Origin of the sequence: Methanohalophilus euhalobius, from assembly GCF_900215215.1 — an archaeon.
GTDB classification, from domain to species: domain Archaea; phylum Halobacteriota; class Methanosarcinia; order Methanosarcinales; family Methanosarcinaceae; genus Methanohalophilus; species Methanohalophilus euhalobius.
Window position 1 is genome coordinate 1 of record NZ_OBDR01000012.1, and the last position, 50,707, is coordinate 50,707.

The window sequence follows — 50,707 nt, forward strand, 5'->3', positions numbered from 1 at the left end:
TCAAATCCAGGGATTCCTGGTTCTTCAGTTTCGTTGGTTGCTGGTTCCTCAGGCTCGGTTGGCTCGGTTGGCTCGGTTGGCTCGGTTGGCTCGGTTGGCTCGGTTGGCTCAGTTACGTTCTCAGTTTCGTTGTCCTTTGGCTCGGTTGGCTCGGTTGGCTCGGTTGGCTCGGTTGGCTCGGTTGGCTCGGTTGGCTCAGTTACGTTCTCAGTTTCGTTGTCCTTTGGCTCGGTTGGCTCGGTTGGCTCGGTTGGCTCGGTTGGCTCAGCTGGTTCTTCGCCTTCGATGGTGACTTCCTTGTACAGATAGTACCTCAGTGTGTCACTGCCAGATTCAACATCAGCCGTCCTGAAGGCAAGACCTTCAGCAATTTCCTCTGTATCATCTTCATCAAGGGTCATGGAATTATCATTCCACATCATAATTCCATAAACATCATTACCGAGATTACCTGCTGTCTGAACTTCGAGCTCGCCAAATGTGTCGTCATCTTCGATTTCAACAACATTCATATAGTCAATCATCCAGACACCCTCAATTACAGCGAGGCTGTCGACCTGACCCTGGAAGACATCAGTGACGCGTACTCTGAGAACTTCAACATCGTCCTCACCGGCAACGTCTTCTTCATAACTCCAGGTTGCAGAGCCAGTTTCTCCTGTAAGATCAACTACCTGATCCTCTACAAACTCTCCATCCTTGCTAAGCTCCATCCAGACCTTGTCACCCTCAACATCGATCTGCTGTGCGGTCAACTCATAACCGTAACCAATATCATATGATGAATATGATGAACCGGTTCTGAGAGTTACCTCGTCATCATTGTCCAGGATAAGTTTGGCGAGAAGGTCAGGTGTGTCGTTCTTGAGTGGAACATATGCTTCGGCAAAGAGACCAATAACTGGATACGTTTGGCGGATATCGTCCCCATCTGTATCTTTGTCATTGTAATCGATCTCAAAGCCGGTTTCTGTGATGTTGGCATAGTAAATCAACTCTGTATCATTAATTTTTGAACTGGTTTGGTCGAATGTACCTGATTTATCTATGATCAAAGATTCACTTGTAAGATTGTCATCAAGGTCATAGTAGAATCCAGCAAAGTTTGCATAAGTCCAGTTTCCTGGCTCATCTTCAAAGACCTCTCCTCTGATTTCATATGTACCTGGTTCGGTGTATTCTTTCATGAGGTAGAATCTCATTGGGCCACCAGATTCAACATCAGCCGTCTTGAAGGAAAGACCTTCAGCGATTTCCTCGGTGTCATCTTCATCAAGGGTCATGGAATTATCATTCCACATCATGATACCTTGATCATCGAAACCTTCGATATTACCTGTTGTCTGAACTTCGAGTTCGCCAAATGTGTCGTCATCTTCGATTTCAACAACATTCATATAGTCAATCATCCAGACACCCTCAACTACAGCGAGGCTGTCGACCTGGCCCTGGAAGACATCAGTGACGCGTACTCTGAGAACTTCAACATCATCCTCACCGGCAACGTCTTCTTCATAACTCCAGATTGCATAGTTCTTATCTGTAAGATCAACTACCTGATCCTCCACAAACTCTCCATCCTTGCTAAGCTCCATCCAGACCTTGTCACCTTCAACATCGATCTGCTGTGCGGTCAACTCATAACCGTGACCAAGATCATATGATGTACCCGTTCTGAGAGTTACCTCGTCATCATTGTCCTGGATAAGTTTGGCGAGAAGGTCAGGTGTGGTGTTCTTGAGTGGAACATATTCCTCGGCAAAGAGACCAATAACTGGATACTGGGTGCGGATTTCGTCCCCATCTGTATCTATTTCAGTTTCATTGTATGCGTACTCATAGTCGGTCATGTTGATAACGGAATAATAAACAAGTCCACCTTCTGGTATCTTGTCACCGCTCAAAGGATCAGCATCATTAGTACCTTCCTTTCCGTTATTGTATATCCTGAGATATTCGGATTCGAGTCCGTCATCAAGATCGTAGTAGAAACCTGCAAAATTCGTTGCATTCATTTCAATGTAATTTGATGATCCGCTATAGCTCTCTACTATAGATTCCACATCAGAACCGTTATAGACTGGTCCCCTGACCTCCACAGTATCTGCAGCGCTTGCTACGCCAGCAAATACTGTCAAGACCATAAGGGCAGCCATTAAAGTTGCTGTTAGTCTTTTCATAATTCTCCTCCGTTAGTTAATTTATAGATATATGGTCAAGGTAAAGAGTGATTGATCAACAATAAAACGTACACATGTACGTTAAATCAACCTTTCATCGGTGAACATTACGCTCATTGACGAAAGGAAACTCATCACCCTCTTGATCCCGTCATATTGGTTTGCAACCCTCTAATAAGAAAATTGCTTATTAAATCTTTTGTGGTCTCCAGGGTCAAAAAACGCTCTTTTTACTGGTAAATATCGATGTATTTCACGGCATATGCCGAATAAATTTCGTCCGAATTAATAAAGGGACCATTGAAAATACAGCTGATACTTGGCATATTGTCGACTTCCATATTTTTCGCATACACTCCCGGCCATGAGTTGCCCGGGGGCAAAGAGCCGGATACATTCGACATAGTATCAATGGTCTTAATCCTTTATCAGTTTGACCCCCAGATAGGGTAATGACGTACATTACCTATTTATATTAATCCATATCAATACTTTTTATACGAATATACGAAAACACTGATAAATCGTAAACCCGATTCCAGTAAAGTGAATGAGTGCTCATAAATAATTGCTATACATGAATTCATCAGGGGTACTACCCGACTTACACGAAAAAGGCGATGCTAAATGTTTACAGGTGCAGAGAATATTTCCACTGAAGACGAAGGAAACAGGGTTAAGACCGGCATTCCCGGCTTTGACGAATTGTGCGGGGGAGGCCTTGTACGTGACAGGAGTTATCTGGTATCCGGCACCTCAGGAGCCGGCAAATCCATATTCTCAACCCAGTACATCTACAACGGGATCACCCAGTACGGGGAAAACGGGATAATCGTGGCCACAGAGGAGCGGCCCGAACAGATCCGTGAGAACATGATGCACTTTGGCTGGGACCTGCAGGCCTTAGAAGAAGAGAACAAACTCGCAATAGTCGATGCCTGTTCGACAAAGATCGGAATCCCTTCGCAGGAAAAATATGTGGACGTGCGTCCCTTCGACATTCGCTCAATGATGGACCAGATCATCGCCACACAGGAAGAGATCGATGCCAAAAGGGCCCTGATAGATTCAACGACATCCATCAGTTTCTATCTGCATGAAGCCGCCCGGATACGTGTGGAATTACTCAAACTCAGCACCACCCTTGAAATAATCGGTCTGACATCCCTGATGACCTGTGAAGTAATCGACGAGAAACAGCCCTCCAGATTCGGTGTGGAAAACTTCGTCACCGATGGTACATTCTCCCTCTACTACGACATGCATGACAATGTCCGCACCCGCAGTGTCGAGGTCTACAAGATGCGCGGCTCAGACCACAGTAAAAAGGTCCACCCCTATGAAATCACAAAAGAAGGCTTCGTGATCCATCCCCACGAAGAAGTCTATACCCCCTTCTAAGCCCGGCCCCTAAGATCGGGCTACATTTCCCCGTTTTCATATTGGATACACCTGTATACTACAGGGTTGCGTCCAGACTGTAGTCATGGCGCTTAAGGATCTCCACCTGCTTACCCGTAATTCTTCCTGAACAGCAACCCCTTCAAAACTTCCACAAATCCCAGTGTAACTGCCGCAAAGCCAAGAGGCAACAACCAGTCCTGCAAAGCAAGCGGCACAAGGTCAAATACATCAGCCAGGAAAGGCACATACATAACCAGCAGTGTCAGGAGCAACGTGCTCAAAACGCCTGCAATGATCAATTTATTCCTGAAACCGGTTTTCAGCACAGACATCTCAAGGGAGCGGAAAGCAAACGGCACAAACATGATCATACTCACCACCGTAGCAAACGTGATTGTGCGTGCCCGCTCCAGATCTGCGGTCGGGTCTGCAAGCAAAAAGGAAGCAAAACAGGCAAGTCCCATCACCCCGGCCACAGAACCCACAAGTACAAGTTTCCTGCCGGCCAGGATTCCTTCACCCACAGGCCGGGGTCTGCGGTGCATCACTTCCTCCCGTGCAGGATCAAGGCCCAGCGCAATTGAAGGCATAATCTCGCCGAACATATTGATAAACAGGATCTGCAGGGCAAGCAGGGGAACCAGTTCATAGCCCAGCAGGGAAATCCCCAGCATAATCAGTATAATCTCATTGAAATTGCGTGAAACAAGGTAACTTGTAAATTTCTCTATATTATCATAAATGGTCCTGCCCCTCTTGACAGCCTCCACAATAGTAGCAAAATTATCATCCTGCAGCACCATATCACTGGATTGGCGGGCCACATCCGTGCCCTTAAGCCCCATCGACACACCGATATCAGCTCTTTTAAGCGCAGGAGCATCATTCACCCCGTCCCCGGTCATGGCAACAACATGTCCCTCTGCCTGCAGGGCTTTAACGATCCTCAATTTCTGCTCTGGCATAACCCTGGCATACACATGGATGTGATCCGCAATCTTTGCAAAGGCTTCATCACTCAAACCGGCCAGTTCGTCTCCCGTAATCGCCCCGTCAGCCAGTATACCATCGGGATCTGAAATATTATCAGGCTGCTCTACAGGAATTCCCAGTTTGTCAGAGATAGCCAGTGCGGTTTTTACATTGTCCCCGGTAATCATCACCACTTTGATACCCGCCTGATGACACAAACCGATAGCCTCGGTAACACCTTCCCTTACCGGATCGGTCATTGCCATCAGTCCCAGGAAGGTCATCCCCTCTTCCAGATCAGTTTCATCCCACTTATCCCCCACATCCTTGCGGGCAATTGCAATCACCCTGTAGGCTCCGGAGGCAAGCCTGCCGTTTTCTTCCAGAATGGTCTTCCTGATGGTCTGGTCAAGCTGCACCCGCTCATTATCTTTAAGAATGTGATCACAACGCTCCAGCACAACCTCCACAGCCCCTTTGGTAAAGGAGATCGATCCCTGATTTTCCCGGTGAACTGTAGTCATCATTTTTCTATCAGAAGTGAAAAGGATCTCATGCAACCTTTCATGCTCCCCCGCAAACCCCTCCTTGCGGATACCCGCCTTTGAGGCAGCCGCCAGCAGGGCAAGTTCTGTGGGATCTCCCACCACATCCTCTGAATTGTCGTTTTGGTTCAGGGATGCATTGTTGCAAAGGGTTGCCCCCTTCAACAGCAATTCCAGTGTGGAATCTTTGGGATTGAAACTATTCCCCTCAAGCACAAATTCCCCTTCATCTCCATAACCCGAACCCGTAACCTCAAACAAACCTTCCATGGTCCAAATCTTTTCAACCGTCATCTCATTACGGGTCAGGGTCCCGGTCTTATCCGTACATATCACCGAGGTCGAGCCCAGGGTTTCTACCGCAAGCATCTTGCGTATGATGGCATTTTTGGCAGCCATGCGGCGCATCCCGTAGGCCAGCGTAATAGTCAGGGTCAGAGGAAGGCCTTCGGGCACCGCGGCCACTGCCAGTGCCAGGGCAATGATCAGCATCTCCTCGACAGGAGCCCCCGCAAAAATACCCAGCCCCAGAGCCATCCCCGATGCCAGCAAGGCCACAACTGCCAGTTTTTTGGAAAATGCCGAGATCTCCCTTTGCAGGGGAGTAACTTCCTTTTCAGGTTGAATCAGGGAAGCGATTGACCCCAGTTCCGTATCCATACCCGTGGCCATCACCACAGCCCTGCATTTACCTCTGACAACCTGAGTTCCGGCATAAAGAGGCTCATTCAAGTTTTTCTCCACAGGCAAACTTTCCCCGGTCAATGCCGATTCATCCACCTTAAGTTCCTGCAATTCAAAGACACAGGCATCTGCAGGTATACTGTCACCAGCTTCCAGTACCAGAATATCGCCTGTAACAACTTCCCTTGTGGCAATCTGGCGCAGGGTACCTTCACGTAAAACAGTGGTCTTTGGCCGCACAATCCCCTTGAGGGATTCCATGGCCTTTTCAGCCCTGTATTCCTGCACAAAACCCAGTAAGATTACAAAAATAATAAGCCCTAAAATCACCCAGAAATTTACCACTTCATCTATATACAGGGAAATCAGGGCCGCTGCAGCCAGCACCCATACAATAACATTACCCATCTGGCCAATGAAGATCTTAAACGGAGTGGTTTTTTCCGTCTCTTCCAACTCATTATACCCTTGCCTCTGGAGTTTGGCAGAAACTTCAGCTCTTCCAAGCCCTTCAGAATCTGCGATATTCTCGGGCAATTGCATACAACCCTGCTCTGATAATTTCATAACCTGCCAGCTCCCCGCTTAACTTTGAAATATACTATATTAAATCTTTATTGCAGTCATAAATGCAGGCAAAAGTCAGCCTGAAGCAGAATTCTTGTTCTCCTTGTCCTTTTGTATAGCAAATTTAAGCAATATTGGTGCAACAAAGATAGAAACAGCAGCCAACAATACAACTGCCGAAAATATTTCCTCTCCTATTATGCCCATCTCCCTGCCAATAGAAATCGTCACAAGAGTAACCTCTGCCCTGGGCATAACTCCTGCGCCGAATATAAGACTTTCATAAAAATTAAAGCCAACCGTTTTAGCACCTACAAAACCACCTACAAGTTTACCCAATAAACCAAAAACCACAATCAATACAGTAAAAATACCTGCAGCTCCCAGAGACGTTGGATCAACAGACATTCCTATATCTACAAAAAAAACCGGTGTAAGCATACCATACGCCAGTCCCGAAACCTTACTTTGCACATCTTCGATTTTGGCAACGGATATATTTGAAAGCAGTACACCCCCCACAAAAGCACCGATAACGGCATGTAATCCCATCGCTTCTGCAAAATAGGCAGCAAACAGTGCAATCAATATTACAGTAGCAAATATGGATTCTCTTGAATGCATTTTTCTTACATATCCAAAAAGACGGGAAAAGACATAATGGGAAAGAAGAAACATTACACCAATGAATACAACCAGCTTGCCTATCATTGTCAAAAATTGCATGGATGAAGGAATTGCATTATGCTGCGCCATGGTACTAACAATAGATACCAGGAAAATGCTGATAATATCATCAAAGATCGCTGAACTTAACATCATTGACCCGGCTTTACTGGATAAATAATTCATATCCAATAATGTTTTTACAGTAACTCCTATACTCGTCGGGCTGAAAGCCACTGCCAGAACAAGACTTTCCAGATTTCCCAGGCCAAAAAGATATCCCAGTCCAAAACCAGATATAAAAGCTATCAATATCTGGAAAACTGTCGCAACGATCGCCTTTTTAGAAGATGCTTTCAAATCCTCAATATGAACTTCTTTATAACCTGCAATAAATAAAAGAAAAATGACACCCAGCTCTGCAACAGAAGAAATTGTATCAGTATTTTCCAGAACCGTCATCCCGAGGAATATACCTGCCAAAATTTCCCCCAGTATACCCGGCATCCCGGCTCTTTCAGAAACCTCGGATAGCACTCTGGCAGATAGCAAAATAATGAGGATCTGGAATAAAAACTCCATCTGTTAACCCCTTATACTGTAGATTGCCTTTATAACATCCGGTTTGCATATTATGCCCACAAGTTTATCGTTATCGACCACACAGAAACGGTCCACCTTGTGTTTTAGCATTATTTCTGCTACTTCACATAGGTCCATCTCGGGGGGTATGGTGACTGGATGAGGGATCATAATCCCCCTGGCAGATTCACTGAGGGATTTCACTGCCATAAGATGGGTATGATCAAGCCTGGAAACGCGATGGGTAAGTAATAACTGCAGGATAATATTCTGGTCAATTATACCCAGGAAACTACCATTTTTCTCCACCACAGGATAGGTATGGAACTGGTTTTCATTAAATACTTCAAGTACCCTTTCCACAGAGTCGTCTCCCTTTATGGTGACAGGCCGGGTTCTCATAATATCCTTCACAAAGATCCGGCTGCACTTCTCATCAAGGTCTGAATATCCTTCTTCAGTAGATAAACGATTCATATCAAGTTCCCTTCCAGAAAACACACCTATCCAATGACAATATATTTCTTTTTCTACAAAGACATTATCCAAATATCAATTCTCATTCAGGACCCTGACATTCAGGGCTATGCCACTTCTTTCAATATATTCATTGATCCTTTGCATTGAATGGGGAATCATGCCACCACTGGTCAGTATCATACATCTTTTCCCGCACAGTGCCATCAGGATGGTGCGATCGATAACTCCGGTTGCTATATCGACACATATCGAATAATCCTCGGCAAGTAACTTGCTCTTTTTACCCATGGCCCCCACAATATCTATTTCCTCTTTTTCCATGTAACCTTCAAAATCAGCCGGATCGAACCTATCCATATCGTAGATCAGGATACCGCCGGCCTTTATTCCATGTCTGGTAAGTTCCACGATAGCCTTATTGTTCTCATGGATGTGTAAAACCCTGGCGTTAACCGCTTCATAAGGACAGTGCAGGGCATACTCTCCATGCAGTACCCCCAGATTCAATATGTCGCCTTCCCGGGTTTCAGGAGGCACCTCCACCCACATCAGTTCCGGAGGTTTCAGGGAATCCACTATTTCAGGAACCGTTTTGGGCTGCCTGTTGCCATGAGCAAGCCCGCGCCTTTCAATCTCCTTATATATATCAAAGGTCATCGGCCGTTTCAGGTGGGCCTGTCGCAGCAGTTCATCATCCTGGAATGCTTCATCCGGAGTACCTTCCCCGATAACCTCCCCGTCCACCATGAAGAAAACATAATCCGCCCAGCTGTAGGCCAGATCAACATCATGGGTGGAAATGATCAAACTGGTACCCATATGATTGAGTTCGTGCAGTACATCCAGAAGTTCATCAGCGCCTACCGGATCCAGGCTTGCCAGGGGTTCATCCAGTATGATAGCCTGGGGGTCCATAGCCACAATCCCCGCAATAGCAACCCTCTTTTTCTGGCCGCCACTCAAATGATGCGGAGGTTTATCCTTAAGTCCGCTCAGGCCGAAATATTCCAGGGTTCCGTTTACTTTTTTTTCAATCTCTGCCTTGCTGTAGCCAAGATTGACCGGCCCAAACGCCACATCCTGGTAGACGGTAGGTGCAAATACCTGATCATCGGAATTCTGGAAAACAATACCAATGTTTTTTCTTATTTCCCTCAAGGATGCCTGATCGTAGGCCAGTTCCTTGCCATCATAAAATATCCTGCCCTCAGCAGGCTTGAGAGTACCGTTAAGTAACAAAAATAGGGTGGATTTACCCGAGCCATTTTTTCCTACAAAAGCAATTCTTTTGCCCTTCTTTAACTTTATGTCTACACCTTTAACAGCTGTAGTCCCGTCAGGATAGGAATATTTCAGTCCGCGTGTTTCAAGTATTACCATAAACTAACCTCCAGCATACCATTAGAAACGTACCATACCCCCACGATTGCAACCATGTACCCCAGACTCAATGCAACTTCTGAGAAATTAACCGGTCTTTTCTCTTCAAAAATCATCATTTTCCCGTCATAACAGCGGGCATTCATTGCCACAAACGTTTTTTCTCCCTGCTCCCAGGACCTCAAAAAGAGAGTCGAACAGAGCATGGCCATTGAATGCAGGGATGTCCTCAGATCATGATAACCCAGCCTTACTGTCTGGGCATGCTTGATGCACCACGCAACATCCAGAAACACAAAGATGTACCTGTACATCATCATTGACAGTTCGATGAAAGAATCCGGCAGGCGTGTTTTTTTCAGGACTGAGAAAAGCTCCACCATGGGAGTTGTCAGTGCGAGGAAGAACAGGCAGCACATTCCTCCCAGAGTCCTAGAAAATACCAAAAAAGCCATTGACAATCCACCGGTATTCACACCCAGATGATAGTCCAGCACATTGAAACCAAAAAGTTCAGGCCCACTGCCAAAAAAGAAGGCGATAATGATTATACTAAACACAACGAAAACTGCAGGACCCATCAGGAGCTTCAGGTAGAATTTCGGAGGGACCCTGCCAAAAATAAGCGTTGCCAGCGACATACAGATAGCTATAGAAAAAGGCACAAGCGGAGATTGAGAGGATATACCCATAAGAATTCCAAAGCCAACCACCCCAATTTTCAGCCAGTTATTGGTATAACGCAGGGGGCTGAGCAGTGCATAATCATCAAGCATCTTGGTCATAATAAAGATTTCCGTATGTGAATTGTAGTGCACAAAATTGATTTTTAGGTATTAATATATGTCGTCAAAAAAAGGAAAGGAGGTAAAAAGCAAATCAGTCAGAGCGACCTTTACCCTTATAGTAACCAAAGAAGTATCCTATCACAACTGCACCGATAGCTGCCTGCAGTGCGAACAGGAGACTTTCAGTTTCCCCGCCTGGAGGCTCGAATCCAATGTTACCGATCCAGGGCTCATAACCACCCGTTACATCAGTGATCACTTCCTCGGCAGCACCGTCTACACCCCCGAACTCAGAACCCGGGTTTGCAGCCATCCCGTAGAAAAAGGATGCCACAAAGAGTACAGTTATCACAGCAAATATTATCTCACCTTTGCCGATCTTCATGCAGAAATCCCCCTGAGCTTGTTAACAGTTTCCTGAGAGATTACTTTCAATTCCACAAGGGCATCACTCTTGACCTGTATAATGTACTTGAATATCAATGCAGTCAAAGCACCTTCCATGATCGCCAGTGGAACCTGGGTTGTGGCAAATATCACCAAAAAACCCTGAAGGAGCCCTATAAATCCGCCAGCCTGTGACGAGAATGCCAGGGCAAGCTGGGTGGAAGTTACCACATAGGTAATCCAATCCGCAAAGGTAGCCGCAAGGAAAACCACCACATAGAAATTGATATTGGCCTTCATACCTGCTTTATAGATCAAATATGCAGCTAGCGGACCAATAATACCCATTGATGCCACATTTGCCCCCAGGGTTGTCAATCCGCCATGGGCCAGGAAAAGAGCCTGATACAACAGTACGATTACCCCCAGTACCGCTGTGACTGCCGGGCCAAACATTATAGCGGCCATTCCCGTTCCCGTGGGATGCGACGAACTACCCGTAACAGAGGGTAACTTCAGGGAGGACAGGACGAATATGAACGCCCCTGCTACTGCAAGCAAAGGTAAAAGATCACGTCTTTCAGAGACCAGTTTGTTGAGGCGATACATACCAAACATTATAACCGGAATAGAGAATACAAACCACAATTGCCACCAGGGGGAGGGCAAAAATCCTTCCATAATATGCATACTATATCACTCCTATTTGCAACAGATTACAAGTAAACTTAACTAAACAACACGTTAGTTGATATATTCCATAGAGAATTTATTGTATAAATATATTGTTGTTTAATAAATCAAACTTGATTACAAGACAAAATAAAGGTCTACCAGGTAGTTAAATTTTTAAAACAATAAAAATAAAACAAAATTGCTGGATTGTCATCTGACAACAAGCAGACAGTGAAGAGCCGATTGAGCCATGGGGGGATTGTCAACAGTGCCCTCAATTATACTTTCCTCAGGATAACCCAGTTTTTCACAGACGTATATTCTGGCCTGCACTCCCATTTCTCCTAGAATCTCGGCAACTTTCACTGACCCGAAAGTCTCGGCAGGAAGCAGGAGGACATTCTTCCCCAGTTTGATTTCAGTAACAAAAGCCTCTCTTGCAGGACTGGGATCCCTGCCATGAGCGGTAATCACCGCCAGACCGTTCATATTCGTTTTTGTCCTGGCACAGGCAACCTGCATCGAGGATATACCCGGAATTATACTGTCCCCTTCCCCGGCAAACTTGCCCAGACCGGAAAACATGGGATCTCCGGTGGAAAGCACTACAGCATCTTCGCCCAGCAGGTGCAGGTTCTTGTAATCCTTTATCTTCTTTGCTTCTCCCTTTATATAGAGACCCGCGAGCTCAAGAGATCGCGGAGAACCATACACCTCACCTGCAGTTTCGATTATCTCGATGGCCTGTTCCGTGAGCATTCCGGGCCCCACTCCCACACCCACAACTATCATTTCTTTTCCCCGCTGTCCATAAGCACAGTACCGTCACGCTCAACGATCACAACACGGGCACCCTTTGCCTTTTCCACGGTTTTTTCAAAGGCCCTGCGCAGATGCTGCCCTTCAGGTTCCATTTCCACCATTTCGGCAACCGTAGCAAAACCCGTATCCACAAGTACATCCGGGTCACCCCATTTTATGATAAGTCCGGGCAGGCCACAGATTATGACATCTCCTGTGGCAGCCTCGAGTGCTTCGGAAATGCGGCTGCCTGCAAGTACAACAGTGTAATCGGGAAACAGCATTGTGGAATAACGAATACCTATGCGGCCGGTTGTGAGGACAACTTTATCGGAACACCGAATCAGATCACCTTTCATTTCCCCGAGATGGTCATTCCAGGGTTCTACAAACCCCGTGGTACCCAGAATGGAAATACCTTCCTCCACACCTATAGTGGAATTTAGGGTCTGTCGTGCTATTTCTTCTCCCCTGGGTAGGGATATTTCCACTTCCGCACCCTTAAGACCCAGTTGTTCAACAGCTTCAAAAACGGCCATCTTAATTTGCTGCAGGGGTTTGGGATTGATAGCAGGGTGGCCTTTTTTAGCCTGCAGGCCCCCGCGTGTTACTGTACCTATCCCCTCACCGGCATTAATTATAATTGAATCTGCTTCACGGGCATTCCCTACAAACTCAAGCCCCCGGGTAATATCGGACTCGTGGTCATTATTAACCTTGACCACCATCGCATAACCCCTGTCCATTTCTTTCACATCAATATAGGCACGCAGGCCCACAGGAGTTGGTATTGAAACGATCTTAACCTGCTCTTGCAGGGAAAGCACAGCTGCTTTGGCAGCCGCAGCCGCGGTTGTCCCGGTGGTATACCCTCTCTTGAGGACGGAACCATCACTTAAAACTACGAGCCTTCCGTTCTTTATGCCCTCCACGAGTTCCTCACGTGGCATGGCTGCCTTGTCAAGCCACTCTTCGGGAATTTTGGATTTATTCACAGGATCGATCATTGTCATTTACTCCATCTGAAAAGTTATAAAATTAGCGTCATACACCCGTGCGCTTGAACAGCTTATCCAGTTCTGCTTTGCCCAGGGTTATCATTGTGGGCCGCCCATGGGGACATGTATATGGATTCTCCGTCTTTTCAAGCTGGTCCAGCAAATTTTGCATCTGTTCCATATTACAGGGCGCCCCTGCCTTAATGGCACTCCTGCAGGCCATTGTCTTGCATAACATATCTTCCATGCCCTTCTTCTCCTTTACCCTGCCCTGAGCAAAGAGGTCGGCCAGTAGATCGTACACGACCGAAGGGTCCTCGATTTTTCCCAGCACAGTGGGAACGGTTGTTATCACATAGGTCTGCGTACCGAATTCTGACAGGGAAAATCCCAGGTCTTCCAGATAGGGAATGTATTCTTCGAGTAACACTTTTTCCCTGGTGGTCAGATCAACTGTCACAGGAGAGATCAGTTCCTGCCAGTCGTGTTTTACGTTCCTGGATATCTGTTCATACATTATCCGTTCATGTGCAGCATGCTGGTCTATCAGCAAAAGTCCCTCATCGGTCTCAGCCACTATATAGAGGTCATTGACCTGCCCCAGGATACGTGCCTCTGACACACCCGATCCCACCCTTTCAGGTTGAGCTTTTTCTTCTGCCAGGGCCCTTTCTGAGCTTTTGAGTCGGCGCTGGGTATCTCTGGCAGGGGCAGTGTAATTTGAGGTGTTTTCCCGGATAACAGGAGATTCAGAAGAGATAGGTTCCTTTGGAGTTGGTTTTTCAGGAGATGCCAGGGATGACTGCATGGTCTTGGTGCGGGACGGCTTTACTTCGGGTACCAGTTTCTCCTGTTTCAGCGCCTGCTCAACAGCCGCCGTGATGCCATCCATTATTTCATTCTCCCTGCTCAGCCTGACATAACGTTTTGCCGGATGGACATTGACATCCACCTCTTCCAGATTAATCCTCACGTTAAGTACCGCGGCAGGATAGCGACCTTTGGGCAGCATGGTATAATATCCAAGTCTCACAGCATTACTGATAGCAGGGGACAATATATTCCTTTTATTAACGAAAAAATAATTCATCTCACGGTTGCTGCGATAATATCCCGGTTTTGAGATATATCCCCACAGAGATAACAGGTCATCCTTGTATTCCAGAGGTATCAACTGTCTTGCAACATCTGCTCCCAGCACCTGTACCATCCTGTCGAATAGTCCACCTTGCCCACAACGCAGGACCACTTTGCCCTCATTTAGCAAAGTAAAGGCAACCCCGGGGTTACCAAGCGCCTGCCTGGTCACGGTATCAGTTATATGGGAAAGTTCGGTCCTTTTGCTCTTGAGATACTTGCGCCGGGCCGGTGTATTATAGAACAGGTCCCGTACCTCTACACGTGTACCCACCGAAGATCCGGTCTCTGTTACCTCCCCAACTAAACCTCCTTCCACCCCGATTTTTACAGCCGAAAGACAATCTGCGGTTCTGCTGATAAGTTCTACTCTGGAAACCGCCGCAATAGAGGAGAGCGCCTCGCCCCTGAAACCCAGGGTAATTATCCTGTGCAGGTCATCCTTGCTTTCGATCTTGCTTGTAGAATGCTTGGAAAAGGCCAGCGGAGCTTCGTCCCGGCCTATCCCTCTGCCATCATCTATCACGGTGATGTTTTTTGATCCGGCCCCCTCTATTTCCACTCGAATATCCGATGCTCCTGCGTCCAGAGAGTTATCTATCAACTCCTTGACCACAGAGGCGGGTCTTTCTATGACCTCTCCTGCAGCGATCTGGTTGATTGTGGCCTCATCAAGTAAATGGATATGCTCCGGCTTTTCCATAATCAACTCTCCTTCAGTTTTTTCTGTATAGCATGCAGCCTGTTCAACGCTTCCATTGGAGTGAGGTTATTGATATCCAGGTCCCTTATTTCCTCTGCAACCGGATCAAAATCCTTCTCCCCACTATTTTCCGGATCTACCAGCAAAAGCTGGGTATACTTGGCACCACTCTTGCGTTTTCTGAAACCTTCACTTTCCCTGCTGATCACACTCTCACTTTCAATATCTTCCAGGATCGACTGCGCCCTTTTAGTCACCTTATGGGGAACTCCTGCAAGCCTGGCCACATGGATACCATAACTTTTGTCAGTGGCACCGGGTACAATCTTGCGTAAAAACACCAGATCATCTCCGTCCTCCTTGACTGCTATATGATAATTCTTAACCCTCTTGAGCGATTCAGCGATCTCGGTCAGCTGGTGATAATGGGTAGCAAAAAGGGAGCGTACGCCCTGGCGGGCCTTGTTATGGATATACTCCACAACGGCCTTGGCTATGCTGTAACCGTCATAGGTACTGGTCCCCCTGCCGATCTCATCCAGCAGCACCAAGCTTTTCGGAGTGGAATTATTCAGGATATTGGCAAGTTCCACCATTTCCACCATGAAAGTACTCTGTCCGCTTGCCAGGTCATCAAAGGCCCCCACACGGGTGAATATCCTGTCCACGATGCCCACCGATGCATGGGTAGCAGGTACAAAGGATCCCGCCTGGGCCATTATGACAATCAGGGCAACCTGTCTCATGTAGGTGGATTTACCCGCCATATTGGGCCCCGTTATAAGAAGGAACTGCTCGTCAGAACAATCCATTTCCACATCATTGGGAACAAATCCTCCATCCACCGAGTTTTCCACAACAGGATGCCTGCCTTCCCGTATCAGTATCCTGCAGTCATCGGTTATGGAAGGACGCACATAATTATTGTTCACCGCAACCTCTGCCAGGGAGGCCAAAACGTCCAGCTCTCCCAGCAATACTGCCATCTCCTGCAACTGTTTCGAATGATTTGCTACCACCGAGATTACTTCATTGAACAGTTCATATTCCAGTGCCACCCTTTTCTCATCGGCAGACAGGATTTTACCTTCCCAATCCTTGAGCTGTGGGGTGTAAAAACGCTCGGCATTGGTCATGGTCTGTTTGCGGATGTAATCATCGGGTACCTGAGAAATATTGGGCTTGGTAACCTCCAGATAATAACCTATCACCTTGTTGTAGCCTACCTTGAGGGATTTGATCCCGGTCCTGTCCCTCTCCTTCTGCTGGAATGAGGCTATCCAGGATTTGGCATTACTGGAAGTTTCCTTCAGTTCATCCAGTTCCTCACTGTAACCGGGTTTGATCAAACCGCCCTCACGCACGGACAGGGGTGGCTCCTCCACAATAGCCCGCTCGATCAGGTCAGTGAGAGTATCGATTTCCCTGAAATCTTCCATCCCCTGTACTATCCGGGCAAGCATTGCCTTATGCTCCCCCTTCAGGGTTTCCAGGAGAGAGGGCACAGATTGCAGGGATTTTTTGAGAGCAACAAGGTCCCTGGCATTGGAATTGCCATAAACTACCCTGCCCACCAGTCTCTCCACATCCTTTACATAGGAGAGATGGGAGCGCACATCAAATCTCAACAGGGTGTTATCAGACAATTCTTCCACGGCATCCAGCCGTTTATTTATAAGGGAGACATCAAGCAGGGGCTTGAGGATCCATTTTTGAAGCAGACGGCTTCCCATTGGCGTTTTGGTCTCATCCAGTACCTGGAGAAGAGTAGTATCCTTTCCTTCTCCCCGGACATTTCTCACAACCTCCAGATTACGCAGTGTAATGGAATCCAGTATCATGAATTCGGAGGATGAATAGGTATGGAGGGACTGGACATGATTTAATTCACGCATCTGGGTTTCCAGGGCATATTCCAGAGCACAGCTGGCCGCCATTTTTGCATAGGTAAGACCCGCACAACCCATGCCTTCCAATGTGGAGACACCCAGATGTTCACATAGATGCCTATCCGCATAGTCCGGGTCTGTGGAAGCAGCATCAAATTCATTGGTGGAAAGCTTCAACTCTGCCAATCTGCTTTGTAATTCCTCATTTTCCCTTAATTGGGGAAGGACAATACATTCGGCAGGTCGCATCCTTGCCACTTCTCCCGCAATCCCATCAAAGGGAGGTTGGTCATTGATCTGGGTGGTCAGGAATTCTCCTGTGGATACATCCAAAAAAGCCACACCAAAATCCCGGTCCCTGCCGGCAATCGCCATCAGGTAATTGTTCGACGGATCGGAAAGCATGGAAGAATCGATTACTGTACCGGGGGTGACCACCCTTACCACCCCCCTTTTGACAACTCCTTTAGCGTTTTTGGGATCTTCCAGCTGCTCACATACTGCTACCTTGTAGCCTTTCCTGACCAGCCTGGGAAGATAGTTATCCACCGCATGATAGGGAATTCCTGCCAGAGGCATTTTTTCCCCCTCTTTTCCCTTACCGCGGGTGGTGAGAGTTATGTCAAGTTCATGTGCGATGGTCTTTGCATCCTCCCCGAAGGATTCATAGAAATCCCCCATACGGAAGAATATCAGGGAATCGGGATGTTGCTCCTTGGCAGCATAATACTGTTGCATCGCAGGTGTAATCTTGCTCATTGGTAATCTATCCGGCAAACGTGTAATTCTTGGTCTATTACACTATAAGCCTCTTTTTCATAAGGTTTATTGACAGCAGGAAAACCAGCAGGGTTGCTCCAAACATCCAGGCAATGTTCAACAGCAGGGAAGCCTCTATAATTCCACTCATCAGTGACCTGACAACAATCACTATATGTGCCAGGGGCAGGATTGCCAGTGATATGTACTGTACCGTTTCCGGGAGCAGGGATAGCGGGAAAAAGGTACCGCTGAACAGGAACATGGGGGTTATCAGCAGGATGGAAGGGTAGGTCAGGGAATTGATATTGGGAGTGATTGCCGTAAAACACATGGCAATACAGGAAAACATCAATCCTGCCAGAAAGGCAAAGGGGATTACCAGCAGGGAATGCGGATAGACAGCCAGGCCAAAAATTGACAGGATAGGCAGGATAATACTGGCATTGATCACACCCCGCGTCGCTCCCCAAAATAGTTCCCCGGCTATGACTTCATCTATGTTCAGGGGAGTTGCAATAATGGCATCAAAGGTTTTCTGGTAATACATTCGCACATAGGAGCCAAAGGTACATTCATAAAAAGCGGCAAACATTATGGAAACCGATATCAGAGCAGGAGCAATGAACTTTGTATAGGGTACACCTTCGATTTCATTGATGTAATTACCCAATCCAAATCCCAATGCAAACAAATACAGGGTGGGTTCCACCAGTGGGGGGAGGAAGTTCACCGTCAAAGTGGCCATGAACACATCCCGGTTGCGCATCCAGACTTTCAGGACACGCGGGGTAATATCCGGCAGGGCAAAATACGACATCATTCCCGCAACTTCCTCCCTGTAAGTTTAAGGAACACGTCCTCCAGTGTTGCAGCCCTTGCAGTAATCTTACCCAGCCTGCATTCACTAAAAAGATGTTCAGTAATGTCATGAGGATCATTGGTATATATCTGGACCATATCTCCGGTTTTTTCATACCTTGCATTGCTGTTTTCAAGACAGGCTATCACTTCAGGGGTATTTTCAGCTTCTACTATATCCGTACCGATATGCTCCCTTATTATCGATGAAGGGCTGCCTTCCACAAGAATATTGCCATAATCCATTATAACCAGCCTGTCACACAGCTGGGCGGCCTCTTCCAGATAATGGGTGGTCATTACAATGGTAACTCCTTGTTTTTTGAGACTGCGCAGTTTATCCCACATCACATGCCTGGACTGGGGGTCCAGGCCCACTGTGGGTTCATCCAGAATCAGTAACCGGGGTTCATTCACAAGCGCCCTGGCAAGAACAAGTCGCCTTTTCATACCCCCTGACAGAGAATCGGTCATTGTATCCTTTTTTTCATTTAGCTGCACAAAATCCAGCAACTCATCAATTTTTTGTTCGGCTTTTCTTTTGGGGATATCAAAGTAACGTGAATATACATAGAGATTCTTGTAAACGGAAAAATCGATGTCCAGATTGTTTTCCTGAGGTACAACTCCCATTAAATTTTTAATTTTGCGCTGGTCACGTGTTACATCCATATCGAAGACTTTGAGACTGCCTCCGCCGGGAGGAGATACACATTGTATAATCCGCATTGCAGTAGTCTTGCCGGCTCCGTTGGGTCCCAGAAAACCGAACAGTTCACCTTTATTTACCTCAAAACTGACATCATCAACAGCCACAAAGCTTCCAAATTTCTTGTGTAAATTTTTCGCAACGATTACAGGTTCAATAGGCCATCACCACATCATCCATAATAAACTGAAATAGGGTTTATTAATATTTCATTTTTTCCAGAAAGCAAAAGTCAGCATTACCATCACTGTAAATACTTCCAATCTGCCAATCCACATATTCAAAACAAGCAATAATTTACCCATAAACGGCAACAGGTCATAATTTGCCATCGGTCCGAAAAGATTGAAAGCCGGCCCAATGTTACCCAGTGTTGCTATGGATGCACTCAATGAACTGAACACATCCATTCCCATCATCGAAAGCAGACCCGAGCTTACGAAAAAAATGATGAAATAAATTATAACAAAAGATACAATGGAATGCATTACATCATCAGGTACTGCTTTTCCATTGAAACGAATAATACGCACAGCTTTAGGGTGAACAGCTTTGAAAAGCTCCCTGTTTGCATACCTTAAAAGAAGAAGGATACGCACAATCTTAATTCCGCCTCCGGTTGAGCCGGCACATCCCCCAAAAAACATCACTATAAACAAAAGCATCCTGCCTGAATCTGGCCATTGGTTAAAGTCAGCACTTGCATAACCCGTAGATGTCAAAATAGATAGTACCTGAAATACAGAATACCTGAAAGAATTACCCAGATCATAGATACGGTCCTTAAAAAGAAGAAGTGTAAGAATTGTGGTTGCAATTACAATAATCAATGTATAAAATTTGAATTCGTCATCTTTTAAAAGACTGCCTTTATCCACATAGAACATTCTGTAATGCAGTGCAAAATTTGCACCTGCAAGGAATATAAAGAAGCATATTATACCTTCCACAACCGGATTATCAAAAGCAGCTATACCGGCTGCATAAGGTGAAAAACCCCCACATGCCATGGTAGTAAAAGTGTGAGTGACAGAGTCATACAGGTTTAGTCCGGCAAGGTAGAGTGCTACACATTCTACAACAGAAATAGCCACATATACCATCCAGAGAATTTTTGCAGTCTCTCTGATACGTGGGCGTAGTTTGTCCTCCTGCGGGCCAGGTACTTCAGCCCTGAACATCTGCCTTCCGGCAACACCCAATTTTGGAAGAATGGCTATAAACAGCATAATTATACCCATTCCACCAAGCCACTGGGTCATAGACCTCCAGAATAAAAGACCTCTACTATGACTTTCAATATTCACCATCACCGTAGCTCCGGTAGTAGTAAAACCGGACATGGATTCAAAAAAAGCATTGATTGGAGTCATTCCTTCAAGAACAAAGGGTATTGCACCGAAAATTGCTGCTGCAAGCCATCCAAAAGCAACAATCATAAAACTTTCTTTAAGTTCCCAGTCTTCTTTTGCAGGCTCTATCCTGAAAGCAAAAACCGTACCTGCTATCATTGTTATAGTAAAAGCTATAGCGAATGTCTGGGGGGATTCACCATAATACATACCTACAAAAAGAGGTATGAGCATCAATAATCCAAGAAGCCATAGTAAAGTTCCCAGAACGCCCATTACAACTTTGAAATTCATGCAAGCACCTTATTTGAACAGTTTTTCTACATCTGGAAGTACAGAAGGTATAGAAAACACAAGAATATGATCTCCTTCTTTTACTTTATAATTTCCACGGGGAACAATAGTTGAGTTGTCATTGATAACCATACTTGCAATTGAACCCTCCGGGAAGTTCACATTTTTGAGAAGTTTGTCGTTTATTTTTGATTTTTTAGAAACTGTGTACTCCACAATTTCAGCCTTATCTCCTTCAATGGTTGTCAGAGCCTCTATTCCTGTACCCATTGTGAGTTTGAGCACTTCATTAATCGTTGCTTCCCTGGGACTTACAGCACGATCTACCCCAACCATTTCAAATAAAGGTACATAATCAAAATGATCTGCTCTTACTATCACCTTCTTTGTACCCATTTGTTTGGCCAAAAGAGAGCAGAGCAAATTTTTTTCATCATTGTCTGTAACAGATATTACCACATCCATTTCCCCCACACCCTCCTCTTTGAGGAGACTAAGATCAGTACCATCACCCCAAAGTACAAGAGTTTTTTTGAGGGTATCAGCTACCATTTCAGATCGGTATCTATCTTTTTCTATTATCTTTATTTTCATATCAGTCGTTTCAAGCAACTGAGCCAGATAAAGTCCAACGATTCCGCCACCAATAATCATAGCAGTATTTTTTTTGATCTTTCCAAAAAAGGAAGATATATCTTTCATTGCAGATTTTTCACCGATAATTACAACGTGATCTTCTGCACGGATAATGTCGTCACCATGGGGAATAATAATTTGCGAACCCCTGAAAAGGGCACTCACAATACAGCAGTCAAATAAGCCAATATCACGGATGTGTTTATCTACGAGATGACTGTCTTCTTTGACAACAAATTCCATCATTTTTATTTTTCCATCGTCAAATGACTCCGAATCAATCGCAGAAGGTATAGAAAGAATATCAGCAATTTCAGATGCAAGCGCGAGTTCAGGGCATATCATTACATCGATACCAACCTGGGTACGTTTGGCTATTGGCCTGTCTATGTAATCAGGATTACTGACTCGTGCCATGGTTTTAAAGGTATTACTGGATTGCTTTATCAATTTAGTTGCCATACAGGCGACAATATTTATCTCATCATCACCTGTTAAAGCCAGAAGAAGATCGGCATCGATCAAAACTTTTTCAAGAATTGTAGCGTTTGCACCATTTCCCTTGATTACCTGTACGTCAAGTTCATCCGCTCTCTGGCAGGCATCTTCATCTTCATCAATGACAACAATATCATTTTCCAGATACAATGATTTTGCTATATGGTAGCCAACTTCCCCTGCACCTATAATGACAATTTTCATCCATATTCCCCATAAAATTATACTATATAAAACAAATTCATAATCCTACTATTAAGATCACTCATATTAATCTTTGTTAGTTTACCATCCTTCCTGTGTGTTAATATAGGGAAAATGAACAAAGCCACAGAAATATCATTTAAAAAAAAGCCGATGTATGGTGGGACCGCGGAGATTTGAACTCCAGTCGCAAGACCCCCAGCCTTGCAGGATGGACCAGGCTACCCTACGGTCCCACGGGGATTGGTTCTAATAGGAACTTTCCCTATATCACTTTTTCTGCCGGGCTACCCATTCCTTATAGACCTTTGTGATCTGGGCACCTTCCAGGAAAACACATCCATGCAACTGGGCATAGGTCCTGGCATCCTCTTTTGAAAGGGCTTTGCCGTTGGTATCATCGAGCATTTCACAGACTACCATAACAGGGGTTATACCGGCCATCTGTGCAAGAGCAACCGACAGCTCGGTCTGGCCCCGGCGGTTTTCCACAAGTCCTTCAGCTGCCCGTAGCAATGCAACATGACCCGGTGCACGGAAATCGTCTCCAAAAACAACGGCTTCCCCGTTTCTACCCTTTTCAGAAATCTCAGCCAGCTTGTTTATGGTCAGGGCCCGGTCATTATCCGGAATACCCGTACGGGTGTCCCTGTGATTGACCCAGATGGAAAAGGATGAACGACTATCATACGCCAGGTCACCGGCCTGCTCCACGATATTACCAATTGCAGGCCATCTGCCTGCCCCTTCTGCCAGCAAATCTGCCATGAAAGGCAAACCCAGCGTAGTACAGACCTCATCGGCCAGGGCAGTACAGATCAGACCACCACCATCGCGACGCATCCAGCGTACATCATCAGGAGTAATAGCCGAAGCCGCAATCACAAAATCCGTCTCTCCTTCCCGGCTGTCCGAATCAAATATAAATACCATTTCTCCCCGCTCAACCGCCTCAACGCCCTTTTTAACTTCGGGATCTGAAAATTTAAAATTGTCCATAATAGATACCTCCAATCAATAATCAACAGTAACCTCAACCTCATCTCCGTCCTTCAAATCAAGCTCATCACGCAATTTCACGGGAGAGATTATCTCCAGCAGATCAACCGGATAATGGGTCCTGTCGGGAACCACAACTGCTGCCTCAAAACCCTCAACTTTCACACAGAAACAATGACATGCACCGAAAGTACGCTCCCCGCTTGTGAAACCGGAGATAGGAATCACAGCACTTTCTGCAAGTTTATCCCTGAACTTCAGGCTAAGGTCATCCAGATGCACATTGAGAGTTCCCGGGTAAGGGGCAAAACCGAGTTTGTCCCCGAACTGGCGCTGGTAGCCTTCCTGGCCAATATAGTAGTGACCCTCACCAAGCCCGCTTACAATATATCCCCGCAGCTGAATCGGGTTTTTCTCAACGGTTTCGGTGAATATATGCCTGTAATCCTCGTATTCTTTTTTTAGCAATTGCCGGCCAGCAGCTGAGAGCAGCACTTCCTGTCCGCCAGGCACAATACGCCTCTCAATATAGCCTTCATCTTCCAGGGATTTGAGAATCCTGGCCGAAGTCTTGGAGCTGGTCGCCATGTATTCGGCAAACTCAGCTGAGGATAGTTTAACCGGATGATTCAGCCCGCCCAGGAGGCCCAGTTCTTTCAGTGCTGGAATTAGATGCATGTGAAATACTCCATCTCAAAATTGAGACGTATCTCATATCTGGCTTATCGTTAATAAATGTTCGCCTGGCAACAGAGTAAATTATAACCATCGGGAAAACCATGAGAAGTTAGGGATATGCATCGCTAAAGCAAAAATCGTAGAACAGACAAAAGGAAATATGCCTTTAAAAATATCCGGGTTGTGCTTTTCAGGGACATGACCTGGATGCTGCCTACTGTAAAAGTTGCGGAGGAAAGACTTGAGGAGGAATAAAAATGGAACATGGAGATAATAATGGACATTCGCATCATGCAATGATGCTTGAAGATTTCAGGAAACGCTTTTTCGTATCTGTAGTTCTTACATTACCGGTTTTATTCCTGTCACCTATAATTCGACAGGGGTTGGAAAGTGCAGGAGTGAGCCTGCCGACAATTGAAGGTGCTTCTTATCTGCTCTTTGCCTTTTCCACACTGATCTTTTTCTACGGTGGCAAGCCCTTCCTTACCGGCCTGCTGGATGAACTCAGATCCCGCCAGCCCGGCATGATGACATTGATTGCCGTTGCCATAAGCGTGGCCTATATTTACAGCAGCCTTGTGGTATTCGGTCTGGCAGGCAAATTCTTTTTCTGGGAACTGGCAACCCTTATCGACATCATGCTCCTGGGCCACTGGATCGAGATGAGATCTGTGATGGGAGCCTCCATGGCTCTTGAGGAACTGGCAAAACTCATGCCTTCCCAGGCCCACCGTATAGGAGAAGATGGTGAGACCGAGGATGTAGCTCTTAAGGATTTACAAAACGGGGACAGGTTACTGGTCAAACCCGGGGAAAAACTTCCCGCAGACGGCAGGGTGGCAAAAGGGCAGTCCTCAGTCAATGAAGCAATGCTGTCCGGGGAAACCACTCCTGTATCCAAAGAAAAAGATGATGAAGTGATTGGAGGTTCCATCAACGGGGAAGGGTCCCTGGAGATTATTATCGAAAAGACCGGTTCCGATTCTTTCCTTTCGCAGGTAATTGAGCTTGTAAAACAGGCCCAAGAAAGTCGCTCCCGTGCCCAGGACCTGGCCAACCGGGCCGCCATGTGGCTGACTGTCATAGCCTTAAGTGCAGGTGCAATAACACTGTTTGCCTGGGTTAATCTGGCAGGCTATGATTTCGCCTTTTCCCTGGAAAGAGCGGTTACAGTAATGGTAATCACATGTCCCCATGCCCTTGGCCTGGCAATTCCCCTTGTGATTGCAGTATCCTCTGCACTGGCCGCCAACAACGGCCTGCTGATCAAGGACAGGGCGGCTTTTGAGAAGGCATATGAGGTCGATGCAGTGGTTTTTGACAAGACGGGAACCCTGACTGAAGGAAAATTCGGGGTCACCGACATAATTCCCTTTGAAAATGTATCAGAAGAAGAAATCCTGAAACTGGCTGCTTCAGTAGAAGCTGAATCAGAACATTCCATAGCCCGGGGTATTGTGGAATCAGCAGAGGAAAAATATCCCATTAAGGATTTCAACAGCATCCCCGGCAAAGGAGCGTATGCAACAGTTGAAGACAGGCAAATCACAGTTGCAAGTGGCTCCTATATAGCTGACCAGGGGTTCGAACCTGACGCAGCTGAAACAGAGGGGTTAACAGCTCAGGGTAAGACGGTTGTTTTTGTGGTTGAGGAAGAAAAGCTAATAGGTGCCATAGCCCTCGCAGACATTATACGTCCTGAATCAAAACAGGCTATTGCAACCCTTAAAGAGCGGGGCATACGCTGCATGATGCTTACGGGAGATAATGATAATGTAGCCCGCTGGGTAGCAGAAAGTATAGGTCTTGATGAGTATTTCGCTGAAGTGCTTCCACAGGAAAAAGAAGGGAAGATAAAGGAAATCCAGGGTCGCGGACTGCGTGTAGCAATGACTGGTGATGGTGTGAATGATGCGCCAGCCCTGGCACGTGCAGACCTGGGTGTGGCAATCGGGGCCGGAACTGATGTGGCAGTGGAGACGGCAGATATTGTGCTGGTACGCAGCAATCCCCTTGATATGATAACTGTCCTGGACCTCTCGGCAAAAACCTATGGGAAAATGAAGCAGAACCTGTTCTGGGCCACAGGTTACAATGCCATTGCCATCCCACTTGCAGCAGGGGTGCTGGCGGGACAGGGAATCCTGCTGTCTCCGGCTGTAGGAGCGGTACTTATGTCGCTGAGTACGGTTATAGTTGCAGTCAATGCAAAATTCCTCACCCTTGAATGAGACAAAAAGCAATGTCGAAGACTATTTGTACTGCAAACAGTATCTCCCTTGTACCCTTAATTAAAGAGCAGGTGTCATTATGGAAATTAACGGAGTAGAAATCGAAGATACTTTTGCAGAAGCATTCCCGATAAAGATCGGTAGAGTACTGATTACAGCTGTGAATGAAAAATGGGCAAGGGTAGCTGCACAGGAAGCTACAGGTTTTGGTACCTCTGTCATCATGTGTCCCGCAGAAGGCGGTATCGAAAGGGTTGCCAGTCCTGATGAAACCCCTGATGGAAGACCTGGTGTTTACATCCAGCTCTGCACCTTTGGCTACAAATCCCTGGAAGAACAGCTCCTGGAAAGACTGGGCCAGTGTGTATTGACCGCTCCCACAACAGCAATGTTCAATGGTCTGCCGGATGCTGAAAAACAGTTTGACACAGGTTTCAAGCTCAAATTCTTCGCAGACGGTACCGAATCCGAAACCGAGGTCGATGGCAGGAAAGCCTACAAGATTCCAATGATGGAAGGCGACTTCATCACCGAACACTCCATGGGTGGAGTAAAAGGTGTAGCAGGCGGCAATTTTTTTATATTAGGAGACTGCCAGATGAGCGCTCTCAATGCCGCAGAAGCAGCAGTTGAAGCCATAGAAAAGGTCGAAGGTTCCATTACTCCATTCCCCGGCGGTATAGTGGCCAGTGGCTCCAAACCAGGTGCCAACAAGTACACTTTCCTCAAGGCAACAGCAAACGAAAAATTCTGCCCCTCCATCAGGGACCAGATCGAGGATACCCAGATCCCCGAAGATGTGGGAGCAGTTTACGAGATCGTTATCAACGGTATCAGTGAAGAAGCAATTTCCAGCGCAATGTCAGCCGGTATAAAGGCATCCGTAAAGGTGCCTGGTATCAAGAAGATCTCCGCAGGCAACTACGGCGGAAACCTTGGCCCCTACAAATTCAATCTCCATGACCTCGTATGAGCCGGGGTCCTCTTTTTTTCTTTTTTGGATCCGGTAATGATGTTTGAAAATGAGCCTTCTGAGTGTATCGATTCACGTGCATTGAAATCCTGGTTTGTAAGCGGACTCTTGCTAGGTATTGTCGCCTTTTCGATTCCATTAGCATACATTTTTCTGATAAGTCCTGCATGGGATTTACCTCGAGAATGGGGCTGGATAGGTATAGCACTGGTTACAGTATACACATTATGGTCAGCAATAATTGCACCACAACTCAGGATACGTTTCTGGCGCTATGAAATAAGAGAAAATGAAGTAGATATCCAGAACGGTATTTTCATCATCAAAAGGACCCTTATCCCTATGGTCAGGATTCAGCATGTTGATACTGAACACGGTCCTGTGATGAGATTCTTCGGGCTGGCAACATTAAGGATCTCCACAGCTGCTACAGACCATTATATTCCCGCTCTATCAAGGGAAAAAGCTGCAGAGCTCATGGGAGAAATAGCAGCTCTTGCAAAAGTAAGTGATGAAGATGTCTGAATATAAGCGCCAGCATCCCGTCATGATAATCCTGGAGACGTTCAAAAGCATAATATATGCAATACCACCGGTGTTCTTCTTTGCATTATCCCTAAGGGATGAATTGAGCAGTGTGGACATTCCTTTACTGGCTGCTATCGCTTTGATCGCCACCCTTACGTATTCTACAGCAAAATGGTATTTTTTCACCTATCAGTATGAAAACGGCTACCTGCACATAAGAAAGGGATTGCTGTTTAAAAAAGAGAGATCAATCAAGAGAGAAAGAGTCCAGACGGTTAATGTAATCACAAATTTTATACAAAAACTCCTGGGTGTCACGAGTTTACATGTCAAAACAGCCGGCAGTACAGAAGCAGAACTATCACTCACTGCTGTAACCCTGCAGGAAAGCCAGAACATAAAGACCTATTTAGAAAACCATGCAACAAACGAATCCGGCAAAAATAATACAGAAGAATCAGAAACCGGGAATTCAAAAGTAGATACTGTAAATACTTACAATGTCCCACTACGGAACCTGCTTCTGGCAGGAGCCACTTCAGGAAGGTTCATGTTACTTTTTTCCCTTATAGCGGCTGCATTATCCCAGCTTTATCCATATATTCCTGAAAGTTATATGGGACTCATTCTTGAGCAGGTAATTCCCCGGAACAATATCAATATCAGTCTACTCCTGATACTAATATTTGGATTATTGCTGCTTTCATGGATCATATCAACCCTGGTCTTTGCAGTCCAATACTCCAATTTTACCCTGCAACGCCAGGAAGATGACATCCGGATATCCTACGGCCTTATTGAACAGAAGGAATACAACCTGAATATGAAACGAATCCAGGCTCTGTCTGTAAAGGATAGTTTGCTGCGACAGCCCCTTAACCTGTGTTCGATCTATGCAGAAGTTGCCGGAGGCAGCTCTGAAAAACAGGATTACGTGACTACATTATATCCCCTGCTGAATTTAAGGGAACTGTCAAGATTCATGGACAACATGTTCCCTGAATATATTATTCCTGAAAATATGCATCCTCTGCCATTAAGGTCAAGGAAACGCTATATTATACGCTTACTGGTTCCGGCTATTGTTATTGTTTTATTGCTCCAGCTGGTTCCCTACGGATGGGTCTCCCTGCTAGTCCTGCCCCCTACCTTCCTATTGGGGCTTTCCCGCTACAATACAGGAGGAACTGCCATCCTGGAAAAACAATTAACGCTCAGATTCCGCAATATCCACCGCTATCATGTATTCGTATTGAGAGACCATATCCAGACTATGCAGATAAGTTCCAACCCTTTCCAGCGCATGAGTGACTTGGACACAATCGGGATTTCCGTATTATCATCAAGAGGCGGAAACCGATTTGCACTCGCTGATGTTGACAGAGAGGAAAGTGGGAAAATCTGGAACTGGTTTTCCCGCAACTAAACACGATCCACATTAGAGACCCAGCAGGGATAATCCCAACGAGAAGCAGCTGCTTATCAGCTCCAGTGGAACCATTCCTGAAAAAGTTATTCTTACATGCATATACGAAGCGATGGAAGTTACATTGAACCAACAATTTTGTCAATTGTTGTAATATCAAGGGGTAAATCAATGACATCATAGTAAACTTCATCAACTTGCATAATTTTAGAATCTACAATAACTATATTTGAGATTTTACTGGAACCACTGTAAAATTTTATTGAATAACGATACCCGAACATAGGCTCTTGATTACCTTTTTCTTCCAATGAATACCTATCAAGTTGACTGATTAATTTTTCTATTTTTACTCTATCATTTGTTGTACTCAAATCTCCACTCATTCCATTCCTGACGGAAACTTTTGTGATTATATGCTGATCGATATCTGTCAGTTCAGTGACTTTTTTTTCTTCAGTTTGATTTGATATACAACCAGAATAAATTACTGTGCTGCACAGGATTAAACATAAAATTAAACTGTTCATTATTTTGCTCATTTTAAATCCCCAAAAATAAAAAAGAAAATATTCTAATAGAATATTTTCAGGAAAATTATTCGATCCACACTTGGTTAATAAGATAGTCACCAACAAGAACATTGATATTGTTATCTCCCCACCCATTATTGACCACGATATACGGTTGCGGAACAACATATGGGACATCCTGTACAAAGTATCCATGTGCTATTATCCAATGGTCATCAAAAGTTGGATGATTATTAGTCGAAACATCGACAGGTTTATCGTCATCTATGAGAGACATTAATTTACTGTAATCGAAAGCAATTGCGTAAGCACTGTACTCATTAGCAAGATTTCTATCTTCAATATAACTGTTCAATCCATTCCTTAATTGCCATGCATACGTCCCACTATTATCAATATAACCATTGGTTATAAAATCTAGCAAATCATTCTGATTTTCATAACCGGAGGCTACAAAATCATTATCAAGGTAATCATCCAAATAAATTAAATTGATTCCAGCAGCAATTGGACCACAATAAATATTGTTGTCTTCCCAAGTCCTTAATGAATGGCTCAAAATACCACTTGCACCCGAAAGTAATTGAACATTAGAAGTTTCCATAAATATCTTCTTCAATTCAGAGAGTCTCTTAGATTTATTCACCCTTTCCTTTTTGTAAATGTAAGCAGTTTTGATTCTTTCACTTTTTAGTTCTCCTTCAACATAAGCAAGGGGTCCATTGTAGTAATAGTTTTTATTTTTGTCAACAAATGGATTTTCGCTTGTCATTGAATATTCAGGCACAGATAAATCGTTTACATTAATAATGATGTAACCTTCATTATTTACCGAAAAAGCAACAGCTTCAACATTACCTTCCAGATTCTTCAATGGAATTGAAGAAGTCAATTCTGCAGAATAGCCCATTTTTTCTAGGAATAATTTACCATATTCTTTTTCAATACTGAAATCAATATTTTCAGCCTTTACTCCCACATTTTCATTTGCTTGAGCACTCACCGTAGGCACAAATGCCATGCTCACCAGCAACATTGCAGTTAGTATTATACCCACTCCAGATTTTGCATTTATTTGCATTTATTTTATCTCCTGATTTATTCAGTTCAGGAGGCAAAGCCATGCTTATATAGCGTAAAAAACAAACCTAGCTTTGCCTCAGGGCACTGGGGTTCAGCCATCACTGCTAGGTCAAACTGAACCCCAAAATATCTTCACGATATTCTAAAAGAGAGTTTTTTTATTACTATAAATATTTTATGACCATATCATCAAACTGAAGGTGAACAAAATTAAAAATAGAGAAGATATGCAGGATTACCTGAGAGTGACTGAAATAATCGACTGGAACCACCCAGAGGTACTAAAAAGGCAAAGGAGCTTGCAGCTGATCATACTAGATTCGGTTGAAATATCCAGACACTGTTTTGAATGGGTGCGGGATGAAATACTGCACAACAATGATTACAAAATGAATCCTGTTACCTTAAAAGCCTCAGAAGTTCTGGAACACGGTACAGGTTACTGCTATGCTAAAAGCCACCTGATGGCAGCCTTTTTGAGGGCAAACTCCATTCCTTGTGGAATTTGTTATCAGCGTTTGAGCAGGGATGATAACGGGGAACCGTTCTGTCTTCACACTCTTAATGCCGTATATCTTCCTTCCGGTGGATGGTATCGCATTGATGCAAGGGGTAATAAAGAAGGAGTTGATGCCTGATTAACACCCCCTGAAGAACAACTGGCCTTTGGGATAAAATTCGAAGAGGAGGCAGATCTGCCTGAAATCTGTCCAGACCCGCTTCCTGTTATCGTTGAGGTGTTGAAAAAATACACCAGCTATGACGATGTTGCCGAAAATCTGCCAGATATACAGCTAATACAAAAAAAAGGAATGTTGATGATTTGAAATTCTTACAATCCAAACCTTATCATCAAATTGTTAAAACAGATGCTCACAAGCACAAGTTCCTATCAAGAGGCGGAAACCGATTTGCACTCGCTGATGTTGACAGAGAGGAAAGTGGGAAAATCTGGAACTGGTTTTCCCGCAACTAAAGTTACCTATAATATTGGTAATATACCGGGACCACAGTTCCTGTTCAAATGAAGGGATTCTACAGAGATTTATCTTTTAGATGAATATTAACCCAAGTGATGAATCTTCATTATGATTATTAATTTATAGAATACTGTACATAAGAAGTTGCAATGTGGGGCTCACTTGAACCTTGTAAGAACCGTTGAGTCCCACATGTACGCTCAAAGGCATCGCTAAGTTTGCTGTTTATACTACATAAGCGTAGCTTTGCCTCTGGAGTAAACAAACGAGGTAAACAAAGAATGAACAAAAATAGATTAGCTGGAATGGGCCTGTTGCTTATGACATTGCTGTTAGTAAGTATGGCTTTTGTATCTTCTGTGAGTGCACAAACTGATTCATTGAGCAAAAATAATTCGATTGATAACCAGAGCCTCAATAGAAACATCGTTTTAGATGCAGATATTGATATCTATCCTGACACGTATTCTTACAACAAGTATGATTATGGAACAATTAATGTAAACATCGATAATTATGTACTTCCTGGTGGATTTAGCAACTATTTTTTAAAAATACCAGACGGTGTCGAATATAAAGAAGTATACGATGGCAAAGAGCCAGACAACGTATATTATCTTGGAAATGGCGAATCGACTATTATTCCAGAGTGGGGAAGTGTTAATGGACCTGCTACAGTATTATATTGGATGGACCTTCATACATTTGGATACGATGAAAATATGAAGGTAAAAGTAAAATTCAATAGTATAGATGACTTTGAATTTTATGCCGGAGATTCTGCAACTGAAGCAATAACAGGAGCTACAGCAACTGATAATGATAGGTTTACTGTAAACGTATCTTAATTGAAAAATATAGAATGGTCTAGTTTAATATGACCATTCTATATCTCTTTTTATATATTTAGTTGAAACACAAGATTGTCTATCCTATTTAATCTATCTAAAGTTAAACAATTTTTTATTCAAATGTTAGTAGCACAATAACCAAATATCCTATTTTTCTCTCATTATTTAAATACCAAGTCTTATCATCAGGTTATTAAGGCCCGCTTCAATAATATCTCTGGGATCAAGTCCTGTTATAGTCACGACTACATATAGTGCAATTATACTACCGATTACACTTCCAATATTTGCAAGACCAGCTACTAATATTACCCTGAAGAAATTATTCTTCTTCATTTCACTGAAGGTTTCAAGCTTCATTATTTCCTTGAGATCATCGGTCGTGGGATGGCGCTGTTTTGCTTCCACAATACCTGCAAACCAGCCTGCAGCCATCATGGGATTCAAGGAAGTCAGCCAAGCCACACCAAAGGATGTTGCAATCGAATAGGGGTGGCCACCTGCAATAATCGTTCCTAGAGCACTGAGTGTACCATTTATTGCAAACCACCACCCAAAAGCAATCAATAAAAGTTCGATAGAAGTACCTGAAATGATAAGCAAAAGGAAGATAGCAAGTGCCAGAGCCACGATACCGATACCGAATACCTTCATCAAACTAAAGCGTTTCTTGGGCAGGGTTACCAGCGAGGATAACGGGGGTATGGTCCTGGGGTCGGAGAGATATTTCTCGATACCACTCCTGTGACCCGCACCCACAACAGCCACTATATTCTTACCGCCACCTGCAGCCGTTCTTGCCAGACTGCCTGCAATGTAGGCATCCCTTTCATCAATAAGTACTTCTGCAGCACTGGGGGAGGTATGACGTAATTCCTCGATCAGGACTGTAACTGTATCCTGTTCGGTGATATTATCGATATCGATCTCATCACCGCCTCCAATTCCCAGAGCTGCAGCTATCAGGGTTCCTATCATTTTTGTTTTTTCGATCAAACCCATTTTTCCCCAGAAACGCTGGAGAGTTACCTGGATATCACGGTCTACAAGGGCAACATCCGCCCCAATTTCTTCTGCTGCTTCAATAGCAGCTAACATTTCAGCACCGGGCTGTACTCCCATTTCCTTGCCTATCCTTTTCTGGACATGGGCCAGCAGCATGTGGATCAGGAAAAAATAGACCTTGCCCTCTGCAAGCAGTTCCTTAACAGATATATCCGAGGTTTGGGTTTTACCCTTAAGGGCATCATAGCGGCCCTTACACAGTTCAACAGCAACGACATCAGGTTGTTGGTTGTGAATTGTCTCCTTTACTTCACGGATACTTTTTTCCGAAACATGGGCCGTTCCCACCAAGCTTATCCTGGAAGGAGCAGGAGCCACATTTTCAGAAGTGGAATCTGTTGAAAAGTCGTGTTCCTGAACTTCAGAAGAGCTGGTGGTGCTTTCATAGTTATAGCTCATGGTGTCTTGTCGGGAATCAGTAATATACGGGTCATTAGCCATTAAAATCCCTGTTTTACTCACTTAAAAGTGTCATTGTATGCATAAGGTCTGTTCTTGAAAGGATGCCAATAATCTCTCCATCTTCCATTACCACAAGGCGGCCCACGTTATTATTGTTCAGGACCTTGAAGGCTTCAGATGCATTCTCGGCAGGTGAGATAGTAACCACATCCCTTGTCATCACATCGGAAACGAGGGTACTTATCCTATCCACTTGCGCTACCTTATGTACATCCGTAAACGTAACAATACCTTTTAAAACATTGTGCTGGATCACCGGATAACCCATATGTTTGTGTTCAAACATGAATTGTACGAGTTCTTCTAAGTTCATCTCAGGGGATACTGAAATAACATCACTGCTCATCACATCCTTTACCATGACATTCTCAAGGGTACGGGTAACAGCAGTGGAACGTTCCTCTCCTGAAGCTCCCATATAAATAAATACCGCAATCAACAAAAGCCAGGGATTCCAGGGATTGGAAAGAATACCCAAAAGTGCCAGCATAAAAGCAAAAAATTTCCCGACATTCGCTGCGTTACGGGTTGCCTGTATATAATTCATATGACGGGCAAAAAATGCACGTAAAATCCTACCCCCATCCATGGGGAAAGCAGGAACCAAGTTGAATGCCCCCACTACAATATTGATGGAAGCAAGGATATAGACAAGACGATAAGGTATGGTAGTAGAATAACCTGCAACCATCATATCTACAATCAAATTCAATCCAAACAGGATACCACCAATCAAAAAACTTACAAACGGTCCTGCAAAAGCCATTTTTGCTTCCTGGTCGGGTTCACGGGGCATCTCTTCCATGGAAGATACACCACCTATCAAAAAAAGGGTGATGTTATCTATCTTAACCCCATACTTTTTTGCAATATAGGAATGGCCCAGCTCATGCAGGAGTACACAGGTAAAAAGGAGGATTGTTGTCAAGAGAGACAGGCCGTAACCTAATAGGGCAGGCTGGACATCTGCAAATCCAAAGGGTTCGGGTACACTTGAAAAAACAAATGCAAAGAGAAACAGTACAATAAGAAAAGTGATCTGGATCAATATAGGGATACCCATTACACTACCGATTTTGAAAGAAGTTTTCATAACTGAACCTTTTTAAGTTCCTATTATTTAGTTATTTAGTTTTAGTGATGTAAATGAGTACCTGACGAATAATACTTTCACACCGCTTGGTTTCAAGATATATACCCCTGGAGACCTATTGGGAAATAGTCACGGATTCGATGGGCACACGCCTTTACAAGTTTCAAGGCTAGGTGCCATCGATCATCCCCTCAACCGTGATACCAAGCACCCTTTTTATTTTTTTATTTTCAAGATTGGTTTACAACTGCATCCAGATCCGCAAGAAACATATCTATAATCTCATTATCCAGATGGGGCATGATAACCAATCTTAGTGCCTGCGGATTTCTCGTAAGAGAAACACGCCATCCAAAATCCTCGTAAAGTCTGTTTTGGATTTCAACTGGTGACTCTACATCCAGAGCCACGATATTCATCACCGGTTCTATCACCGGCTGGATTCCTATATTCCTAGCTCCTGCAACAAGCCTGTCAGTCATATCCATACATCGTTTTACGATGGCACCATAACCTTTCCTTCCAAGATGGCGCATAACTGCGTAAGTGGATACTACAGCTGCTCCACTACGGGTACCTGTGAGGGAATACTGACTGCTTACAGTAAGATAAGGGGTCTTTACCGCCAGATTGTCAAGATCAAGACTGTGGCGCAGAAGCAATCCTCCTGAAGGAATGGTACTTAAACCCATTTTGTGGGGATCTATTGTTACAGAAGATACACCTGCGATTTCAAAATCAAATTTATATTTAGGTTTGAGGAAAGGCAGCACAAAGCCCCCGAAAGCCGCATCTACGTGGAAAGGTAAACCCTTTTCGATAGCTATGCCAGAAAGGGTTTCAAGAGGATCTACCTGCCCGAACTCGGTAGTACCAGCTATACCCACCAATCCTACGGTATTGCTATCTATCAGGGAATTAACTGCATCCGGATCCACCTGTAAATTGTCAGAAAGAGTCGCTCTGCGTATATCTATACCTGAAAGATCACCAACCTTATCAAAGGAAAAATGAGCTGAATCAGGAACAACAATGTTAGGATTTACAATTGATTTATTACGATTACGCATAGCTCTTACAGCCTGGATATTTGATTCAGTACCTCCTGTACTGATATAACCACAGGCATCCGGAAGATGTAACATATCACCCAGCATCTTTACGACCTGTTCTTCCAGTTCAAAGGTTCCCTGAAAAAGACCTGGATCTCCCATATTAGCTTCGATGAAAGTACAATGAGCATGCTATGCTATTTCATGAGGATAAGTGCACATGGAACTCAGAACTTTCCTGTAATCACTATCCCTGTTTTTTTTTTGAGATAGTTCCTTTAGGACTGAATCTCTTGTGATGCCATTGTTATACATGGGAATCCTTTTCCTAGAAGAGCTTTTTAATTATAATCGTTTTGAGTTAGATTTGATTTTGAGATTTTTAAAATTTCAGGAATTGCTAGAGGGGCACCCCATAGTTTCTATTGGAAACATAGTTCAATTTGAAAAAAGGGATTTTTGTAAAACAAAGTTTTATATACTAAAACCTCTCTACTTACACTGCTATATTTTTTCAACATATTAAAAATATGTATTTCATATTTTTTCCTTATCTCCAGTTGAAACCATAGGGTCTCTCCCCTTTATAAACTTTCCAAGCGAAACAAAGGGGGTCTACCTTTTTTGTCGTTTAAACATTTCTAATATCAATCCAGAATATTTAATTTATTTTATAGGTGCAGTTGAAACAAAGGGGTCTTTACCATAACTGTTAAGAATAGATACCTATATTTCCATTAGAGTACTAACAGAGGAAAAATTACGTCCTTTTGCATATACCAAATATTGCTAAGAGGAGGTACCCGCTTTGGTTTCAATCTACTAAAAAAAACGATTATACGGTATTGGCATATTACAAATCGAAGGTGTTTGGATGGATAATGGTTCACTTGATGGGTTATTTGAAGAGTTATTGGAGACAGAATCCCTTTTTAAGAATAAGGAAGTGTTGAGACCTGCGTATACACCGGAAAATCTTCCTCATCGTAGTAACCAGATAAATAATATTGCTACGGTACTGGTATCAGCTTTGAAAGGTCATACACCTTCTAACATTCTCATTTATGGAAAAACAGGTACAGGTAAAACTGCTGTTGCTAGATATGTGGGTATTGAACTTGAAAGGAAAAGTGATCATCTCAATGTACAATGTAATGTGCTGTACATAAATTGCGAAGTAATAGATACACAGTACAGGTTACTGGCTAATCTTGCAAAACAGTTTGGTGAAGATGTCCCTATGACAGGATGGCCTACAGATCAGGTTTTTTTCCGATTTAAAGAGGCAGTGGATTCCAGGAAACAGGTAATCATAATAATTCTTGATGAAATTGATAAACTGATCAAGAAAGGGGATGATGTCCTCTACAATCTTTCCCGGATGAATACAGACCTTGAAAATGCCCGCGTAAGCATGATAGGTATTTCCAATGACCTGAAATTCACTGAATTTCTGGACCCACGTGTGAAAAGTTCTCTGGGAGAGGAGGAAATCATCTTTCCACCCTATGACGCCGAACAGATAAGTGATATTCTCAGGCAGCGTGCTGCTATTGCTTATAAGGAAAACAGTATGGATGATATGGTAATTCCTCTATGTTCTGCTTTTGCGGCACAGGAACACGGGGACGCACGGCGTGCTCTTGATCTTATGAGGGTTGCCGGAGAAATAGCCGAGCGTGAGAAGAAGAACATAATCGAGGAAGAACACGTCAGGCAGGCTCAGGAAAAGATCGAAGTGGATCGTATAGTGGAAGTTATACGTACTCTTCCTACCCAATCCAAACTCGCTCTCTATAGTGTAATGCTGCTACGTAATAATGGCCACCGTAATGTGACAACGGGTGAAGTGTATAACGTTTACAGGCAGTTATGCCGCAATGTTGATACCGATATCCTGACTCAGAGAAGGGTTACCGATCTCATATCAGAACTTGATATGCTGGGCATCCTCAATGCTATAGTTGTGAGCAAGGGCAGGTATGGGCGTACCAAGGAAATAGTCTTGAGTGTGCCTGTGGAAAGTACCAAGAAAGTATTGCTTGAGGATTACCGTCTCAATATGCTGGCCGATTTTAAACCAATACTGACAGCCCAGATGCATCTTTAAGGCCTGCTTCATAACCGAAAGTACTTAATACTGCTTCAACTTCATCCTTATTTGATGTCAAGTACTATCACAAACTACGATTTCCGTGTAACAGGTGTAGTAGTGGTAGTGCCGTCAGCTTGAGTGAGATAAAGAAATTATTCTGGCTCAAGTGCGCTGTTTTTTGGATTATATTATTGATGAATACATTTTGTGTCTTGTGCCGGTTTAATTTCTTTCTAAGGAGTGTTGAAAATGAAAGAAATGAACGGGGCAGAAGTTTTAGTAAAAAGTCTGGAAGACCTTGGAATCAAACATGTCTTTGGTTATACGGGTGCAGCTATCCTTCCGGTATTCCATGCCCTCCAGAAAAGTAGTATTGAGATTGTTATCAATTCAAACGAACAATCCGCAGCTTTCAGTGCAGCCGGTTATTCAAGGTCAGGAAAGGGTATTGGTGTAGCCATGGTTACTTCAGGGCCTGCTATAACAAATACCCTCACCAGTGTTGCGGATGCCTGTGGTGACAGCATCCCCTTGCTTATATTTGCCGGCCAGGTCCCGGAGCATAAGATAGGCACGGATTCTTTCCAGCATATTAATGTGAAAAATATTTTTGGAGATGCTGCTAAAAAAGTAATTCAACTGTCAAATAATGAAGATGTTGAATCAATGGTTAAGGATGCCTATTACTTTGCAAAATCCGGCAAACCTGGTCCTGTAGTCATAGACTTTCCCCTGGACAAGCAGCAGAAAATGCATGGGTACCGATCAATGGATGTCACTCTATTTGAACAAAGCTATCGTGATGACAGGCATTTGAATGAAGCACAATGCAAAGCTTTTTTCCAATTGCTGGCAAATTCTAAAAAACCCTTACTTTATTTAGGTGGGGGCCTGAATTCCAGAAAAGCAAGTCAGGCGATAAGAGAGTTCAATGAGTATTTCAAAATACCTTCGGTTAATACCTTGATGGCAAAAGGGATTATGGATGAAAGAAATGCCCTGAATCTGGGAATGCTGGGGATGTTCGGTACACCCTATGCAAATATGATTATCCAGGAAAATGATTTCTTCTTTGCTATCGGGGTCAGATGGGATGATCGGATTGCAGAAAAAGTAGGTTTCGGTATAGAAGCTGATATAGCCTATATAGATATAAACCCGGAAAAGATGCATCAGATAAAGATTGAACGTTTTCCTAAATTTACACTTATAGGGGATGGTGCTACAGCTCTTATGGACCTGCTGGATTATGCAAAAAAACACAATATAAAATTAGAGATTGCTCAGTGGAGACAACGTGCCAGAGAACTTAAAAAATCTTGGCCACTGGATTATAACAGGACATCTGACCGGATACAATCTGCAGAAGTATTGGATATACTATCTGCTTGTATCGATGAAAATGTTAAAATAACAACTGGTGTAGGCAACCATCAGATGCTTGCTGCCCAATATCTGTCCATGCAGGTACCAAACTCTTTCATGACTTCGGGCTCATTTGGCACAATGGGATTTGCTATACCTACTGCTATTGGGGTACACTATGCAAATCCCGATCATAAGATTATTGCAATAGATGGTGACGGCAGTCTCAGAATGAATCTGGGGGAATTGCACACCATTGTAAATTTAAGTTTACCTATCAAGATATTATTACTAAACAACAGAAGTGACGCTATGGTATTGAATCTGCAGGATGTTGCATATGCAGGCATACGGACAGGAACTGAAAGACAGAAGGATGTTAATTTTGCAGCAATCGCACGATCTTTTGGTTTCAATTATACGGCACGGATAACCGAAAGGGAAAAACTGGAAGGAGGAATAAAGGCCTTTTTAGATGCACAGGGTCCCTGCTTTTTGGAAATTCTTACGGACAGGGAAGAAGTACTCTATCCAAAGGTTCCTGCAGGAAGTGCTTATAAGGACATGATCTTGGGGCCATATATAAAACAGGTATAACCTGTCTTTCTTTTTTGAGACTCAGGACAACTCAGGACAATAGTAACCTGATATGTCCAATATATGGAATCTTGTACCGGGCAACACCTATAATCCATTCTTCTTTTACGGGAGAAAGATAACTGATCTGACCCTGCTGGTCATAGTAGCTATTTGTTTTCGTATTATCCCCTTTGGTTATGTAACCTTCATGTGGAGCTTCGGGTCCCCCTTCCCACATTGGTTCGCCTTCTTCAACAAAATACATTGCTCTGTGGATTACCGGGGTCACCCCCTTCTGGCCGTAGGGTCGGTATAAGATGACATCTCCCTTTTTTCCAAATGAAATATAGTCCGCAGGTGCATCCCGGAGTGTTTCTATCTGTGTCCTGTCCATATCTTCGATAAAGATTATGTCTCCCCTGTACATGTGGGGTTCCATACTTCCCGACTCCACTGCAACCATTGGAGTCCATAACCCGAAAAATAGCTGGGAGAGGACGCCGATAAGTGCAAGAATAACCAGTACTGATAAAGCGTCACGGATGATTCCCACCCAAAAATTATCGCGGTTTTTAAAAGTATCAATTATTTCCCTGATATCCATGAATATTTCTCCAAATTGACAAACCAAATTTGTCTGTATCAAGTTAAACTTATTGGTTTATTTCTAGTAGAATAATGTTTACCAAAGTATTGTTATACAGGAAAATTCTTGTAACTACATTATCAATACAGAGGTCTGTAATGCAAGAAATGTCTCTTCTCTCCGATTTGCTTGAAGCAGGCTACCAGGTAAGCCCTCAGGCAGCCGAGCTTATAACTTCTCACAACAATCCTCGTGCTCTTATAAATCACATACTGGGAAGTGTGGATGATTCTGTATTTGTAATAGATGTTGAGGACATTGATTTCACGGGATTTGAAGAAGTAAGGGAAGCAGAGATTCCATGCAAAGAATCTGTTGCAAATACAAATTCTGCAAATCCTATTTCGGTGCTTTGCGATATAACCGATTGTTCCACCTGTGTGGGGGAATACATGGAATTTGTACAGTATTTCCGCAACCGTTACAGCCGGCTGAGTGAGATGATCCGCGGCAGGGTCAATGCCAGACCCATGGAAAGCCTGAAAGGAAACAGACGTGTGCCCGGGGATGAGATTTCCATAATCGGTATGGTATCGGAGATTAAAAATACATCCAATGGTCATCGGCTGGTACGTTTTGAAGACCCTACGGGTTCCTTCCAGGTCCTTTTCAGTATGAATGATAAGGATATTTATGAGCAATCGAACAAACTTGTCCTGGATGATGTGGTGGGAGTAAGTGGCAATCTCACCAATGACGGCAAACTCCTGATAGCCAAAAAACTTGTTTTTCCGGATCTGCCCAATATGGGTTTATCTAAAAACGGTAGCCAGGGAAAAGCTCTTTTCATTTCAGATGTGCATATAGGCAGTAATACCTTCCTGCAGGAGCAATGGGAAGATTTCATGACTTTTGTCAAGAGGCAATCGGAAAACCCGGAGCTTAACAAAATAGCACAGCAATTACGCTATATTGTGGTTGCCGGTGATATTGTAGATGGGGTGGGTATTTATCCAGGACAGGAAGAAGAACTTACCATACCGGATATTTATGATCAGTATGAGGAAGTTGCCCACTATTTTAACCAGATACCTTCTGATATCACAGTAGTTATTGGTCCTGGTAACCATGATGCTGTGCGCCAGGCCGAACCCCAGCCCACATTCCCGGAGCGTATCAGGAAAATGTTTGATCCGAGGATAAAATTCGTGGGCAATCCTGCTCTGGTGGATCTGGATGGTGTACTTGTGCTGATGTACCATGGCCGCTCAATAGATGATTTTGTGGCGAGTATACAGGGACTCTCCTACAGTGAACCGGAAAAAGCAATGCTGGAAATGGTAAAGCGTCGCCATCTATCCCCTACCTATGGCAGCAGGGTTTCTATAGCCCCGGAGAAGACTGACCATTTTGTGATTGATCACATACCCGATATACTGCATTGTGGACATGTCCATACCGTAGGGGTGAAGCAGTACAGGGGGACCCTGCTAATCAATTCAGGAACCTGGCAGGACCAGACCGAATTCCAGAAGCGGGTGAATGTGGTACCCGAACCTGCAAGGGTGCCGGTGGTTGATCTTGCCACTTTCCAGCCGACCATGCTGCAGTTTTGAACGTGCATTTTATATAATGCCAGTTAAGAGTTAGTCCGGATGGCTTCAGATTTATTACCTGATATTGATACATTAATAAAAAAACAGGGATACAGACTTGCAGGATCCCATTCAGCTGTCAAAACATGTCTGTGGATGAGAAGGGCTGTGCGTGAGGAAGGAGAATGTTATAAAGCCCGTTTTTATGGGATAGCTTCCCACAGATGTTTGCAGATGACTCCTACCCTGTGCTGTAACCAGCGTTGCCTGCACTGCTGGAGGCCGGTTGAGCTTGATGTCCCAACTCCCTCAAAATGGGATTCTCCAGTGGAAATAATGGGGTCTTCAATAGAAGGTCAGCGCAACCTCATTTCGGGTTTTGGAGGTTTTGCCTCAAGAGAATTGTGGAAACAGGCCAATGAACCCGCACATGTGGCTATCTCCCTATCCGGTGAACCCACCCTTTATCCTTATCTTGATGAACTGATCGAAGAATTTCGCAGCAGAGGTGTGAGTACCTTTGTGGTAACCAACGGCACTGTTGTTGAAATGGTCAAACGTATTAAACCTTCCCAACTCTACATGAGCCTGGATGCTCCTGACAGGCAGACCTATCTGGAGGTTTGTTCTCCAAAGGACCCCTGCTTGTGGGATAACATAAATGAATCCCTCAGTGTCCTTAAGGATAAAGAATGCAGGACTGCTATTCGTATTACCTTAATCAAGGGTGTGAATATGTTTGATGTGAAAGGTTATGCGGACCTTATCAGAAAGGCACAGCCTGATATTATTGAAGTCAAAGCCTATATGCACCTGGGTTTTTCCAGAAACCGGCTTGAAAGGGATGCCATGCCAGATCATGAAGAAGTCTTTGATTTTGCAAATCAGCTCGGCTATGAATTGGGTTATGAAGTTACCGATCAGGTTGAAATAAGTCGTGTTGTCATGCTTTGTCGTGATGGAAAATTTATCGCTTCTAAATTACCCGTTTGACGCACTGTCATAACTTATATTTATAATAATGGCTTATATGGTAAGCCTAGAGCATAGCGAATATCCCGACATTTTGATTAATTTTTGATTATGGAGTATCCTTACAATGGCCGAACAATCTGCTCATGAAAAATATGAATTCAAGAAAAAACTTGAATCCCTCCGAAATAAAAAGGGAAGGGGTACTGAACTCATATCCCTTTACATACCGCCTGACAAACAGCTGTCCGATGTGACCTCACAGCTTAAGACTGAACACAGTCAGGCTTCCAATATAAAATCCAAGGTCACAAGGACCAATGTACAGTCTGCGATTGATTCGCTGCTTTCCCGACTTAAATATCTCAAGATCCCGGAAAACGGTATCGTCTATTTTACCGGAGCTGTGGATGTAGGTGCGGACAAAACGAATATGGAAACCACGATCATAAAACCTCCACAACCTCTTACCATCTACAAGTATCACTGTGATTCTTCCTTTTTCCTCGAACCGCTGGAAGGTATGCTCAAGGAGGCCAAGACCTACGGTTTGCTTGTGCTTGACAGAAGGGAAGCCACAATTGGTTTACTTACAGGTAAACATACCGAATCCTACCGAAATCTTACCTCAACGGTGCCGGGTAAACAGAGAAAAGGTGGTCAGAGTGCTCAGCGTTTCCAGCAGTTGAGGCTCATAGCTATACATGATTTCTACAAGCGTATAGGAGATGCAGCCAGTGAGATCTTCATGACGGTTGATATGAAAGATTTTGAGGGAATATTGCTGGGTGGGCCGTCCCCAACCAAGGAAGAATTCCAATCAGGAGAATTCCTGCATCATGAGCTGCAAAAGAAAATACTGGGCCTCTTTGATGTGGCCTACACCGATGAATCAGGATTGCAGGAACTTGTCAATGCCGCAAGTGAGCGACTGCAGGACCTGGACCTGATGGTGGAAAAGAACCTGATGCAAAAGTTTTTCAGGGAACTGGTATCTGATTCCGGAAAGGCTGCCTATGGTGAGGAAGTAGTGCGTCAGAACCTGATGATAGGGGCCGTGGAAAAACTGTTGATATCCGAGGATCTGAGGTCTGAAAGAATTAAGGTCAGGTGCACTACCGGGGATTATGAAGACAATATAACCCGGGAAAACCAACCGGATCAGGAAAGTGTAAATGATTTTGGCAACTGTCCCAAATGTGGCTCTTCCCTGGAAGTTGTCGAAAGGATAGATATTGTGGATGAACTCTCGGAACTGAGCGATCAGATGGGAAGTGAGGTGGCTTTCATATCAACTGATTTTGAAGAAGGTGGCCAGCTTCTCAATGCTTTTGGCGGTATTGTTGCGATATTGCGGTATAATACAGGTATGTAAGGTGATCATTTGTATCTTGAATTTGTTAACCAGGTAGTATCGGTACTGGAAAATGCCGTACAAAGAGCGGGTTTTGAACCGGTGGAGATAGCCCCCGAACCTTCCCAGCACGCAGATCTCTCTTCGAGGGTTGCTTTCAAGCTGGCCGCGGTTGTCAGGAAAAGTCCGGTGGAAGTAGCAAACCAGATCGTGGAAAATGTCCAGCTTCGAAAAAATTGTCTGATCGAAAGTATTGGGACTACCGGCCCCTACATCAATATCAAGGCCAGTAGAACCTATATTGACCGTACCTTTGAGACAGTCAGGAGCAAAAAGGAAGATTTTGGCGGGAATTTTTATTCAGGAAAAATATTGCTGGAACACACCTCTGCCAATCCCAATGGTCCCCTGCATGTGGGCCACATACGCAATTCCATAATAGGTGACACTCTGACCAGGATTCTGAGAAAAACCGGCTATGATGTGGATGCCCAGTATTACGTTAATGATATGGGCAGGCAGATTGCTATAGTCTCTTGGGCCCTGGAACATTTCGAAATGGATCCCGATCTCAAATCGGATCATGCTATTGCCAATGTATATATCAAGGCCAATGCCCGGCTTGAAGATAATCCCCAGCTGGTTGAACACATCGATAATTTGATGCAGCTGGTGGAATCCGGGGATGAGGAGGTCATAAAACGCTTTGATGATGCCGTGGACCTTGCTGTAAAAGGTATCCGCAGTACCTTACTTCGTATGAATGTCCATCATGATTCTTTTGTTAATGAATCCGGTTTTGTCCGCTCGGGGGAAGTGTCGGATATTGTGGATAAAATCCGAAAAACCGGTCGCACTTATGTGGATGATGGAGCCCTTGTGGTGGATCTTTCCGATTACGGATTTGAAAAAACCCTTGTTGTGCAGCGCAGTGATGGTACTTCCCTTTATACTACGAGAGATCTTGCCTATCATGAATGGAAAGCCAGGCAGGCAGATCGGATAATTGATATTCTGGGAGCGGATCACAAACTTATCTCAGGCCAGCTCAAAGCCACCCTCAACGCTGTCGGCTTAAAGGAGCCTGAAATTGTAATTTTTGAATTTGTATCCCTGCCCGAGGGTTCCATGAGTACCCGGAGGGGTCAGTTCATCACCGCTGATGAATTGCTGGACAAGGTTCAAGCAAGAGCCTTCGAGGAAGTTGAAAAACGCCGCCCGGAAATGTCACCTGAATTTATGAAAGAGGTGGCCGGTATGGTTGGTATCGGTGCTGTCAGGTATGATATAATCAAGGTTTCTCCGGAAAAATCCACGGTGTTTGACTGGAAAGCGGCCCTGGATTTTGAAAAACAGGGAGGCCCCTTTATACAATATTCCCATGCCCGTGCAAGCAGTATCCTCAAAAAGGCCGGCGAGGAAGGAATCTGGGATCCCGCCTCAAAGCCCAACGCTTCAGTACTGACCGATGAATCCGAGATCACCCTGATAAAACAAATTGCTTTGTTTGATAAAGTATTAAAACAGGCTGCAGACGATCTCAAACCTCACATAATCGCTATTTATGGCAGGGATCTGGCCGATGCTTTCAACCAGTTCTACCGGTTCTCCCCTGTGCTGGGTGCCGAAACTGAAGAACTCAGGAATGCCAGATTGGGTCTTGTGGACTGTGCCCGGATAGCGCTGGCCAATGTACTGGATACCCTGGGAATGGGCGCTCCAGAATCAATGTGACACCCATGTTTGTCCTCGAACAGCTGGTACTTGCCTATATTGGCCTTGCCAGTCTTTTTTCATTTGGGATAATGGGAATTGATAAGAGAAAAGCTGTAAAGGGAGCCTACCGCATATCGGAGAACTTCCTTTTCACCTGCGCCTTTGCAGGGGGCAGCGCGGGTATCCTGGCAGGCATGTACATCTTCAGGCATAAGGTTCGCCGCTGGAAGTTCAAACTGGGGATTCCTGTAATCCTTATTCTGGAACTTTATCTTTACCTGAAATTCTTTTAAAATTAAAATCTAGAGGGTCCTTTTGTCAGCTTTCTTAATCTGACATCTCCGCAATATTTTTTGGATAGTAGCATCCAGATCCGGAGAATCACATTATTATGTGTTAGCTCAATGGGTAACACATGTATACATAATACCAGAGTATATATAGGAGTTAGATTATTTTACAATGTGAGGTTCAACTCAACCCACCAGAGAATAGTTGAACCCCTGTATCGCCCGAAGGCATGGTAATATTGGTTTTGAGGGTACTTAAAACTTGCTTGCTTCTGCCTCTTGGGCAAACTAAGAGGTGAATAAAATGCAAAAGAACAACAAACTTGGATTTGGACTGCTGGTCGCAATGTTGCTGGTGAGCATGGCATTTGTGCCGGCTGTGAGTGCTCAAAGTACTGATGAAGCACTAGATGATAAGATAGTACATTCACATCAAGACAAAAAATTTGTGTGTATGGTGCAAAATTTCTCAAACCCAATTTCAATAAAAGAATTAAATGGGACAAGAGAAACAGTAATCAATAATTACAGAAAAGAGAAGGGAACTGCAAACAATTCAATAATATACTCAGTACCCCAAGTTCCGGAAGGAGGGCGCATTGTAGCATACTGTTTTAGAATTAATGATGATGGAACAACAAGTCAATATGTAGGAATTGCTGGTGATGAGAAGTCCGTGTCTAAGATTCGGGAAAGGGCAAAAACGTGGTACAATACTGAAGTCTTGGAATTTGAAAAAGCAGAAACAAATATTGATTCAGAACTCATTTCCAATAACTTAAGCCCAACTTCATCCGAAAGTGGAGCGCAATGGAGTGATCCATGCAGATTCTATGATGATTATTATTTATCTCCCTATGGAGGAGTAACAAATAATTATGAATTATATTGTCTTTACAATGACGGTAGCAGTACAGTAGATTGGTTTGCTATTGTTCAAGAATTTGGACTTGAACCGGGCTATCGTGCATTTGCTCCATCTTCATGGAAAAACGATGTAGGTTATGCTAAACAAGAATGGTGCGATGGTAATTTAGGAAATCCACAATTGTACAGTTATAGGCCAAACGGACCATACACAGGACAAACATCACAAAGTGTAACTATAACCGGAGGATCTGGGGGAGTTTCGGCAGGACTTACTTGGACATATACTCAACCAGATGTATCGACAGAATGCTATAGCAGTACAAATACAGACATTGCTGAATGGAAGATTACGTGTAATAGTGATACTGCTAAGACTTCTACTGTAGGTATGAACCCGGGGAGTACATGTAGTGCAAATCAACATAGTAGTGGAAACTACAAAATACTGGATGTCAAAGGTGTAGGCATATTTAGAGAAAGTTTTCTAAGTTCTAAAATTTTGTCCACTACGTCTTCACCATACATCAGCTATAATTAAGAAAATATTGCTGCCAAAAGGCAGTAATATTTCAATTTTTAGAAATTTGGTGGCACATGGAAAAATTGAATAGGATACTATTATTAATGCTCACAATAGCTTTCCTGTTGTTCTTTTATTATGTGATTCCTGTTGAGGTGGAAGGCGTGGTTGAAACCAAAGCGATTAACGGAAGGATGAGTGGAAATACCGGAGCTACTATTTTGTTGAACAGACAAGTTCCGGGCGAACCCTGGATACTTGTAGAGGATAAAGACTTTGAGCAGTTTTTCTCTCCAGAGGACAGGAATGTCTTCATCAACGATTCATTGCACGAACAGATGGATATGAAATATGTCAGCATTGACTATATTGTTTCCATACAAGTGAGTTCTGATGATCCTGTCAATGATGTAAGAAAAGGGCAAACTTATGCTTACTATGCCAGCAGAGAAGATTTCAATATGGCAGAAATAGGAGATACTGTAAGATACAGGGTTTCAAGGTTTGAAGACTATAGAATTGAAGAAATACTGGAATCGTCCAATCGAAGAGGGATAGTTCGATGATATGGACACAAAATGCTTATAATGCGGATCCTATGGAAGAAGATGTAGATATCAAAAAATATTGGATTTATTTAAATGAAACTTTCAGAGTAGATTTGAACTCCGTATCCCCAAAGGTATGGTAATATTGGCTTTGAGAATACTTAAAGCTTGTCTGATTGTGCCTCTGGAGTAAATTGAGTGGGGATAAAGAAAGAATGAAAACATATGCAGTTAATTTTTTACATATTATTAATATATTTTAAGAAAGATTTGCATATTGGGTTTGAATAAAGATCAAAAGGACTGGTTGATATGGAAAAGACATATAAAATTGTTATAGGCTTTATATTATTACTTCTTGTAGTTTATACTTTCTTTTTGATATTAAATTATAGATAATGCGTATGGTGACAATAATTTATTATATCTTTGAAATGCGCATTCTCTAATTAGCACTGCTAAAAACAAAACCGTCTTTTTATATATCAAAAAATTTTCTATGACACAGATTGTAAATCTTGAAATTATAATTTATTCAAAATTATTCAGATATTTATCTCTTGCCTGTTCCATCGCCCTGATGTTAACAACCGGGGTCTCAGGTGCAAGACCGCAACCCGGAGCCAGTATATCCACCCCCTCCTCCAGGCATTTGAATGCTTCCTCCTCAACTTCTTCTGGTGTACTGTAAAGCAGGGTATTTGTCGTTGATATGTTCCCTATAAGAATGGTTCTTGAGCCGATCTGGGATTTTGCTTCAGCTACACTGACACTTTCCTCAATACTGATTCCTTCAAAACCACAGTTTGCCAGTGAGGAGAGGATGGATGTCGTATTACCGCACATATGCATAACAACCGGTCCTTCAATGGAATGGGTAAGATGCTGATATGACGGTTTGATAAGGGTCTCGAATAACAGACATTCGAGCGTTTCCGGCCCGGCAACCGTATCATCCAGGCAGATCACATCGGCTCCGGCTTCAAAAAGTAATTCTGCATACCCTTCACAAATGCAGGTTGCTTTCCTGATATACATCCTGAAGATATCAGGTTTGAAAAGAGCCCACTTCAGGTAATTCTGTCCTCCTATAAGATGGTAGACCAAAGTAGCCGGGCCTTCCATTCCTGCAATCAGCGGTACATCCGGTGCAAGGTTTTTCAACCTGCGGGTGGTTTCCAGCACCACCGTCACCCTTGCCCTGTCATAAAGATCGGCAGGAATATCGGGAGTTTCCATTTTTTCGGCAAAGGGATGGGATAGCACTTCGGGAGGCTTATTTATGGTTCCCAGGTCAACTTCACATCCGGCCGCTTCGGCAAGGACTGTCAGGCAAAAAGGGTAGCGTATTGCTTCCAGTCCCCCGATAGTATGTGCCGCCATAGAGAGTTCCGCCATCTGAAATGCGCTGGAATGAGCCTGTGGCCAGAACGCTCCGGTAGTTTCCATCAGACCGTTTGTGGCTGTCTGGGTCACCGATAGTACAGGTATTTGTCCTTCTTTTTTTCCGGCTAGAACATTGAGTAAATTTTCTCTAAGTCCAGATTGCATTTTGCTTCCCATTCTCCTACAGTCAACTACCCCTCCCTTACCGGCAAGGTGCTTGAATGTCAATTAAGCATTCGTCTGGGTGGCTGACAAGCACCCCTGAGATTCCAGGATATACCTGTAATCCCGTGTTTTGTGTTCAATATTCATTGCACCGATTAGGTCTGCATTATTCTCATAACCACATTTTTCACATCTGAAAGATAACCTGTTACGATTATTTTTTGAGATGTGGTTACACCGAATACATGTTTGAGAGGTATACGATGGGTCAACATAATGTGTAATTATACCTGCTTCTCTTGCTTTGTATTCAATGAATGTTTGTAATTGGCGGAAAGCCCAACTACTGTGATTATGCCTTCTCTTTTTAGAAACTTTGGGAAGCGTGGAATCACGTATTCCTGATAAATCTTCCAGACCTATTACAGATACACCTTTTTCAACTGCGAATTTCACAATTTCTTTTGAGATTGTGTGGTTTACATCTCGCATAAGACGTTTCTCTTTACCTGCAATATGTTTTAACATACGTTTTGCAGATAAAGTTCCCTTCGATTG

General features: G+C 43.9%; 41 protein-coding genes, 1 tRNA gene and 1 pseudogene. 16 read left to right on the forward strand and 27 right to left on the reverse strand.

Annotated features, from left to right (window positions below; genetic code table 11):
• Positions 1 to 2,180 (reverse strand): S-layer protein domain-containing protein (locus CP947_RS08835; protein WP_143745139.1); only part of this gene is annotated, 2,180 nt, incomplete at its 3' end.
• Between the two features lie 627 nt (positions 2,181 to 2,807).
• Between CP947_RS08835 and CP947_RS08840 the strand changes: the two genes are divergently transcribed.
• Entirely contained in the window at positions 2,808 to 3,581 is a 774-nt protein-coding gene (locus CP947_RS08840; RefSeq protein ID WP_096712843.1) for an ATPase domain-containing protein, read from the forward strand.
• Between the two features lie 110 nt (positions 3,582 to 3,691).
• Here the strand turns inward: CP947_RS08840 and CP947_RS08845 are convergent, their stop codons facing one another.
• The 18 genes from CP947_RS08845 to CP947_RS08930 all read right to left on the reverse strand — a co-directional run bounded on the left by CP947_RS08845 (position 3,692) and on the right by CP947_RS08930 (position 23,828).
• Entirely contained in the window at positions 3,692 to 6,352 is a 2,661-nt protein-coding gene (locus CP947_RS08845) for a cation-translocating P-type ATPase (protein ID WP_096712844.1), read from the reverse strand.
• Between the two features lie 75 nt (positions 6,353 to 6,427).
• On the reverse strand, positions 6,428 to 7,600 hold the full coding sequence (locus tag CP947_RS08850; RefSeq protein ID WP_096712845.1) for a cation:proton antiporter: 1,173 nt from the start codon (positions 7,598 to 7,600) through the stop codon (positions 6,428 to 6,430).
• Positions 7,601 to 7,603: 3 nt separating this feature from the next.
• The gene (locus tag CP947_RS08855) at positions 7,604 to 8,077 is read right to left on the reverse strand and encodes a CBS domain-containing protein (protein WP_243641506.1); all 474 of its coding nucleotides are present in this window, start codon (positions 8,075 to 8,077) and stop codon (positions 7,604 to 7,606) included.
• Positions 8,078 to 8,152: 75 nt separating this feature from the next.
• Positions 8,153 to 9,460 carry an energy-coupling factor ABC transporter ATP-binding protein gene (locus tag CP947_RS08860; protein ID WP_096712846.1) on the reverse strand — a complete coding sequence of 436 codons (1,308 nt, stop codon included), beginning with the start codon at positions 9,458 to 9,460 and terminating at the stop codon, positions 8,153 to 8,155.
• Positions 9,454 to 10,245, reverse strand: a complete 792-nt coding sequence (cbiQ, locus tag CP947_RS08865) for a cobalt ECF transporter T component CbiQ (protein WP_096712847.1) — start codon at positions 10,243 to 10,245, stop codon at positions 9,454 to 9,456. Before cbiQ ends, CP947_RS08860 begins: the two co-directional genes overlap by 7 nt.
• Before the next feature lie 94 nt (positions 10,246 to 10,339).
• Positions 10,340 to 10,633, reverse strand: a complete 294-nt coding sequence (locus tag CP947_RS08870; protein WP_096712848.1) for an energy-coupling factor ABC transporter substrate-binding protein — start codon at positions 10,631 to 10,633, stop codon at positions 10,340 to 10,342.
• A complete protein-coding gene (locus CP947_RS08875) occupies positions 10,630 to 11,325 on the reverse strand; it encodes an energy-coupling factor ABC transporter permease (protein ID WP_096712849.1) in 696 nt (231 codons plus the stop codon). The genes CP947_RS08870 and CP947_RS08875 overlap by 4 nt, the downstream gene beginning before the upstream one ends.
• Before the next feature lie 195 nt (positions 11,326 to 11,520).
• Complete coding sequence (locus CP947_RS08880) at positions 11,521 to 12,102, reverse strand: cobalt-precorrin-7 (C(5))-methyltransferase (RefSeq protein WP_096712850.1); 582 nt, start codon at positions 12,100 to 12,102, stop codon at positions 11,521 to 11,523.
• On the reverse strand, positions 12,099 to 13,118 hold the full coding sequence (locus CP947_RS08885; protein WP_096712851.1) for a cobalt-precorrin-5B (C(1))-methyltransferase: 1,020 nt from the start codon (positions 13,116 to 13,118) through the stop codon (positions 12,099 to 12,101). The genes CP947_RS08880 and CP947_RS08885 overlap by 4 nt, the downstream gene beginning before the upstream one ends.
• Positions 13,119 to 13,155: 37 nt before the next feature.
• The gene (gene mutL, locus CP947_RS08890) at positions 13,156 to 14,949 is read right to left on the reverse strand and encodes a DNA mismatch repair endonuclease MutL (protein WP_096712852.1); all 1,794 of its coding nucleotides are present in this window, start codon (positions 14,947 to 14,949) and stop codon (positions 13,156 to 13,158) included.
• Positions 14,950 to 14,951: 2 nt separating this feature from the next.
• On the reverse strand, positions 14,952 to 17,597 hold the full coding sequence (mutS, locus tag CP947_RS08895) for a DNA mismatch repair protein MutS (protein ID WP_096712853.1): 2,646 nt from the start codon (positions 17,595 to 17,597) through the stop codon (positions 14,952 to 14,954).
• A 37-nt stretch (positions 17,598 to 17,634) separates the two neighbouring features.
• Positions 17,635 to 18,420, reverse strand: coding sequence for an ABC transporter permease (locus CP947_RS08900; protein ID WP_096712854.1), 786 nt, complete (start codon positions 18,418 to 18,420; stop codon positions 17,635 to 17,637).
• Positions 18,417 to 19,274: an ABC transporter ATP-binding protein gene (locus tag CP947_RS08905; protein ID WP_096712855.1), complete on the reverse strand. Its 858-nt coding sequence runs from the start codon at positions 19,272 to 19,274 to the stop codon at positions 18,417 to 18,419. Before CP947_RS08905 ends, CP947_RS08900 begins: the two co-directional genes overlap by 4 nt.
• A 102-nt stretch (positions 19,275 to 19,376) precedes the next feature.
• On the reverse strand, positions 19,377 to 20,813 hold the full coding sequence (locus CP947_RS08910) for a TrkH family potassium uptake protein (RefSeq protein ID WP_096712856.1): 1,437 nt from the start codon (positions 20,811 to 20,813) through the stop codon (positions 19,377 to 19,379).
• A gap of 9 nt (positions 20,814 to 20,822) precedes the next feature.
• A complete protein-coding gene (trkA, locus tag CP947_RS08915) occupies positions 20,823 to 22,151 on the reverse strand; it encodes a Trk system potassium transporter TrkA (RefSeq protein WP_096712857.1) in 1,329 nt (442 codons plus the stop codon).
• A 158-nt stretch (positions 22,152 to 22,309) separates the two neighbouring features.
• Positions 22,310 to 22,387: transfer RNA gene (locus CP947_RS08920), tRNA-Pro, on the reverse strand.
• A 34-nt stretch (positions 22,388 to 22,421) separates the two neighbouring features.
• On the reverse strand, positions 22,422 to 23,150 hold the full coding sequence (ribB, locus tag CP947_RS08925) for a 3,4-dihydroxy-2-butanone-4-phosphate synthase (RefSeq protein ID WP_096712858.1): 729 nt from the start codon (positions 23,148 to 23,150) through the stop codon (positions 22,422 to 22,424).
• Between the two features lie 15 nt (positions 23,151 to 23,165).
• Entirely contained in the window at positions 23,166 to 23,828 is a 663-nt protein-coding gene (locus CP947_RS08930) for a winged helix-turn-helix domain-containing protein/riboflavin kinase (protein ID WP_096712859.1), read from the reverse strand.
• A gap of 257 nt (positions 23,829 to 24,085) precedes the next feature.
• Between CP947_RS08930 and CP947_RS08935 the strand changes: the two genes are divergently transcribed.
• The 4 genes from CP947_RS08935 (at position 24,086) to CP947_RS08950 (ending at position 28,989) form a co-directional block, all read left to right on the forward strand.
• Entirely contained in the window at positions 24,086 to 26,062 is a 1,977-nt protein-coding gene (locus tag CP947_RS08935; RefSeq protein WP_096712860.1) for a copper-translocating P-type ATPase, read from the forward strand.
• A gap of 79 nt (positions 26,063 to 26,141) precedes the next feature.
• Positions 26,142 to 27,035, forward strand: coding sequence for a formylmethanofuran--tetrahydromethanopterin N-formyltransferase (gene fhcD, locus CP947_RS08940; protein WP_096712861.1), 894 nt, complete (start codon positions 26,142 to 26,144; stop codon positions 27,033 to 27,035).
• A gap of 24 nt (positions 27,036 to 27,059) precedes the next feature.
• Positions 27,060 to 27,560: a PH domain-containing protein gene (locus tag CP947_RS08945; protein ID WP_243641505.1), complete on the forward strand. Its 501-nt coding sequence runs from the start codon at positions 27,060 to 27,062 to the stop codon at positions 27,558 to 27,560.
• Positions 27,553 to 28,989, forward strand: coding sequence for a PH domain-containing protein (locus tag CP947_RS08950; protein ID WP_243641504.1), 1,437 nt, complete (start codon positions 27,553 to 27,555; stop codon positions 28,987 to 28,989). The genes CP947_RS08945 and CP947_RS08950 overlap by 8 nt, the downstream gene beginning before the upstream one ends.
• A 119-nt stretch (positions 28,990 to 29,108) precedes the next feature.
• Here CP947_RS08950 and CP947_RS08955 read toward each other — a convergent pair whose 3' ends face one another.
• Both CP947_RS08955 and CP947_RS08960 read right to left on the reverse strand, forming a co-directional pair.
• Entirely contained in the window at positions 29,109 to 29,531 is a 423-nt protein-coding gene (locus CP947_RS08955) for a hypothetical protein (RefSeq protein ID WP_096712863.1), read from the reverse strand.
• Between the two features lie 55 nt (positions 29,532 to 29,586).
• Positions 29,587 to 30,603 (reverse strand): hypothetical protein, encoded by a 1,017-nt coding sequence (locus CP947_RS08960; RefSeq protein ID WP_096712864.1) that lies wholly within the window; start codon positions 30,601 to 30,603, stop codon positions 29,587 to 29,589.
• Positions 30,604 to 30,805: 202 nt separating this feature from the next.
• On the opposite strand from CP947_RS08960, the gene CP947_RS08965 reads away from it, so the two are divergent.
• Together CP947_RS08965 and CP947_RS08970 are read left to right on the forward strand one after the other, a co-directional pair.
• Entirely contained in the window at positions 30,806 to 31,243 is a 438-nt protein-coding gene (locus CP947_RS08965; protein ID WP_241645917.1) for a transglutaminase-like domain-containing protein, read from the forward strand.
• A gap of 623 nt (positions 31,244 to 31,866) precedes the next feature.
• Positions 31,867 to 32,433, forward strand: a complete 567-nt coding sequence (locus CP947_RS08970) for a hypothetical protein (protein WP_096712865.1) — start codon at positions 31,867 to 31,869, stop codon at positions 32,431 to 32,433.
• 168 nt (positions 32,434 to 32,601) lie between these two features.
• Here the strand turns inward: CP947_RS08970 and CP947_RS08975 are convergent, their stop codons facing one another.
• From CP947_RS08975 to mfnA, 3 genes and pseudogenes are all read right to left on the reverse strand, one after another.
• Positions 32,602 to 33,942 (reverse strand): TraB/GumN family protein, encoded by a 1,341-nt coding sequence (locus tag CP947_RS08975; protein ID WP_096712866.1) that lies wholly within the window; start codon positions 33,940 to 33,942, stop codon positions 32,602 to 32,604.
• 13 nt (positions 33,943 to 33,955) lie between these two features.
• The gene (locus tag CP947_RS08980) at positions 33,956 to 35,056 is read right to left on the reverse strand and encodes a CBS domain-containing protein (protein WP_096712867.1); all 1,101 of its coding nucleotides are present in this window, start codon (positions 35,054 to 35,056) and stop codon (positions 33,956 to 33,958) included.
• 230 nt (positions 35,057 to 35,286) lie between these two features.
• Positions 35,287 to 36,285, reverse strand: a pseudogene (gene mfnA, locus CP947_RS08985) (tyrosine decarboxylase MfnA); the annotation flags it as partial.
• A gap of 697 nt (positions 36,286 to 36,982) precedes the next feature.
• Here mfnA and CP947_RS08990 point away from each other — a divergent pair.
• Together CP947_RS08990 and CP947_RS08995 are read left to right on the forward strand one after the other, a co-directional pair.
• Positions 36,983 to 38,218 (forward strand): ORC1-type DNA replication protein, encoded by a 1,236-nt coding sequence (locus CP947_RS08990; RefSeq protein ID WP_096712869.1) that lies wholly within the window; start codon positions 36,983 to 36,985, stop codon positions 38,216 to 38,218.
• Positions 38,219 to 38,452: 234 nt separating this feature from the next.
• Positions 38,453 to 40,165 carry a thiamine pyrophosphate-binding protein gene (locus CP947_RS08995; RefSeq protein ID WP_096712870.1) on the forward strand — a complete coding sequence of 571 codons (1,713 nt, stop codon included), beginning with the start codon at positions 38,453 to 38,455 and terminating at the stop codon, positions 40,163 to 40,165.
• Between the two features lie 31 nt (positions 40,166 to 40,196).
• On the opposite strand, the gene CP947_RS09000 is transcribed toward CP947_RS08995, so the two are convergent.
• A complete protein-coding gene (locus CP947_RS09000; protein ID WP_096712871.1) occupies positions 40,197 to 40,751 on the reverse strand; it encodes a signal peptidase I in 555 nt (184 codons plus the stop codon).
• Positions 40,752 to 40,891: 140 nt separating this feature from the next.
• On the opposite strand from CP947_RS09000, the gene CP947_RS09005 reads away from it, so the two are divergent.
• From CP947_RS09005 to CP947_RS09035, 7 genes are all read left to right on the forward strand, one after another.
• Complete coding sequence (locus tag CP947_RS09005) at positions 40,892 to 42,349, forward strand: DNA-directed DNA polymerase II small subunit (RefSeq protein ID WP_096712872.1); 1,458 nt, start codon at positions 40,892 to 40,894, stop codon at positions 42,347 to 42,349.
• Positions 42,350 to 42,388: 39 nt separating this feature from the next.
• On the forward strand, positions 42,389 to 43,321 hold the full coding sequence (gene twy1 / locus CP947_RS09010) for a 4-demethylwyosine synthase TYW1 (protein WP_096712873.1): 933 nt from the start codon (positions 42,389 to 42,391) through the stop codon (positions 43,319 to 43,321).
• A 106-nt stretch (positions 43,322 to 43,427) separates the two neighbouring features.
• Positions 43,428 to 44,675, forward strand: coding sequence for a peptide chain release factor aRF-1 (prf1, locus tag CP947_RS09015; protein WP_096712874.1), 1,248 nt, complete (start codon positions 43,428 to 43,430; stop codon positions 44,673 to 44,675).
• A gap of 9 nt (positions 44,676 to 44,684) precedes the next feature.
• Entirely contained in the window at positions 44,685 to 46,388 is a 1,704-nt protein-coding gene (argS, locus tag CP947_RS09020; protein ID WP_096712875.1) for an arginine--tRNA ligase, read from the forward strand.
• 5 nt (positions 46,389 to 46,393) lie between these two features.
• Positions 46,394 to 46,663 (forward strand): DUF1294 domain-containing protein, encoded by a 270-nt coding sequence (locus CP947_RS09025; protein ID WP_096712876.1) that lies wholly within the window; start codon positions 46,394 to 46,396, stop codon positions 46,661 to 46,663.
• Between the two features lie 301 nt (positions 46,664 to 46,964).
• Positions 46,965 to 48,068 (forward strand): hypothetical protein, encoded by a 1,104-nt coding sequence (locus tag CP947_RS09030; RefSeq protein WP_096712877.1) that lies wholly within the window; start codon positions 46,965 to 46,967, stop codon positions 48,066 to 48,068.
• Between the two features lie 56 nt (positions 48,069 to 48,124).
• Positions 48,125 to 48,616, forward strand: a complete 492-nt coding sequence (locus CP947_RS09035) for a hypothetical protein (protein WP_128754327.1) — start codon at positions 48,125 to 48,127, stop codon at positions 48,614 to 48,616.
• Positions 48,617 to 49,129: 513 nt separating this feature from the next.
• Here CP947_RS09035 and mtaA read toward each other — a convergent pair.
• The gene (mtaA, locus tag CP947_RS09040; RefSeq protein WP_165868978.1) at positions 49,130 to 50,149 is read right to left on the reverse strand and encodes a methylcobamide:CoM methyltransferase MtaA; all 1,020 of its coding nucleotides are present in this window, start codon (positions 50,147 to 50,149) and stop codon (positions 49,130 to 49,132) included.
• Positions 50,150 to 50,212: 63 nt separating this feature from the next.
• Positions 50,213 to 50,707 (reverse strand): RNA-guided endonuclease InsQ/TnpB family protein (locus CP947_RS09045; protein ID WP_143745140.1); only part of this gene is annotated, 495 nt, incomplete at its 5' end.

Excerpts from the sequence above, each read along its gene's own strand:
- CP947_RS09030 (WP_096712877.1), top strand. The coding sequence starts at position 46,965 with ATGCAAAAGAACAACAAACTTGGATTTGGACTGCTGGTCGCAATGTTG.
- CP947_RS08995 (WP_096712870.1), top strand. The coding sequence starts at position 38,453 with ATGAAAGAAATGAACGGGGCAGAAGTTTTAGTAAAAAGTCTGGAAGAC.
- CP947_RS08845 (WP_096712844.1), bottom strand. The coding sequence starts at position 6,352 with ATGAAATTATCAGAGCAGGGTTGTATGCAATTGCCCGAGAATATCGCA.
- CP947_RS08930 (WP_096712859.1), bottom strand. The coding sequence starts at position 23,828 with ATGCATCTAATTCCAGCACTGAAAGAACTGGGCCTCCTGGGCGGGCTG.
- CP947_RS08875 (WP_096712849.1), bottom strand. The coding sequence starts at position 11,325 with ATGCATATTATGGAAGGATTTTTGCCCTCCCCCTGGTGGCAATTGTGG.
- CP947_RS08910 (WP_096712856.1), bottom strand. The coding sequence starts at position 20,813 with ATGAATTTCAAAGTTGTAATGGGCGTTCTGGGAACTTTACTATGGCTT.
- mutL (WP_096712852.1), bottom strand. The coding sequence starts at position 14,949 with ATGGAAAAGCCGGAGCATATCCATTTACTTGATGAGGCCACAATCAAC.
- cbiQ (WP_096712847.1), bottom strand. The coding sequence starts at position 10,245 with ATGACCAAGATGCTTGATGATTATGCACTGCTCAGCCCCCTGCGTTAT.
- ribB (WP_096712858.1), bottom strand. The coding sequence starts at position 23,150 with ATGGACAATTTTAAATTTTCAGATCCCGAAGTTAAAAAGGGCGTTGAG.
- mtaA (WP_165868978.1), bottom strand. The coding sequence starts at position 50,149 with ATGCAATCTGGACTTAGAGAAAATTTACTCAATGTTCTAGCCGGAAAA.
- CP947_RS08860 (WP_096712846.1), bottom strand. The coding sequence starts at position 9,460 with ATGGTAATACTTGAAACACGCGGACTGAAATATTCCTATCCTGACGGG.
- CP947_RS08900 (WP_096712854.1), bottom strand. The coding sequence starts at position 18,420 with ATGATGTCGTATTTTGCCCTGCCGGATATTACCCCGCGTGTCCTGAAA.
- CP947_RS08935 (WP_096712860.1), top strand. The coding sequence starts at position 24,086 with ATGGAACATGGAGATAATAATGGACATTCGCATCATGCAATGATGCTT.
- CP947_RS08980 (WP_096712867.1), bottom strand. The coding sequence starts at position 35,056 with ATGAAAACTTCTTTCAAAATCGGTAGTGTAATGGGTATCCCTATATTG.
- CP947_RS08990 (WP_096712869.1), top strand. The coding sequence starts at position 36,983 with ATGGATAATGGTTCACTTGATGGGTTATTTGAAGAGTTATTGGAGACA.
- CP947_RS08850 (WP_096712845.1), bottom strand. The coding sequence starts at position 7,600 with ATGGAGTTTTTATTCCAGATCCTCATTATTTTGCTATCTGCCAGAGTG.
- CP947_RS08960 (WP_096712864.1), bottom strand. The coding sequence starts at position 30,603 with ATGCAAATAAATGCAAAATCTGGAGTGGGTATAATACTAACTGCAATG.
- prf1 (WP_096712874.1), top strand. The coding sequence starts at position 43,428 with ATGGCCGAACAATCTGCTCATGAAAAATATGAATTCAAGAAAAAACTT.
- CP947_RS08855 (WP_243641506.1), bottom strand. The coding sequence starts at position 8,077 with ATGAATCGTTTATCTACTGAAGAAGGATATTCAGACCTTGATGAGAAG.
- CP947_RS08970 (WP_096712865.1), top strand. The coding sequence starts at position 31,867 with ATGAACAAAAATAGATTAGCTGGAATGGGCCTGTTGCTTATGACATTG.
- CP947_RS08975 (WP_096712866.1), bottom strand. The coding sequence starts at position 33,942 with ATGGCTAATGACCCGTATATTACTGATTCCCGACAAGACACCATGAGC.
- fhcD (WP_096712861.1), top strand. The coding sequence starts at position 26,142 with ATGGAAATTAACGGAGTAGAAATCGAAGATACTTTTGCAGAAGCATTC.
- twy1 (WP_096712873.1), top strand. The coding sequence starts at position 42,389 with ATGGCTTCAGATTTATTACCTGATATTGATACATTAATAAAAAAACAG.
- CP947_RS08870 (WP_096712848.1), bottom strand. The coding sequence starts at position 10,633 with ATGAAGATCGGCAAAGGTGAGATAATATTTGCTGTGATAACTGTACTC.
- CP947_RS09005 (WP_096712872.1), top strand. The coding sequence starts at position 40,892 with ATGCAAGAAATGTCTCTTCTCTCCGATTTGCTTGAAGCAGGCTACCAG.
- trkA (WP_096712857.1), bottom strand. The coding sequence starts at position 22,151 with ATGAAAATTGTCATTATAGGTGCAGGGGAAGTTGGCTACCATATAGCA.
- CP947_RS08840 (WP_096712843.1), top strand. The coding sequence starts at position 2,808 with ATGTTTACAGGTGCAGAGAATATTTCCACTGAAGACGAAGGAAACAGG.
- CP947_RS08955 (WP_096712863.1), bottom strand. The coding sequence starts at position 29,531 with ATGAGCAAAATAATGAACAGTTTAATTTTATGTTTAATCCTGTGCAGC.
- CP947_RS09035 (WP_128754327.1), top strand. The coding sequence starts at position 48,125 with ATGGAAAAATTGAATAGGATACTATTATTAATGCTCACAATAGCTTTC.
- mutS (WP_096712853.1), bottom strand. The coding sequence starts at position 17,597 with ATGAGCAAGATTACACCTGCGATGCAACAGTATTATGCTGCCAAGGAG.
- CP947_RS09025 (WP_096712876.1), top strand. The coding sequence starts at position 46,394 with ATGTTTGTCCTCGAACAGCTGGTACTTGCCTATATTGGCCTTGCCAGT.
- CP947_RS08880 (WP_096712850.1), bottom strand. The coding sequence starts at position 12,102 with ATGATAGTTGTGGGTGTGGGAGTGGGGCCCGGAATGCTCACGGAACAG.
- CP947_RS09000 (WP_096712871.1), bottom strand. The coding sequence starts at position 40,751 with ATGGATATCAGGGAAATAATTGATACTTTTAAAAACCGCGATAATTTT.
- CP947_RS08950 (WP_243641504.1), top strand. The coding sequence starts at position 27,553 with ATGTCTGAATATAAGCGCCAGCATCCCGTCATGATAATCCTGGAGACG.
- CP947_RS08885 (WP_096712851.1), bottom strand. The coding sequence starts at position 13,118 with ATGATCGATCCTGTGAATAAATCCAAAATTCCCGAAGAGTGGCTTGAC.